This window comes from Janthinobacterium agaricidamnosum NBRC 102515 = DSM 9628, from assembly GCF_000723165.1.
Taxonomy (GTDB): domain Bacteria; phylum Pseudomonadota; class Gammaproteobacteria; order Burkholderiales; family Burkholderiaceae_D; genus Janthinobacterium; species Janthinobacterium agaricidamnosum.
Window position 1 is genome coordinate 2,582,495 of record NZ_HG322949.1, and the last position, 57,671, is coordinate 2,640,165.

Consider the following 57,671-nt stretch of genomic DNA (forward strand, 5'->3'; position numbering starts at 1 on the left):
CCTAAGCAATGATATTTATGAAATGCAGGAACGAATTAAAAAATCCTCAGAGAATGCACAGTATCGTCCACAGTATCTTTTTGAGCTAACAAAAAACTATTGTGAGTTAATGCTTTATCGCTACTCCCGTGGCGACGCCATTACCGAGCTAGTTCAATATTTCCCGCCCATGCTCGATGCCTGGGAAGAGTCCAACCGTTTGCATCTGGAATTTCGTACAGAAGCCGAGCTATGGGAGCGTCGCGACTGGCGTCACAATCTTGACCACTACATCGTCTGTTTCTGGCTGGTTGGTTTGGCCCTGACGCTGGATATTCCAGAGGTTATATGGCAGCGCCTGCTGGTTTTGATTGGCAATGATGGGCATGACATATTGCTCGATCGTGTAATAGCGACTCGCTCTCCGGAACGGACGATAGGCACGAATCTGTGTCACGCCAAGCCTTATGCGAGATTGCTCAAGGCCATCACTGCCCCGGAGGTACAACAACCTGGTTTGCTCAAGGATTTTGTTGAGCACTGGTACGTGGAGCTGGATCGCCCGAGTACCAAAAAACAGCATGCAGTCTACAATCGACCGTATTGGTATACCTATGGCAATGAGAACTTTGAAGGTGGCGCTTACTTTGGCCGCTGGTGCGTGGAAGCTGCAGTAGCCGCCAAGGTTTTTGGTATCGACGATAGCTTGTGTCTGGGAATGGAACATTACCCGGGTGATTTGTTACGTCCTGATGGCCCAAGCACGCATCGGCCTCGACCTGACAAACCTACCGGTTTTCTGGCGCGCTTGTTTGGTCGTTGATAAGCGCTGAACAGAACATGCCAGAAATTTCCGTCGCCATCAGCTTGTAGCCGGACCTATATATATAGCTCCGTGAGTCGTGAGACCTCAACCTGACGTAGTACATCAAGCGGCACTTGGAAGCCAGCGGGGCCTATACCAACACCTGGAACCTGCGTCCCGGCGTGGCGTCGACGCGGCGCAAATGGCGGCGCTGACCAGCGACATCGTCTGGCTGGTCGAGCAAGACATCACGCTGGCCGGTGCATGCCGGGGCGCAAATACCCTCTTGAATTACCTGGCCGCCCCGGCAGCCGGCTCCAGATAGCTCAGCGTCTGCAGCACCAGGCTTCGTATCCCGGCTTCCATCGCCGCTTCATTGAAGTCGAATTTGGGCTGGTGATGGCCCGAGACGTTTTTCGGCTCGCGGTCATCCCATCCGGCGCCCACCAGGGAGAAGACGCCCGGAATGACGTCGCCTTTTTCATTTCTTACTTTCTGGTATTCAGAAAAGTCTTCCGATGCGGTGACGCGTTGCCCGTTCCGGACTTGCTCTCCCGCAGACGACAGGGCTTGCTGCATGGCGGTCGTTTCGGCTTCCGGGTTGTCGGTGGTGCTGTAATTACCGTCCTTTAGCAGATTGACTTCGCTCTTCTGGCCCATGGCGGCGGCCGTTTCGACGGCATGTCGCTGAATGCCGTCCAGCGTGTTGGTGCGCACGTCTTCGCCAAAGGTACGTACCGATGCGCCGAGCCGGGCCACTGGCGGGCCTTCCTGCGGCGCCGCGCTGTCGCGCAAGTCTTTCAGCGTCACATGGACGGGAACATCCTGCTGGTTGTAGGCCTTTTCCAGGCGCCGCGCCATTTTTGCCGCCGGCAAGACCGGATTTTTGCCGGCTTCGGGCATGCCCGCGTGCGTCGGCTTGCCGTGGAATGTCGCTTGCATCATTGTTGTATCCGCCGATGCCGTCGGTGAAAAGGTCACTTCGACGGTTTGCTGTGCTTTATCGGCGACATTATTCGCCATCCGTCCGATCTCCTCTTCGATCGCGGCCTGCTGGCCGCCGCTGACGCGAATCTCGGCGCTGACAGTGGCGAACTCCGGCGAGACATTGATCGGCCGCTTGCTGTTGCCCAGCGTGGTCGGCGTCGCCACCACGTCGCGCTTGTTCGGATCGCCGATCGGGCTGTTACGCTTGTTTAATGCCTTGACGGTATGGGCCACCGACAGCAGGGACTTGTGGCTGACCTGCGTCGCATTGCCATCCTCGGTAAAACTGACATTGAGCGCATTGGCGGCGGCCAGCAGCGGACCGGACAGCATGTGGATTTCTCCCGCTCTCAAGCCCGGGTGGATATGGTGGCCGAAGATCACATCCACGCCTTTCATTACACCCGCGGCGATCATGGCCTTGGCGCCGGTGCCTTTTTCCTCGGCCGGCTGAAAGATGAATTTCACAGCGGCATTCTGGAGCAATCCTTCCGATTGCATCTGGGTCAGCACGCTGGCCGCTCCCATCAGCATCGCAGTGTGGCCGTCGTGGCCGCAGCCATGCATGACGCCGGGATTCTCGCTGCTGAACGGCAGTTGGGTGGCTTCCTGTAACGGCAGCGCATCCATATCGGCGCGCAACGCGACCACCTTGCGCGGCTTGCCGGACTGGAGCGTACCGACCACGCCATGGCCGCCGACATTTTCTTCCGTGTCGATACCCAGGCCACGCAAATGCCTGGCCGCGACGCCGGCGGTGCGGACTTCCGCGCCGGACAATTCCGGATGTTGATGGATGTCTTGCCGATAGGCCACGACAGCCGGCATGACGCCGGCCGCGAGCGTCCTGACCCGTTGCACGACCTCCTCGGACAGCCGGATCGGCGGGACGGTATCGCGGCTGCGTGCACCGCCCTGGGATTGCTGCATGCGTTGCAGGCTGGCGGCACTCGCTTCGACCGGCGTATTGTTTTTCCGGGGCGCCGATGCAAGGCTGTCAGTCTTGCTGGAGGAAGCGATAGAGCCCGGTGGTGGTTCACCCGGTGCATGCAGTACTGCTTGCTGAGTTGAACGTAAAGGCTGGGGGGAATTGAGATTCATGGTTTTCCTGGTGGATGGAGACGATCTGCTTGCATGCCTATGCGGCGTCAAACGCTGTTCAATGAATGGGGCACAGCGGCAAAAAGTTCCATCGTCCCTTCAGCCTATCTTCACGCCAGCCTCATGCCGCCTTCATGGACGTCGCCGATACTGGTCCTCTATTCCCTACACGCAAGGAGTCTCGCATGAGCAAGCAGTATCGGCACGCAGCGCATGACCAGACCCGCAGGCGCCTGATGTTGAGCATGGGCGCGCTGGCGGTCCTGGCCGGCTGTGGCGGCAACACCTTGCCGCGCACTTCCGCCGTCATCGACCGGCACATCGCCGTCGGCGCCGGCGTTACGTTGCATGTGCGCGACTGGCCGGCGGCGCAGGGCGACCATACCAGCGTCATCGTGCTGCTGTCCGGCCTGGGCGGCAATGCGCACGCCTTCGACAGCCTGGCGCCCGCGCTGGCGCGGCGCCAGCGCGTGCTGGCCATCACCCGGCGCGGCTACGGCCAGTCCGGCAAGCCGCTGCCCAGCAGCGACGCCACCTATGCGCCCGCCACGCTGGTGGCCGACTTGCTGGCCGTGCTCGATACGCTGAAAGTCCAGCGCATCGTCCTTGCCGGCCATTCCATCGCCGGCAACGAAGTCACGCTGTTCGCGGGCCGCCACCCGCAGCGGGTGCGCGGCGTGGTGTATCTCGACACCACCTTCGATTACTCGCAAGGGGCACACTGGCAAGGCGAGCAACCGCCGGAGAATCCGATCTTCGACGAGCCCGGACCGGAACTGGCGGACCTGGCATCGATGAACGCCTCGATCGCCTACGCCAAACGCATCCACAAGCAGTGGTGGCCGGCGATGGATGCGTACTGGCGCGACACGCTCGAGGTACTGGCCGATGGCCGTGTGCGGCCCAATACCCCGCCTGCGGTGGCGGCGGCAATGGCCGCTGGCGCCAGGTCGCTATCGCCCGACTACCGTGCGCTGCGCGCGCCGGCGCTGGTGGTCGTGGCGCAACCGGCGACGCTGGCCGACATGATGCCCTGGATTACGCCGCAGACCGACCCGCGCGACGTTGCCGACGCGCGCACCTGGCTGCGGCTGTATCCGCAGATACACGGGCAAGACTGCCGGCGCATCGTCGCCGCTTTGCCGGGCAGCACTCTGCTGACCATCAACAACGCGGCTCACAGCGATTTCTTTATCGAATACGAGACGCTTGTGGTGCAGGCCATCGAAGCCATGCGCTGGGAAAAATAGACGCCGCTATGGCGGATGGCCATGGCGCGTGGCGGCGCAAGCTTCGATGGCCCGGCGCCGCAATCAGTTCAGCGGGGCATCGAACACGGCCTTCCGATGGCTGAATGCCTCCAGCGAATACTTGCCGTGGTAGCTGCCCATGCCGCTTTCCCCGACCCCGCCGAACGGCAAGGTCGGTACCGTCAGGTGATAGATCGGCAGGCCGAAATTGACGGCGCCCGAAGACGTTTCGGTTATCAGCCTGGCCCGGGTCGTTTCGTTGCCGGTGAAGGCATAGACGGCGAGCGGCTTGTCGCGTTCGTTGATGAAGGCGATGGCCTCGCCGAGGTCAGCGACAGTGAGAATCGGCAGGATCGGGCCGAAGATCTCTTGCTGCATCACCGGCGCATCCGGCCGCACGTCGAGCAGCACGGTCGGCGCGATATATTTCTCGGCGCTATCGCTTTGTCCGCCGGCCACGGTACGGCCGGAGCCCAGCAGTCCGGCCAGCCGTTCAAAGTGACGCTGGTTGACGATGCGCCCGTAATTGGCGGCGCTTTGCGGGTTGGCGCCATACAGTTTCTCGATTTCCGCGGCGATGGCGGCGGCCAGTGCCGGGGCGGTTTGCGCATCGGTCAGGATATAGTCGGGCGCGATGCAGGTTTGCCCGGCGTTGGCGAACTTGGTCGAGGCGATGCGTGCGGCCACCGGGCCGAGGTCGACGTCGCGGTCGACGAAGACCGGCGACTTGCCGCCGAGTTCGAGCGTCACGGGAGTCAGGTGCTCGGCGGCGGCGCGCATCACGATCCTGCCGACCGTGCCGTTGCCGGTGTAGAAGATGTGATCGAAACGCTGGGCCAGCAATGAGGTGGTCTGTTCGACGCCGCCTTCGATGACGGCAACCGCGTCGGCATCAAGGTAGGCGGGAACCAGCCGCGCCACCAGCGCCGAGGTTTGCGGGGCCAGTTCGGAAGGCTTGATGGCGACCGCGTTGCCGGACGCCAGCGCGCCGGCGACCGGTGTCAGCAGCAGATAAATCGGATAGTTCCAGGCTGACATGATCAGCGTAACGCCGAGCGGATCGAACTCGGTCCGGGCGGTGACGCCTGCCGGCAGGAACGGCACGGCGACTTCGACCGGCTGCGGCGCCAGCCATTGCTCAAGGTGCTGCAGGTAGTCGTCGATCTCCATGACTGTCAGGCCTATCTCGGCACTATCGACCTCTTGCGGACTCTTGCGCAAGTCGGCCCACAGTGCGTCGGCAATGGCGTCACGGTTGTCGGTCAGCAGGGCGCGCAGCCGGTTGAGCTGTTCGCGGCGCCATGCGATCGGCTTGGTGCGGCCGCTGCGATGGGTTTCGCGCAGCCGCGCGACCAGCGCAGCGGCATCGGATGGGGAAAGGGGTGCATAGGTGATCATGAATGTGCTCCACAAATGGTAAGAAAGAGTCCACGCCGACGCCTGCCGGGGAGCTTGGCGGCCACGGGATGTGACGCATTATGGGGAGCGCACTGGAGGCGTGAAGGACGTATCGGCCTTGTTTCGGGACAATTGGATGCGGCTATGCCCGGTCCGCTTCATTCACTGCCATGCCTGGCCTTGGTCGCCGCCCGGTACGCCTTCGCATAGATGTGCCAGTCGCTGAGTACTTGCTGGTGGTACGCCATCGCGTATTCCAGCAAGTCACCGCGCCAGGCCTTGGCGTCCCGGCCGAAAGCGATCCATGCGTCGGCGTTGGCCGAGCCCTGGCGGCCGCTGGAGCGCAGGTGGTCCCATGCGACCAGCGATCCCATGGCATGCATCACGCCTTCCAGGCGGCCGATCTTGCCATTCCATAAGTCGAGCGACAGCCGGTCCTGGTCCGGCAGCAGCTCTTTCAGCACGAATGATTGTTCGCCGAGGGTGACGGCGGACAGAAATGCCGGCGCAATCGCCTGCACCCGTTTTTGTACGGCGACCACCCGTTCCGCCTCGCTGCTCCAGTGTGGCTGCGGTTGCTGGACATAAGGCGCCAGGGCCGAGCCGGCCGTGTATTTCAGGTCGAGCAGGAAGTTTTCATCGACGCCGCCGCGTCCGCGCACCAGGATCACATACCGTTCAAGCCCAAGGCTGCCGGTGCCGGCAATGCGGCGCGCCACATCCAGTACCTTGAAGAAACCCGGGGTCCTTTGTTGTGCGGCGTACTCGGCCATGAAGGTGCCGACCTTGTCGCGCTCGGCGTGGTTGACCGGCAACGCCTTGATGCCGTCGACGCGCAGTTTGCGCTTGCCGCCTTTGATGTCGGTGCGGCGCTCGAGGAATGCCGGCCGCGAGCGGCTGCGCAATTCGCGCAGCAGATCCCTGACCATGCCGCTGGCGGTGGCGCGTTCGATCCAGCGCGCTTTTCCTTCGGTCAATGCTGCCACGTAAGCATCGAGGAAACAATGGCATAAGCCGATCGCTTCGGAAGCGCTGACGTTCAATGTATCGGCCGCGACCAGCACGCTGACCAGGAAGCGTGACAATTCCCAGCTGACCGGCGCCAGTTGTGCTTCATCGAAGTCGTTCATGTCGAAATAGGTCAGCCGGTTGTCGCCCTTGTAGGTGCCGAAGTTTTCCAGGTGCAAGTCGCCACAGATCCAGGCCAGCGGCGCTCGGTTGAGCTTGCCGGTGGCGGGAAAGTCTTGATAGAACAGGTGGCAAGTACCGCGCAAGAACGCGAATGGGTTGGCCGCGATCAACTGGTATTTCCGCGTCAGCAATTCGGCATCGCGTCCGGCGTTGAAGGTGGTGATGATGTCGACGACATCGCGTATCACGGGCTGGGGTGTTTTCTTCACGGTGCACTTTCGCTGAATGACCTTGGTGAGTACAGACATTAGCACTTTAAGGACATCGCCGGTGCGCAAGGGCGCGCCATGGCTTGTCGGAGAACTTTACAAGTCTTAACCAGACAAGCTCGTCGGGATGCCGAATATTCTTCAAGTGACTGATTTTGAAGGAAAAGAGGCAGGAGGCACGATAAATGCGTGAATCGGCAGGGCATCCGGCGACAACACCGGATTTTTCTCCGACAAACGATTCACGCATGAAAAGGATATCGTATGTACTTCGCTATCGCGTCGTGTTGCTGGTTACGGCAACTGCTGCTGGCACTGTCGCTACTGGGCGTTTGCCAGCAAACCCTGGCTTTCTGCCCCAAGAACGGCTTGCTGTGTTTTGTCACCGCCAAATCTTCCGGCAGTCTGACGCACGAGGATATTACCCAGCGCGCGATCAGTGAACTGGACAAGTCTTATTTCAGCGTACCGAAGTTGACCAATTCGATGCAAAAAGCGCTCGATGAAATCATCGAGGCGAATGCCGAGGTTGACCAGGATCAAGTCAGCTCCGCCAAGCATTTCGATGGCGAAAATGGCGCCGGCGCGCAGTTGCGGCTGAAGACGCTGAAGCAGAATGTGCTGGACGCCTTGAACGCCAGTCCGATCAATACCGGCGGCGCGCGGCAAAACCTGGGAGGGGCCTTGCATACTATCCAGGACTTTTATTCGCATAGCAATTGGGTCGAGATGGGCAATAGCGGCGCCAATCCCGACGTCGGCCGTTCGGTGCTGCTGCCGTTTGCCGGTCCGGCCGTCACGACCTGTTCCGGCTTCGTCGATACCGGCTTGACGTGCGCCAATTCATCGACCATCATCACTTCCTTGTTGACCAGCGGATATTACGGCGGCGAAGACCGGGCCAAGCCGGGCGCCTTCAAGTGCAGCCATGGCGGACCGCTGGATAAAAGTTCGCCCTCCAGCGATCCGGTCGGCTATTTCCGGGAGGGCATCAACAAGGACACCTTGTATTGCGACCTGTCGCCGCACAGCACTTTCCATCATCCGGCCGCCAGCGCCGCGATTGCCGCCACCAAACAGTTTGTCGAAGATATCAAGGCGCTCATCAATGAAGAACAATTAAAGGCGCTGCTGGGCGCCGGGCCGACGCTGGCGTTTGCGATCGATACGACCGGCAGCATGGGCGGCATCATCGCCGGCGTGCGCGCGTCGGCGATCAATATCGTCAATTCGCGGCTGGGCACGGATGAGGAACCGCTGCAATATGTGCTGGCGCCCTTTAACGATCCGTCTACCGGCCCGACCACGTCGACCAGTGACGCGACCTTGTTCAAGTCGCGCATCGGCGCCCTGTTTGCGTCCGGCGGCGACGATTGTCCCGAATTGTCGATGACCGGCATGTATAACGGCTTGTCGCTGTCGAATCCGGGCGGCAACCTGTTCATGTACACGGATGCGTCGTCGAAAGATGCCGGTTTGTTCGGCGCGGTACTCGGCCTGGCCAAGGCGAAGTCGATTCGCTTGTACATGATTTTGTTTGGCAGTTGCTCGCCGCTGGACCCGGTGTATTTGCAATTGGCCAATGAAACCGGCGGACAAGTGTTTTTCCTGTCTGGCGGCGAAGCCGGCCAGGTGACCCAATTGGCCGACCTGGTGGGACGCAATAACGCGGTGCAAGTATTGTCGGTGGTCGATACCTTCCCGGCCGCCAAAACTTACCGCGTGCCGGTCGATGCCAGCATGCGCCGCCTGACGGTGTCGGTCAGCGGCACGGCGCAAAATGTGTTGCCGGCCGTAAGTTTGACACGGCCCGATGGCGTGCTCGTGACGCCGGCCGACGCGGCCACGTACCTGAGTTTGTCGAGCGGCGTCATCATTTCGATCGAACTCCCGGCCATCGGCGCCTGGACGCTGAAGGTGGACGGTGCGCCGGACGTGACCTATGTCAATGTCAGCGGCATCGCCGACCTGGCGTTTACGTCGTTCAAACTGGCCAGGTTCGGCGGCCAGCCGCCGCATCAGGGGCTGTTTCCCATCGATGGCGAACCCGGCCCGGGCGACGCCGTGTATGGGCTGGCGGCATTGGCGGGCGGCCCGGCCAACGCCGCATTCCAGCTGCGGCGCAAGAACGACACGCCGATCAGCGACCTGGCGCTGGCCCAGGATGCGACCGATCCGGACAAGTTCTTTGGCCCGTTGACGGTGCCTGGCGAAACCTTCCTGGCCTATGTGACGGGTAAGGATGCGTCCGGTAATGACTATCAGCGCGTCGCGAGCCTGGCGCTGGCGCCGCAGAATATCTCGGTCACGGCGCCGGCGCCGCAGGATTTGCGTCCCGGAAAAAGCACGACGCTGCTGTATCAAGTCAGGAATCAGGGCGCGGCCGGCACCTTCAGCATCCGCGCCACCGATGATTTGCATTACATCGTTGCCGTCACGCCGACGACCTTGACGCTGGGTACGGGCGAGAGCGCCAGCGTCGCCGTGACCTTGATGGCGCCGCCCGATGCGCCCATCGGCAGCGCCGATACGATTACCGTCGCGGTGCAAGGCACGCTCAATCCGCTGCTGCACAACAGCGCCTCGCTGACCAGTTTTGTGACCGGCGCGCTGGAAACGCCGGGCAAGCCGGATTTCGTCGCCGACCTGATCGGACAAGAGACGGTCAGCTCCGGCGTGGTCGGCATCGACCTGCGTTTTACCAATAGCGGCATCGGCACGGCGCGCGACATGACGCTGACCGGCCTGCGCTTGCGGACCTTGAGCGGCAGCGGCACGGTCACTGTCAATACCGCGCTGACGCCGGCCTTGCCGTTCGTCACGCCGAATGTCGATGTCGGCAGTTTCTTCACGGTACGCCTGACTTTCAACGTGCCGGCCGGCGTGCAGCGTTTCAGCGTCACGGAAAGCGGCACGGTGCAGGGCATCGATGGCGCCGGCTATGCCTTGTCGCAAGGGCAGGCGGTGATCGTCAACGTGCCTTAGCGAACTTCCCGGCAGCGCCTGCACGGGCGCTGCCTTTCCTCATCCGCACACTGGAGAATTTGTCATGAACCTGAAAACACTGGGCGCCATGGCCGGGCTGGTCCTGGCCTTGCTGCTGCCTGCCGTTGCCGCCGCCGCGCCATTCACCTTTACCTTGAGCACCTTGCCGCCCGGCGGCCACCTGGCCGTCCAGCCGGGCCAGTTGGCCGGCTGGGGGTATACGCTGGACAATACCGACAGCGTCAACTGGTTTGTGCCGACCGGTTTAAGCGCGTCGTCGTTCAGCCTCGGCACGCCGGACGCCGGTTATTTCGATTTCCCGATCCTGGCGCCGGGCGCCAGCGCTTCCGCCATTTTCGATCCGGTGACGCTGTCCGGCTTGTATGGCGTGCAAGTGTTCAACTCCGTCGTGAACGGACAAAGCGACAGCGGCTTCTTCATGCTGACCGGGCAGTGGTGGAGCGCCAATCCGCTGGCTGGCGGGGTGTTCATCCAGAATGCCACAGCGGTGCTGACGCCGTTTTCGCTGACGGTCGGCACGCTGGCCGTGCCATTGCCCGGCACGCTGCTGCTGTTCGGCCCGGGCTTGCTGTTATTGTTGCTGTTGCGCCAGCGCCGCCCTGATGAAGGCCAGCAAGTCGGCGCTGGCCTGGGCTGATGGCGGGGCGGGGCGGATATCCCAATACCAGCCCGGCCCGGTACGGCCCAGCAGGTCGAATTTCTTGCCGAGCCGTATCTTTGTTTGCGTCTGGAATAGTTGCAAGGACACGCTGGACGGTGTGTGCCGGTGCAGATGGATAATGAATTGACAAGTGAAGTCAGTATTGCCGGCTTTCCAGTAATAATCGACATCGGGCGCCAGCAACAGGTCGAACTGGCGCTGGACAGGAGGCAACTGGCGCCATGCCGCCAGGGCCGGTTCGGTAAAATCCGTGTCTGGCGGAAACAATGGCGTACCGAAAGGCACTACCAGCCGATAGCGGCGTCGGCTGTCCGGGTCGCTATTGGATGCGAATGCACGCAGCAGCGCCGCATGGACCTGCTGCGCCGGCAGCGCCAGCGTCAGGGTTTGCGCCCAAGTGCTGGCGCAATGCCATAGGCCCAGCGCCAGCACGGCGCCGCAGGCGGTTTTTCTCATGATGCTTTCCAGTGAACGCTCCCATTTGATTGAACCATCTCCGCGCCGGTTCCGTATTGCGCGTACAGGACTGTCGAATTGATGGTGTGTGTTTTACAATCATGGCATTAAGAAATTTCATTTTTTTAAGGATTGAGCCCATAGTGACTTCCAAGCCGATCAAGATCACCGTCGCCATCGCCGCCCTGGCGGCCATTGGCGGCGGTATATATCTCGCCAGCAGCAAGGCGCCCGCACCGACTCCCGCGCCAGCCCGCGTCAGCGTCGCCGCCGTGTTGCAAGGCAATGCCGAGATGACGGCCATCAGCGGACAATTGAAGGAGGTGCTGGCGAATTACCGCAAGATCATCGTGCTGCTGGCCGACGAAGAAAGCTTGTCCGACACGGCCCGCGAACAGACCCGCGCGGTCGGCCAAGGCTTGTTCCATGACAACCAGGAGCGCATCGCCAAACTGAACGACGCGCTGGAAACGCTGACCGCGCCGAGCAATGGCACGCGTTTCGAGTCGCTCGACAGCTTGCTGGCCTATATCGAATCCGATAGCAGCCTGTTCGACGCCGACCGGCTGGCGTTCCGCGAATTGCTGCAAGGCTTGCTGGCCGATGTCGCGCAGGATACGTCCTTGCCAGCCATCAAGATGCACAAGCGTATTTCGGAAGACCTGGAAGCGCTGGCCGAGATCGAGCGCAACTACGAAAAGGAAATCCGCCAGATTTTCGGCCGTTTTGAAACGCGCGCCATCGAATTGAAGCGCGAAAAGTGGGACGATTACGTCGCGCACCTGAAGCAACTGTACAGCCGCGAGCAAATCCTGAAGGACTTTGGCGTCGTCTTGCCCTACCCGGCGCCAGCGGTCGAGCCGGCTGCCGCCGAACCGAAAACCGAGCCGAAAAAGGAAGAAGCCGAGATATTCGGCACCGGCTTGCCGAAGAAAACCATCGTGCTGACTTTCGACGATGGCCCGCACAAGCGTTATACCGAGGAAATCAGCGCGATCCTGAAGCAATATGGCGTGCCGGCCGTCTTCTTCAACGTCGGCCGCAACCTGGGCCGCCTGGATGCGGACGGCCACGCCAGACTGTCGGCCGGCGCCGAAGTCAGCCGCAAGCTGATGGCCGATGGCTACGTGCTCGGCAACCACAGTTTCAGCCACGCCCAATTGTCGAAGCAGACGGGCGACAATTTAAAAGCGGAAATCCTGAATACCGATACCTTGCTGAAGGCGATCGATACCGGGCGTTCGCCGCTATTCCGTTTTCCTTACGGCGCGCGCAACAAGGAGGGCATGGACACGCTGGCCGACGCGCACCTGAAATCGGTGATGTGGAATATCGATTCGCTGGACTGGGCCGATCCGGTGCCGAGCTCCATCGTCGAGCGCGTGCTGCACGCGGTCGACAAGGCGGGGCGCGGCATCATCTTGTTCCACGACATCCATGAACGCACCGTCAAGGCCTTGCCGGCGGTGCTCGATCGGCTGGTGGCCGACGGTTACCAATTCGCCGGCTGGGATGGCAGCGGCTTCAAAGTGGCCAAGGGCAACAAACCAGCCGCCGAGAAAGTGGCGGCCGGCACCGCTTACGCCAACTCGTGGGCGGTGGTGATCGGCATCGACAGCTACGAAAAATGGCCGAAATTGCAATATGCGGTGCGCGATGCGCAAGGCGTGCGCGACACGCTGGTCGAAAAATTCGGCTTTGCCGCCGAGCGCGTGGTGACGCTGAAAAACGCCGAGGCGACCCGCAACAACATCCTGGCGGCGTTCCACGACAAGCTGGCGCATGGCGGCGTGCAAAAGAACGACCGCATTTTTGTGTTCTTCGCCGGCCATGGCGCGACCCGCAAACTCAGTTCCGGGCGCGAGCTCGGCTACATCGTGCCGTACGATTCCGACCCGAACCAGTTCGCCACCGATGCGATCCCGATGACGGAAATCCAGAACATCGCCGAAAGCCTGAGCGCCAAACACACCTTGTTCGTCATGGATGCCTGCTATAGCGGCCTGGGCTTGACGCGCGGCGCCGGCAACAGCTCTTTCCTGCGTGACAACGCCAAGCGCATCGGCCGGCAAATGCTGACCGCCGGCGGCGGCGACCAGCTGGTGGCGGACGGCGGCCCGAACGGTCACTCGGTGTTCACCTGGACCTTGCTGCAAGGCTTGAACGGCAAGGCCGACTTGAATGGCGACGGCTTGATCACCGCCACCGAACTGGCGGCGTATGTGGCGCCGGCGGTGTCCAGCGTATCGAACCAGACCCCGGCATTCGGCAGCTTGCCGGGCTCGGAAGGCGGCGATTTCGTCTTTGAATTACCGGCCGAAACCGAATTCCTCAGCCCCGGCACGACGCAACTGTCGAGCGACGCGATCGCCTTGAATTCCAGGCTGGACGCGGCACGTCCGGCACATGAAGAGAAAGCGGCCGCCAATACGCCGGCTGCGGCGGTCACCGTCAAGGATTTGCAGGGCAGGGAACAGAAGATCGTGCCGCCGCTCGCGGTGCCGACCTCGGCACGGCAACTGGCGCAGCGCGCCAACGACCGCGGCTTGCAATTTTACAAAGAAAAACAATATCCGGAAGCTGTCGCGCAATTCACCGAAGCGCTGAAATTGCGGCCGGACTTCGCGCTGGCGGCCAACAACCTGGGCTTTGTATTCTACAAGCAAGAAAAGTACAAGGAAGCGGCGCGCTGGTTTGAAAACACCGTCAAGATGGACCCCTCGCGCGCGGTCGCCTATCTGAACCTCGGCGACGCGCATGCCTTGTCCGGCGATACCGCCAAGGCCAGGCTGGCCTACCGCACCTACCTGGAACTGGCGCCGAATGGCCAGGCGGCGGCTGCAGTGCGGCAAAAGATGGAGAAATTGTAAATAAACCGGGGCAGAGCACCATTCATTGATGATGAATGGTGCTCTGCCCCCGCTGTGGATGTCAGCGGTGGATCACCACCAGCAGCGCCTTGCCTTCGGTCTTGCCGAGGTTGCGGATGGTGTGGTGCTGGTCGGCGGGATATCTTGCTGTGCCGCCATTCTTGACTTTCTTCTTGGATAATCCCACTTCCAGTTCCATCGTGCCGTGCAATACCGTCAAGTGTTCGGTGGTGCCCGGGTCGTGCGGCTGCGACGCCAGTTCGCCGCCCGGCGCCAGCGTCAATTCATACCATTCGTATTTGCCGGCCAATTCCATCGGTCCCAGTATCCGCAACACGTAGCCGGCATGGTCGCCTGGCAGGGTCGGGGTTTCATGGGCGTCGACCAGGCGGATGGTTTCGACGCTTTTTTCCACGCTCGACAGCAATTCGCCGATCTGCACGCCCAGCGCATTGGCCAGGCGCCAGGTGATGGCGATGGTCGGATTGGCTTTTTCGCGCTCGATCTGCGACAGCATCGATTTCGATACCCCGGCGATGCGCGACAAATCTTCCAGCGTCAAACCGCGCGCCAGGCGCATCCTTTGCAGCGTGGCGCCGACTTCCGGCGGGGAGTTGGTCGAAAAATTGGTCGGAACACTGGCATTCATCGGCTGAGTCGCTTGCAAAGTTCAATCGGCTTGGGTAATATCCATTATATTGAATTTTGGTTCAAAATAATGGATTTTGATGGCATTGGTGGAAAACGTGTAAACTCCGGACCACGCAATCAGATGACATTATAGAGCGGCGACGGCTTGAACGGACGTAAAACAAGTCTATCAGTTAACCAGGTAAGGGTAGGGATTATCATGAGCGTATCAGCAAAGAATGCCTTTTTCAGCGGCCTGCAACACAATCTCGATCAATTGCGCGGCCAGGGCTTGTACAAGTCCGAGCGCGTGATTGCCACGCGCCAGGGCGCCGAAGTAGTCTGCGACGATGGCCGTACCCTGATCAATATGTGCGCCAATAACTACCTTGGCCTGTCCGGCGACCTGCAAACCCAGCAAGCGTCGATCGACGCCACCGAAAAATACGGTTACGGCCTGTCGTCGGTGCGTTTCATCTGCGGCACGCAAACCGTGCACAAGGAATTGGAACAAGCCATTTCCAGCTTCCTCGGCACCGAAGACACGATCTTGTACGCGGCCGCCTTCGACGCCAACGGCGGCGTGTTCGAACCGCTGTTCGACGAACAGGATGCGATCATTTCCGATGCGCTGAACCATGCGTCGATCATCGACGGCATCCGCCTGTGCAAGGCCGGCCGCTACCGCTACGCCCACAACGACATGGCCGACCTGGAAGTGCAATTGCAAGCGGCGAGCGCCGCCGGCAAGCGCCACAAGGTGATCGTCACCGACGGCGTGTTTTCGATGGACGGCACGATCGCCCAGCTGGACAGGATCTGCGACCTGGCCGATCAATACGGCGCGCTGGTGATGATCGACGAATGCCATGCTTCCGGCTTCATGGGCGCGACCGGCCGCGGCACGCATGAACACCACCATGTGATGGGCCGCATCGACATCATCACCGGCACCCTCGGCAAGGCCCTGGGCGGCGCGATGGGCGGCTTCACATCGGCGCGCAAGGAAGTGATCGACACGCTGCGCCAGAAGTCGCGTCCTTACCTGTTCTCGAACACGCTGGCGCCATCGATCGCCGGCGCCTCGCTGTCGGTGCTGGAGCGCTTGTCGAAATCGACCGAATTGCGCGACCGCCTGCATGAAAACACCGCCTACTTCCGGGCCGAGATCGAGCGTCTCGGTTTCACCATCAAGCCGGGCAGCCATCCGGTGGTGCCGGTGATGCTGTTCGATGCGCCGGTGGCGCAAAAATTCGCCGCCCGCATGTATGAGCTGGGCGTGCTGGTCACCGGTTTCTTTTATCCGGTGGTGCCGATGGGCCAGGCGCGCGTGCGCGTGCAATTGTCCGCCGCGCATACCCGCGCCCAGCTGGACACGGTATTGGCGGCATTCGAACAAGCAGGCCGCGAACTTGGCCTGATCAAGAACACATAATCAGTCAGGAAGAACAGCATGGAACGCATTTTAGTCATCGGCGCCAACGGCCAGATCGGCAGTGAACTGGTGGGCGCCCTGGCGCAGCAGCACGGCGCGGCGAACGTCATCGCCGGCGATATCGGTGGCAACAACCTGTACCAGGCCCAGCGTTATACGCAATTGAACGTGCTCGACAAGGCCGGCCTGGCCGCCATCGTCGAGCAAGAGGGCATTACCCAGGTCTACCAGCTGGCGGCGATGCTGTCGGCCACCGGCGAAGCGGCGCCATTGAAGGCGTGGGACTTGAACATGGATGGCTTGCTGAACATCCTGGAACTGGCGCGCGAACGTAATGAAGCGGGCAAGCCGCTGCGGATTTTCTGGCCATCGTCGATCGCCGCGTTCGGCCCGAACACGCCACCGGTGAACACGCCGCAAATGACGGTGATGGACCCGACCTCGATGTACGGCATCAGCAAGCTGGCCGGCGAGCGCCTGTGCGAATATTATTTTAATAAGTATGGCGTCGACGTGCGCAGCATCCGCTACCCGGGCATCATCAGCTACAAGTCGCCCCCGGGCGGCGGCACCACCGATTACGCGATCGCGATTTTCCACGCCGCCTTGCGTGGCGAGCGCTATGAATGCTTCCTTGGCCCGGACACCACCTTGCCGATGATTTACATGCCCGATGCGATCCGCGCCACCATCGAATTGATGGATGCGCCGGCCGCACAGATCCGGATCCGTTCATCTTATAATGTGGCCGGCGTGTCGTTCAACCCGGCGCAATTGGCCAGGGCCATCACGCGCATGGTGGCGGACTTCACCATCGGCTACCAGCCGGACAGCCGCCAGGCCATCGCCGACAGCTGGCCGCAAAGCCTGGACGACAGCAAGGCCAGCGCCGACTGGGGCTGGAAAGCCCGGATCGGCGTGGAGCAGATGGTGACCGACATGCTGGCCAACATCGATATCGGCGTGGCCCAGGCTGCGTGACCGGTCCCCGCTCAAGCAAATAATTACACTGAATAATAAGAGACACACTGATGGACATGAGCGTATTTGATCTGTTTAAAATCGGCATAGGGCCGTCGAGTTCCCACACCGTGGGACCGATGGTCGCGGCGCGCCGTTTCTTGATCGAATGCGGTTCGCTGGAGCAGGCGGTCGGTGTCGAAGCGGCGCTGTATGGCTCGCTGGCGCTGACCGGCGTCGGCCATGCCACCGACAAGGCGGTGATCCTCGGCCTGATGGGCGAAACGCCGCAAGGCGTGGTGCCCGATCAAGTCGACACCATGCTGGCGGCGATCGAGGCGGCCGGTGCAATCCGGCTGCTCGGTACGCACGCCGTGCCGTTCAGCGCCGCGACCGGCCTGGTCTGGCACAAAAGCGCATCGCTGCCGGAACATCCGAACGGCATGCGTTTTACCTTGAAGCTGGCCGACGGCAGCCGCATCGAGCAGGTGTTTTATTCGGTCGGCGGCGGTTTTATCCACGCCGCCGGCGAAGCGCAGGCCAAGCATGACGCCGGGCAGGCCACGGATGCGCCGCATGCGCCGGCGCCGGGCGCGGTGTATCCGTTCGACACGATGGACCAGTTGCTGGCGCACGGCAAGGCCAGCGGCTTGTCGATTCCCGACATGTTGCGGACCAATGAGTGTGTCAAGCTGAGCAACGACGAGCTGAATGCGGGCCTGGACCGCATCTGGCACGTGATGCGCGACTGTATCGCCCATGGGCTGGACACGCCGGGCCAATTGCCGGGCGGCTTGAACGTCAAGCGCCGCGCCGCCAACCTGTGGCGCCAGGCGCAAGACGCCAAGGCGTCCGACGACCGCGCCAACGACTTGCCGCACGACGCGGTGCACCTGGTCAGCCTGTATGCGATGGCGGTCAATGAAGAAAACGCCGCCGGCGGGCGGGTCGTCACGGCGCCGACCAATGGCGCGGCCGGCATCATCCCGGCGGTGCTGCGCTATTACGCCGAGGATTGCCGGCCCAGCGATCCGGTCAGCGGGGTGCGCCGCTTCATGCTGACGGCGGCGGCGATCGGCATGCTGTGCAAGCGCAATGCGTCGATTTCCGGCGCCGAAATCGGCTGCCAGGGCGAAGTCGGCGTGGCGTGCGCGATGGCGGCGGCGGGCCTGGTCGCGGCGCTGGGCGGCAGCAACGAGCAAATCGAAAACGCCGCCGAAATCGGCATCGAACACCATCTGGGCATGACTTGCGACCCGATCGGCGGGCTGGTGCAAATCCCGTGCATCGAGCGCAACGGCATGGGCGCGGTCAAGGCCATCACCGCCGCATCGCTGGCGCTGAAGGGCGACGGCACGCATTTCGTCAGCCTCGACGAAGTGATCGAAACCATGCGCCAGACCGGCGCCGACATGCAGGACAAATACAAGGAAACCTCGCTGGGCGGCCTCGCGATACACGTGATTACCGTCAACCATGCGGCTTGCTAGCAAGAGCGCGTCACACAACGCCCATGGCGGCGTTGCATCGCCTTGTCGTGCATTCGTACTGTCTGCGGCGACGCGCCTTGCCCTGAGCGTTATGAGACGCGCTCTCAAGGTTGAAGATGGAGTCCTGACGGGGCGCGTGTAGATAAAAATACACGCGATTGGCCTTGATGCGCCGGGCGCACTATAATAAACGCTCGCCCGCATGAGTTGCCCCGTTAGCCCAACAGGATTCTTCTATTTTATGCAATATGTCTCTACCCGCGCCGAGCAGGCGCCAGCACCGACCACTCCACCACAATTCTCCGACATTTTGCTGGGTGGCCTGGCCCCCGACGGCGGTCTGTACCTGCCGGCCGACTACCCGCAAGTGAGCGGCGCCGAACTCGACGCCTGGCGTCAATTACCCTACGCCGAGCTGGCGTTCGAAATTTTGAAGAAGTTCGCCACCGACATTCCGGCAGCCGACTTGAAGGCGCTGACCGCCAAGACCTATACCAAGGCCGTCTACCGCAACGCCCGCGACGATGAAAAAGCGGCCGACATCACGCCGCTGCGCGTGCTGGAGCAAGACAATGGCACCACGCTGATCCTGCAAGCGCTGTCGAATGGCCCGACGCTGGCTTTCAAGGACATGGCGATGCAATTGCTGGGCAATCTGTTCGAATACACGCTGGCTAAAAATAACGCCGAATTGAATATTTTCGGCGCCACCTCGGGCGATACCGGCAGCGCCGCCGAATACGCGATGCGCGGCAAGCAGGGCATCCGTGTCTTCATGCTGTCGCCGCACCGGAAAATGAGCGCCTTCCAGACCGCGCAGATGTTCAGCCTGCAAGACCCGAACATTTTCAATATCGCGGTCGAAGGCGTGTTCGACGATTGCCAGGACATGGTCAAGGCCGTGTCCAACGATTTGCCGTTCAAGGCCGCGCAAAAAATCGGCACCGTCAATTCGATCAACTGGGCCCGCGTGGTGGCGCAAGTGGTGTATTACTTCCGCGGCTACTTGGCGGCGACCAGCAGCAACGATCAAAAAGTGTCGTTCACGGTACCGTCGGGTAACTTCGGCAATATCTGCGCCGGCCACATCGCGCGCATGATGGGCTTGCCGATCGATAAACTGGTGGCCGCGACCAATGAAAACGACGTGCTCGACGAATTTTTCCGCAGCGGCGTGTACCGCGTGCGCAAGCCGGCTGAAACCTATCACACCAGCAGCCCGTCGATGGATATCTCGAAGGCGTCGAACTTCGAACGCTTCATCTACGACCTGGTCGGCCGCGACAGCGAGCGCGTGCGCGCCCTGTTCCAGAAAGTGGAAACCCATGGCGGTTTCGACTTGTCCGGCAAGCCGGGCAGCGACGGCGACGAATTCAGGCTGGTCGCCAAATACGGTTTCCAGTCCGGCAAGTCGACCCATCAGGACCGCCTCGACACGATACGCGACGTGGCCGACGATTACGGCATCACCATCGATACCCATACCGCCGACGGCATCAAGGTCGCGCGCGAACACCTGGTCGCCGGGGTGCCGATGATCGTGCTGGAAACCGCGCTGGCCGCCAAGTTCAACGAAACCATCCTCGATGCGCTGGGCGTCGATGCGGAGCGTCCGGCCGGCTTTGAACACATCGAGGACTTGCCGCAGAAATTCGTCGTCATGAGCACCGATGTAGAAAAGATGAAGACCTATATCGCCACCCATACAGGACTGTAACTTGAGCGAATACAAGCCCAAACCGCTGCTGGCGGTCGCCGACGCGCTGGCCTTGATGCTGGACGCGGCGCGGCCGGTCGGCGACATCGACAGCGTGCCGACCTTGGCGGCCAACGGCCGCGTGCTGGCCGAAGCGTTGACGTCGACCCTGAACGTGCCGGCGCAAGACAATACGCAAATGGACGGCTACGCGGTGCGCGCCGCCGATTGCGCCAGCGGCGCGGCCAGCTTGCCGGTGTCGCAGCGGATTCCGGCCGGCCATATCGGCCAGCCTCTACAGCCCGGCACCGCGGCGCGCATCTTCACCGGCGCGTTTATCCCGGACGGCGCCGATGCGGTGGTGATGCAGGAACAGTGCGAACTGGTCGATGGCGTGGTGACCGTCAGGCATGCGCCGCAGCCTGGCGAATGGGTGCGCCGCGCCGGCGAAGATATCCGCCTCGGCAATGTCATCTTGCCGGCCGGCACGCGCTTGCGCAGCCAGGAACTGGGCCTGGCCGCATCGGTCGGGCTGGCGCACTTGCCGGTGCGGCGCAAGTTGCGGGTGGCGGTGTTCTTCACCGGCGACGAATTGACGATGCCGGGCGAGCCTTTGGCGCCGGGCGGGATCTACAATTCCAACCGTTTTACCTTGCGCGCCTTGCTGGAAAACCTCGGTTGCGACATCACCGACTACGGCATCGTGCCCGATGCGCTGGACACCACCCGTTCGGTGCTGCGCAGCGCCGCCCGGCAGCATGACTTGATCATCACCTCCGGCGGCGTCTCGGTCGGCGAGGAAGACCATATCAAGCCGGCGGTGGAAGCGGAAGGGCGCCTGAACATGTGGCAAATCGCCGTCAAGCCGGGCAAGCCGCTGGCTTTCGGCGAAGTCGGGCAAGCGTTTTTTGTCGGACTGCCGGGCAATCCGGTATCGAGCTTCGTCACCTTCTTGCTGTTCGTGCGGCCGTTCATCTTGCGCCTGCAAGGCGTCGAGCAAAGCACCAGGCCGATGGCCTACGGCATGCGTGCCGATTTCAGCTGGCCCAAGGCGGACCGGCGCAATGAATTCCTGCGCGCCCGCATCAATGCCGAAGGCGGCGTGGAACTGTTCCAGAATCAAAGCTCAGGCGTGCTGACCTCGACCGTGTGGGGTGACGGCTTGATCGACAATCCGCCGGGCCGGAGCATCGCGCCGGGCGACACCGTGCGCTTTATCCCGTTTAACGCATTGCTGTACTAGGTTGAAAATATGAAGATTACGCTGCGTTTTTTTGCCAGCGTGCGTGAAGCACTGGGCATGTCGCAAGAAGTGCTGGAATTGGATGCGCCGTTGGCGACGGTGGGCGAGTTGCGGGTTGTGCTGATCGCCCGCGGCGGCGCCTGGGCCGAAGCGCTGGGCGAAGGGCGGGCGCTGCGCATGGCTTGCAATCAAGTCATGTGCCATGCCGACACGCCGTTGCCTGACGCTTGCGAAGTGGCGTTCTTCCCGCCAGTGACCGGCGGTTAAGACTTGGAGTTTGGCTTGTCGGTGGTGCAGATGGTGCAGGTCAACTGCTTGCGGGCGCGCCAGTATTTGGAGCCGATGAAGATGGCCGACGCGACCAGCGACCAGGCCAGCGCGCTCAGCAGGTCGATCGTGCTGGGCGTGCCTTTGCTCAATTCCACCAGCGCCAGGATGATGAATAAAATGCCGCTTGCCAGCAGGTAGCGTGTGATCCAGTATCCCATACCTGTCATGTCGATCTCCAGAGATTTGTATTAACAGCACTTGTTCCCGCAAGTATGCACTAAATTGCACGCTTTGCCGCGTAAAATGCGGCGAATTTTCTTGTCGATCGAAATCTATCATGTCTTTCAGTCATTCAGTTACTCCCCGTGTCGTGGTGATCGGCGGCGGTCCGGCCGGTTTGATGGCGGCCCAGACGCTGTCCGCCGGCGGCGCAGCCGTCGATCTGTACGATGCAATGCCGTCGGTCGGCCGCAAATTTTTGCTGGCCGGACGCGGCGGCATGAATATCACCCACGCCGAACCGTACGCCGACTTTGTCACGCGCTACGGCCAGCGCCGCGCCGACTTGCTGCCGATGCTGGATGGGTTCGGGCCGGAGGCGGTGCGCGACTGGGTGCATGGCCTGGGCGTGGAAACCTTTGTCGGCAGTTCGAAGCGGGTGTTTCCATCCGATATGAAAGCAGCGCCGTTGCTGCGCGCGTGGCTGCACCGCTTGCGCGAAGCCGGCGTGCAATTCCATATGCGCCACCGCTGGACCGGCTGGACCGGCGCGCAACTGGCCTTCGACACGCCCGCCGGGCCGGTGCTGGCCGATGCCGACGCGGTGATCCTGGCGCTGGGCGGCGGCAGTTGGGCCCGCCTCGGTTCCGACGGCGCCTGGCTGCCGTTGCTGGCGCAACACGGCGTGCCGCTGGCGCCGTTACAGCCGGCCAATTGCGGTTTCGATATCGACTGGAGCACACATTTCAGCAGCCGCTACGCCGGCCATCCGTTGACCACGGTGGCCATCATCGCCACCGATGCCGATGGGAAAACGGTGCGCAAGCAAGGCCAGTTCGTGGTCAGTGCGGGCGGCATCGAAGGCAGCCTGGTGTATGCCTTGTCGGCCGCGTTGCGGGAGCAGATCAATGCCACCGGCAGTACGCTGATCCATCTCGACCTGGCGCCGGACTGGAGCTTGCAGCGCGTCATCGATGAAGTGACGCGGCCGCGCGGCGCGCGTTCGATGTCCAGCCATCTGCAAAGCCGGCTCGGCATCAAGGGCGTCAAAGCGGGCTTGCTGCGCGAATGCATCAGCGCGGCTGAATTCGCCGACCCGCTGCGCCTGGCGCATGCGATCAAGATGCTGCCGTTGCGCCTGCTGAGGCCGCGGCCGATCGACGAAGCCATCAGCAGCGCCGGCGGGGTTTGCTTCGATGGCTTGGATCAATTGATGCTGACCGCGTTGCCGGGCGTATTCGCGGCCGGCGAAATGCTGGACTGGGAAGCGCCGACCGGCGGTTATTTGCTGACCGCCTGCCTAGCCAGCGGTCATGCCGCGGGACGGCAAGCGTTGTCATGGCTTGCCAACGCGAACTAAACACCAGCAAGTCAGTCTAATGCGATATTGGCCGGTCATGGCGAGTTGTTGGAGTAATGAACAGCAGCCTTGTGCCTGACCGGTTTCCTGTACGCAGCAGTTTGCCCGGCCGCTTTTTTCGTCAGATTTTTTGTCAGAATTTTTTATCATTCCTGACATCGATTTAATCGACCACAATTGCTTTCCCGCAATGTAGAGGTTTGCTCAGCGATGCTACTCTGTTGGCTACAGGCAATGTTTTAACGCGCTGGCACGGCACTGTTTTGCCGTGTGCCGTATGGCACCGTTTATTCGTACGTCTAGCGCCATTCTTGTACTGATACGTATCATTACAGTGAGCATCCGATGAATGACGATCGCCAATTGAATGAAGCCTTGCGGCTGGACTCGCTATACAAGCTCAATTTGCTCGATACCGCGCCGAGCGAATCGTTTGACCGGATTACGCGGATGGCGGCGCGGATTTTCGACTTGCCGATCGCGGCGGTGTCGCTGACCGATTCCGACCGCCAATGGTTCAAGTCGCGGGTCGGCGTGGCCCACACCTGGATACCGCGGCTGCGCGCGCCTTGTGCGATGGTCGCGGAAAGTGGCGGCATGGTGGTGGTGCCGGATTTGCTGCAGCATGATTTCTTCCGGGACAGCTTGCTGGCCGATAACGGCGTGCGCTTTTACGCCGGCGCGCCGCTGATCGCGTCCGACGGCCATTGCCTGGGAGCGATGTGCGTGCTGGGGCTGGCGCCGCGCCAGGCCAGCGACGACGAGCTGGCGTCGCTGGCCGACATGGCGGCGATGGTGATGTCGCAAATCGAATTGCAGAATGCGCTGGGTCGCATCGATCCGCTCAGCGGTTTGCCGAACCGGAATCAGTTCATCGAAGATTTCAATGACTTGCAAATGCACCGCCCGGCGGGCGAGCAAAGGCTGGCGGTCTTGATCAACCTGACCACGCCCGAGCAATTGAGCAATGCCGCGCGGGTGATGAATTCCTCTTATCTGGACGAAGTGGTGTCGGAAGCGGTGCAATGGATACGCAGCGAAGTCGGCCCCAGGCTTACCGTGTATCATGTGGCGGCCGCGCAGTTCGTGCTGATCGCGCCGCCCGAGGCGACGCTGGAGCCGTATCTGGTCTTGCTGCGCGAAAAAATACACCTGGTCACCAGCACCGCCAGGACGCGCTTCGTGGCCACGCCATCGATCGGCGTCGCGCCATTCGAGCTGGGCCACGCCGATTGCCTGGACGTATTGCGCATGGGGCATAGCGCGGCCCAGGATGCGCTCGATTGCGCCAGCCTGGTGGCCGCCTATTCATGGGCCGAAGATGCGGCGTACCAGCGCCGTTTCACGCTGCTCAATGAATTCGGCGCGGCGCTGGAGCGGCAGGATCAACTGCGGCTGGTGTTCCAGCCGCGCATCGACCTGGCGTCGGGCTGCTGCATCGGCGCCGAGGCGCTGCTGCGCTGGCGCCATCCGGCGCTGGGACATGTGTCGCCCGGTGAATTCATTCCGGTCATCGAGCGTTCGGCGATGGCGCGCAGCACCACCGCCTGGGTCATGGAAGCGGCGCTGCGCCAGCAAGCCATGTGGCGCAAGGCCGGCTTGCTGCTGCAGTTGTCGGTGAATGTGTCGCCGGCCAACTTGCTGGAGCCGGACTTTGTCGAGCGCATCGCGCTGGGCCTGGTGCGCCACGGCTTGCCGGCCGATTGCCTGGAACTGGAAATCACGGAAAGCGCGATCATGGAGCATCCGAAAAAAGCCCAGGCCACGCTCGATGCGATCGCCGCCACCGGCATCCGGCTCGCCATCGACGATTTCGGCACCGGCTACAGCAGCCTGTCGTATCTGCAGAGCATGCCAGCCGACGTGGTCAAGATCGACCAGTCGTTCATCCGCGACCTGGACCATAATGAGCGCAAGCGGGCGCTGGTGCGCACCATGATCACGCTGTCGCACGACCTGGGCCACCGGGTGGTGGCGGAAGGCATAGAAACCGCGCCGGTACTGTCTTTCCTGGAGCAGGCCGGCTGCGACGAGGCGCAAGGGTATCTGTTTGCGCGGCCGCTGGAAAGAATCGCCTTCGAGGATTGGTGCCGCGATTATGCGCGCCGGCCCAGTCCCATCCTGAACTGACGAAGCTCAAGCGGCGGGTCTCAAACGACTCAATCCCAGCTGATTTCGCCCGAACCGGTGCGGTTGCTGCTGCGCCGTTCCGGATTGCCGCGCACCTTGATGTCGCCGCTGCCGCGCAAGGTCAGCTCGGCTTCCTTGCGGGCGTAGACCGAGGTTGTGCCCGATCCTTGCAGCAAGACTTCGACCTTGTCGGCCGACAAGTGTTCGGCGTCGATGTCGCCCGAGCCGGTCAGCGTCGCCTTGACTTCCTTGCTGCCGCCGCTGGCGGTGATCTGGCCGGAACCGACCATTTCCAGTTCCACGCTGTCGCTATTGCCGCCGTTCAAGTTCACATCGCCGCTGCCGTACACGCTGGCGACGATTTCCTTGAAGCGGCCATTGAAGGTCACATTGCCGGAACCGTGCACTTTCAGCACGAAGCTGTCGCCGCTGAAACCATTGACGCTGCTGTCGCCGTTGCCGTGCACTTCCAGTTGTGCCAGCCAAGGCAGGACCAGTTCGACCGACAACGGTTGGCGGTGGTGCAGCAGCATGCCTTTCGGGCCGATGTGCAGGGTATTGCCGTCTTCGCTGGTATCGATATTGCCCAGCAGCCGCTGTTCGCCGCGCACTTTCAGCGACGCCGTGGCGCCCTTGCGCAGGGTCAGGTTGATCGGGCCGTTCAAGTCGATCACGGTGATGTCGGCGCTGACCTGGCGCACTTCGCTGCGCAGCGCGCGTCCGGCGGCACTGTTCGGGCTGCTGACGCCTTGCGTGCGCAACATGCTGTACGACACGGCGATCAGCGCGAAGGCCAGCAGCAGCAGGCTGGCGCCTACCTTGATTAATGTGCGCATGGCTGGCTCCCGATGGTGTGATGGCGTGGCATGGCTGGCATCCTAGTGGCCCTTCAGCATGGAAACATTCATCGCGATGTAGCGCTTGATGCCGAGCAGCGTGTAGTGCGATACCACCAGACTGAGCAGGAACAGCAGGATGCCGGCTATCACCATGCCGAGGCCGAACAGCGCCTGGGTGCTGCGCGACCCTTGTTCCAGGTCGGTCGATACGCGCACGCCGCCGGCCAATTTCTCGGCTTGCCGTATCACCCGCGATGGCGACGCCTGCTGTTCGTCGTCGTCCTCGGCAACTGGCGCCGCTTTGTCGCGCGGCACCGGTTCCTGATAAATATTGATGCCGTTTTCACTGATTGAAATCCTGGTTTGCCTGGCCTGGTCGTCGCTATCATTGTCGTCGATCGCTATCCAGTGGCGCAACGGGCCTTCCAGCACCAATTCATTGGCGCCCGACAAACCGCTGGCGGTGATCGCGATGCCGGCCACATAAAACCCCAGCGCCGCCGCATACAGGGCCGCCAGCAACGCCGCATAGACCAGCGCCGGCACCACCATGAACAGGTTGAAGATGGCCAGGCCGATCAGCGAGGCCAGCAGGCGCAGCAAGTTGAACGGGGTTTTCTTGTGCTCGAACGCCTTCATATGGCTGTTGGTGCGCAGCGTCAAGGCGATTTTCTTCGGATCGCCCAATTCCCTGGCGATATCTTCCTCGCTGCGGCCGACTGCCTGGCCATCGACGAAACGCTGCTCGTAATAGGCCAGCGTCCTGGCGATGATGTCCGGCGGCAACCCGGCCAGGGCGCCCCTGAGTGCCGCGATGTATTCCAGTTTGCTCATATGCTAGCTCACGATCGATGGAGATGCTTGGGTCAACGATATGACTGTACGCAAATCCTTGCCCGGACGCCAATGGCTTGCGACAGGCTGCACGATTGACGGGCCAGACGACGCCAGCGGCCGATATGCGGTGCGCCGCAAGCGTTCCAGGCGCGGGATCAAGACGTTTTAAAAAGGCAATGCGCCGCCGCCAGGCCGCTGCGCACCGCCGCTTCGATGGTGGCGGGGTAGTCGCTGCTCGTATAGTCGCCGGCCAGGGCCAGGCCGGGCCAGCCGCTGGCATTGGCTGGCCGCGACAAGCCCGGCGCGCAGGCAAAGGTGGCGCGTTTTTCAGTGATCACCTGGAACCATGACGGCTGACCCAGTTCCGGGCGCTGGAAGGCGACCGCCAGTTGCACCGCCACGGCTTCGGCCAGCAAGGCCTGGCCTTGCTCGGCCGCCGCGCCGGAAGCGCTGATGACCACTGCCAGCAAACCGGCCTGCGATGCATCGAGCTGGCCGCGGTCGAACACGAACTGGCCCCACTGGTATTGCTGCGGGTCGTCGATCAATGCAAAAAACGGCCAATCCAGCCTGACGCCAGGGTCGTACTGCAGGTAGCAGGTGGTGATCGCTTCCGATGCGAACGCCGTCAATTGTGCCACCAGCGGCCTGGTCTGTTCACCGGGCAACTGATTCAGCAAGACGGCGGCCTGGCTGGCCGGCGCCGCCAGCACCACGCCGTCGAACCGCAGGCTTTCCTCCGCCGCCGCGCCGCGCACGCCGATGTGCCACTGGCCGTCATCGTGCCGGCGCAGCGTTTCGACCTTGCTGGCGCTGCGCAGCGTGCCGCCATGCTGTTCGACAAAGGCGGCGGCGGCGTCCGGCAGCAGGGCGCTCAAATCGGCCTTCGGAATCAGCATGTCGGAGGCGCGGCGTTTTTTCGCGCCCAGGCTGTCGCGCAAGACATTCAGGAACACGATCGCGGAAGCCCGTTCCGGCGGCGTATTCAATGCTGCCAAGCACAATGGGCGCCACATCAATTGAATCAGACGCGGCGTTTGATCGAAACGTTCCAGCAATTCGCTGACGCTGCAATCACGGTGCAATTGCCAGCCCATCCAGCGCGCCGCGCTGGAAAAACGGGCCAGCGCCATCTTGTCGGCACGCGCCAAACCCTTGGCGCGCAGCAATGCCGCCGCCAAATGCCATGGCGCCGGCCAGCGCGGGGCAATAAAATCCATGCCGCCCGCGCCCGGCACATAACGCATTTGCAGCGGCAGGTTGAGCAAGACTTTTTCCGGGGCCTGGCCGACCAGCGCCAGCAGGCGCAGGGTTTCGGTATAAGCGCCGAGCAAGATATGCTGGCCATTGTCGAGCCGCCTGCCGTCAGCCTCAATGCGCCGGGCCCGGCCGCCCAGCGTGCGCGCCGCCTCGAACAGCGTTACCTGGTGGCCGAGCCGGCTCAATTCGACGGCGGCGGCGCAGCCGGCCCAACCGGCACCGACGACGGCAATGTGTTTCACCGGGCCGGCGCCGGCTTGCCGTTTAGCCACGGATATAGGTCTTCCATGCCAGCCACAGCTTGCGGATCGGCGTCAGCGAAATGCGCTGCTTCAGCACATGATAACCGTCGCGTTCGACCTCGGTCAGCAGCGTGCGGTAAATCGCCGCCATGATCAGGCCGGGGCGCTGGGCGCGCCGGTCTTCCTGCGGCAACAGCGCGAACGCTTCGTCGTAGGCGGTTTGCGCGCGCGCCACCTGGAAGCGCATCAGGTTTTCGAAATTTTCGCTGTGGCGGGCATTGAGCAAATCGGCCGCCGTGACATTGAATTGCTGCAGTTCATTGATCGGCAAATAAATGCGCCCCTTGCGCGCATCTTCGCCGACGTCGCGGATGATGTTGGTCAACTGAAAAGCATGGCCCAGTTTTTCCGCGTACAGCAAGGTTTCCGGCCTGGTCGCGCCGAAGATGCTGGCCGATAAAATGCCGACCACGCTGGCCACATGCCAGCAATAACGCGTCATCGCCTGGTAATCCAGGTAGCGGGTCTGGTTCAAGTCCATTTCCATGCCGTCGATGATGGCTTGCAGGTATTTTTCTTCCAGCGTGTAGGTCTCCAGGTGCGGCTGCAGCGCGCGCATCACCGGATGCGCCGGATTGCCCTCGAACATGGCCTTGACTTCCTTGCGCCACCACACCAGCTTGGTGCGCGCCACCGCCTCGTCGGTGCATTCATCGACGGTGTCGTCGACTTCGCGGCAAAAGGCGTACAGCGCGGTGATCGCGCGGCGCCGTTCCGGCGGCAGGAACAGGAAGCTGTAGTAAAAACTGGAACCGCTCTGGGCGGCTTTTTGTTGGCAATATTCGTCGGGTGACATAAATAAAGGAGCAAGGGGTTGCGCATCGAAGACGCTATTCTATAGATGAAGCGCCAGTATGGAAGGGGAAAGGCGCTTTTTTACGTCAGGCGGCGCGGCGACATGCGCAGGGCGCGCCAGAAAATCACCAGCCAGTCGCGTTTTTGCAAGGTCGGACGGCGCCGGAAGACGTCGTAATTGACCGCCTCGATCGCTTCCAGGATGCGCAAGCCGCCTTGCACCACCAGCCGCAATTCCCAGCCGATGCGGCCGCGCAGGCGCAAGGCCAGCGGCGCGCCGCTCAGCATCAGCGCCCGGGTGCGGGCCACTTCAAAACGCATCAGCGCGCTCCACTTGCCGTGCGCTTCGCTGCGCTCGAAACTGGCCGGCGAGACCGCAAAACGGTTGATGTCATCCATCGGGATGTAAATGCGCTCTTTTTGCTGGTCGATCGCGACGTCTTGCAGGAAGTTGATCAGTTGCAAGGCGCTGCAGATGGCGTCCGAATCGCGCACATTGTCGTCATCGGCCTGGCCGTACAGGTTCAGCATCAGCAAGCCGACCGGATTCGCCGAGCGCCGGCAATAGTCGAGCAAGTCGTCATAGCTGGCGTAGCGGGTCACGGCCACGTCTTGCTTGAAGGCGGACAATAAGTCGTAGAAGGGTTTGATCGGCAAATGATGCTTGGCGATGATGCCGGCGAGCTTGTCGAACATCGGGTTGCCGCCGCCTTCCTGGCGTTCGATGCGGGCCAGCGCCGCTTCGTAGGCGTTCAGCGCCGCCAGCCGTTCCGATGGCGTGGCGTCGCCTTCGTCGGCCAGGTCGTCCGCGCTGCGGGCAAAGGCGTAAATCGCTTCGACCGCCGGCACCAACCGGCGCGGCAACAGAAAAGATGCTACTGGGAAATTCTCGTAATGGTCTACTGACATGAAAACACTTATCTGGATTAATGACGCGAAAGTCATTTCAAAACATTTTTGGCACGACTATAATTACTAAACCGAAAGTCATTTACTTTTTCATGTTGTAATAATAGTAGTAAATTGATGTTGCCACAAGTTTATGGTCTTGCATGGCGAACAACAGTGTAGAGTTGCCGTAAATAATCAAATAGTCCGCATAGTAAAGGAAAATACCTTGTTTGCCCTGAAAACCCTGCGCCTTATTCGACCGGCGCCCGCCGCGGTCATGCTGATCGGCGCTGTTATCGTGACCGCCTGTTCCAAACCCGTCCCAAAAACCGAGGATATCCGCCCGGTGCGGGTATTGGTGTTAAGCAGCAGCAATGCCGATGTGAATGCCGAATTTTCCGGCGAGGTAAGGGCCCGGGTCGAATCGCGGCTGGGTTTCCAGGTGGCTGGCAAGGTCATCGGACGCAAGGTCGATCCGGGCGCGCAAGTCAAGCGCGGCCAGGTGCTGATGCAACTCGATCCGCAGGATTTGCAATTGTCGCAAGCCCAGGCGCAAGCGTCCTTGCGCGGCGCGGAAACCAACCGCGACCTGGCGCGCGCCGAACTGAAACGCTACCAGGAGTTGCGCGCGCAAAACTTCGTCAGCCAGGCTGTGCTCGACAGCAAGGAAACCACCTTGACGGCGGCGCAGTCGAATGTCGATGCGGCGCAGGCCGCGTTGCGCGGACAAAGCAATCAGGCCCGTTACGCCAGCTTGCTGGCCGATGTCGATGGCGTGGTGACGGCGGTCGACGCCGATGTCGGGCAAGTCGTGGCGCCCGGCACGCCGGTGGTGCGGCTGGCCAAGTCGGGCGACAAGGAAGTCTTGATCGGCATTCCGGAAGACAAGGTCGAGATCATGCGCCATATTTCGGACGTGCAGGTGCGGCTGTGGGCCGATCCGCAGCATAGCGTGGCCGGCAAGATCCGCGAAGTGTCGCCGGCGGCCGATCCGGCCACGCGTACCTATGCGGTCAAGGTCAGCTTGCCGGACAGTTACACCGAAGCGCGGCTGGGCATGACGGCGGTGGTGCGTTTCTCATCGCAAACGGCGGCGCCGCAGATCAAGGTGCCGCTGACGGCCTTGTATTATGAAAAGTCGACCACCTCGGTGTGGCTGGCCGAAAACGGCGCGGTACGGCTGGTGCCGGTCACGGTCGGCGGCGTCAGCGGCAACGACATCTTGCTGGCCGGCGGCATCAAGGCGGGCCAGAGCGTGGTCACGGCCGGCGTCAACCTGCTGAAGCCGGGCCAGAAAGTCAAGATCCTCGGCGATGACTTGACCGGTCATCCGGTCGCACCCGGCTTGATTGCTGCAGGGAATACGAAATGAAGGGCGGTTTTAACCTGTCGCGCTGGGCGCTGGAGCATATTGCGCTGACGCGTTACCTGATCGCGGTGCTGCTGATCGGCGGCATGCTCAGCTACGCCAGCCTGGGGCAGGATGAAGATCCGCCGTTTACCTTCCGCGCGATGGTGGTGCAAGCCAGCTGGCCGGGCGCGACCGCCTTGCAAATGGCCGACCAGGTCACCGACAAGCTGGAAAAGAAGTTGCAGGAAACGCCGTATATCGATGAAATCAGCAGTTATTCGAAACCCGGTCAAACCTTGATCTTGCTCAAGCTGCGTGAGTCGGCGCCACCCAGGGACACCGCCGCCGCGTGGTACCAGGTGCGCAAGAAGATCGGCGATATCCGCGGCACCTTGCCGGCCGGCGTCATCGGGCCATTCTTCAACGATGAATTCGGCGACACCTACGGTTCCATCTTTGCCTTGTCCGGCGACGGTTTTACCTATGCCGAGATGAAAGATTACGCCGACTTCGTGCGCCAGCAATTACTCGGCGTCGGCTTGGTGTCCAAGGTTGAACTGTTCGGCGTGCAAGACGAAAAGATCAATATCGAGTTTTCGCAAAAGAAATTCGCGCAACTCGGCATTCCGTTCGACGCCATCGTCAGCCAGATCGGCAGCCAGAATGCGGTCGAAGGCAGCGGCGTGCTGGTGACGCCGACCGACAACCTGCAAGTGCGCGTCAGCGGCGCACTGAAAACCGTCAAGGACCTGGAAAACCTGCAATTGCGCGCCAATGGCACCACCTTCCGGCTCGGCGATTTCGCCATCGTCAAGCGTGCATTCCAGGATCCGCCGCAAGACAAGATGCGTTTTAACGGCAAGGAAGTGATCGGCCTCGGCGTCTCGATGGAAAAGGGCGGCAACATCATTAACCTGGGCAAGAACCTGGAAGCGACGTTGACGCGCCTGAAAGGCCAGTTGCCAGTCGGCATAGAACTGGAGCGCGTCTCGAATCAGCCGGAAGCCGTGACGGCGTCGGTCGGCGAATTCGTCCATACCTTGATCGAAGCGGTGCTGATCGTGCTGGCCGTCAGTTTTCTCGCGCTGGGCTTGCATACCAGGCCATTCCGCCTCGACGTGCGGCCGGGCCTGGTGGTGGCGCTGACGATCCCGCTGGTATTGGCGGTGACGTTTTTATGCATGCGCATGCTCGACATCGACTTGCACAAGATTTCGCTGGGCGCGCTGATCATTGCGCTGGGCTTGCTGGTCGACGACGCCATCATCGCCGTCGAAATGATGGTGCGCAAGATGGAAGAGGGCTTTTCGCGCCTCGATGCGGCCACTTTCGCCTACACGTCGACGGCGATGCCGATGTTGACCGGCACGCTGATCACGGTGGCGGGTTTCTTGCCGATCGGCCTGGCCAAGTCGGCCGCCGGCGAATATACATTTTCGCTGTTTTCGGTGAATGCGCTGGCGCTGGTCATTTCGTGGGTGGTGGCGGTGGTGTTTACGCCGTACATCGGGTATGTGCTGTTGAAGGTCAAGCCGCACGCCAATGGCGACCATGAATTGTTCGATACGCCGGGTTTCCGGCGTTTCCGCGCGGCCGTCACCTGGTGCGTCGAGTGGCGCAAGACCACCATCGCGGCAACCCTGGCGATCTTTGCGCTGGGTATCTACGGTTTTAATTTTATCGAGAAGCAATTCTTCCCCGATTCCAGCCGGCCCGAATTGATGGTCGAAATGTGGACGCCGGAGGGCACGACGTTCGCCGCCAACGAAGCGCAGGCGAAGAAATTCGAAAGCTTCGTGCGCAAGCTCGACGGCGTGCGCAGCGTGACAGCCTACGTCGGCACCGGCAGCCCGCGGTTTTATTTGCCGCTGGATCAGATTTTCCCGCAAACCAACGTCACCCAATTTGTCGTCTTGCCGAGCAGCCTGGAAGCGCGCGGCATCTTGCGCGACAAGATCGTCGCCATTTTCAAGAACGACTTTCCGGAAGTGCGCGGCCGCGTCAAATTCTTGCCGAATGGGCCACCGGTGCCGTATCCGGTGCAATTCCGCGTCAGCGGCACCGAAGTGGCCAAGGTCAGGGCGATCGCCGACGACGTCAAGGACATCATGCGGAGCAACCCGAATACTGTCGGCGTCAACGATAACTGGAATGAATCGATCAAGGTATTGCGGCTGGACCTGGATCAGGACAAGTTGCGCGCCGTCGGCGTCACCTCGCAAGCGGTGATGCGCACAGTCAATACGATCTTGACCGGCACTACCGTCGGCCAGTTCCGTGAGGACAATAAGCTGATCGATATCCAGGTGCGCCAGCCGCTCGATGAACGGTCGACGATGTCAGTCTTGAACGACACCAATATTGCAACCTCCTCCGGCAAGCCGGTGACGATTTCGCAATTGGCGCGGGTGCATTTTGTGTGGGAGCCTGGCGTGGTGTGGCGCGAAGGGCGCGACTGGGCCATTACCGTGCAGGCCGACGTGGCCGACGGCATCCAGGGGCCGACCGTGTCGGGCCAGATCGATCCGAAACTGAACGCCTTGCGCGCCCAGTTGCCGCCCGGTTACCGGATTGCCGTCAAGGGCGCGGCGGCCGACAGCGGCGCGGCGGAAGCGTCGATCGCCGCCAACTTGCCGCTGGCGATCTTCATCATCTTTACTTTATTGATGTTGCAGCTGCATAGTTTTTCGCGCGCGCTGCTGGTGTTCCTGACCGGGCCGCTGGGCGTGGCCGGCGCGGCGGCGGCGCTGCTGCTGTTGCACCGTCCGCTGGGTTTTGTCGCCAACCTGGGCGTCATCGCGCTGTTCGGCATGATCATCCGCAACTCGGTGATCCTGATCGACCAGATCGAGCAAGATATCCAGGCCGGCGCCGCGCCGTGGGATGCGATCATCGAATCGGCGGTGCGCCGCTGCCGGCCGATCGTGCTGACCGCCGCCGCCGCCGCGCTGGCGATGATACCGCTGTCGCGCTCCGTGTTCTGGGGGCCGATGGCGGTCGCCATCATGGGCGGCCTGATCCTGGCGACCGCGCTGACGCTGTTGTTCTTGCCGGCCTTGTATGCGGCCTGGTTCCGGGTCCGCAAGCCGCAAGCGACGGCGCCGGAATAACGCCGTTTTTGCCATATAGTAAAAAACGCGGCATTCTGCTGAAAAATCCAGTAGAATGCCGCCTTCTTGTTTCGGCGCATGCCAACCGGCTTGGGATGGAGCTAGCCAGAAACCCCGCGGCTTGTTAAAATCAACAAGTCGCAGAATACGGCAGCAAAATAAGATCGCCTGACAAACGGTTCAGGGCAAGCCGCATGGGCGCAGGCAGTACGAATGTACGGCAAGTCAATGCAACGCGGCCATGGATGTTCTGTGAGGCGTTCAAAGCGGATGTGGTGGAATTGGTAGACACGCTGGTCTTAGAAGCCAGTGCTTCGGCTTGGGAGTTCGAGTCTCCCCATCCGCACCAGTCATAGGTGCAATCATGCAATCATGGTTTGCGATCAAACCAGCACGCCCATGGCGCTGAGCTGCATGCTCGATTGCTGCACCATCTTCTTGATCATTTCTCCCGTCGCATTTTCAGTGGCGCGCAAATCTTGCGTGGCGCTCACTTCCAACAAGGTTTTGCTGATCAGCTTGCGCACCGCCGGATAGCTGGTCGCGACATCGTTGCTCAGCAACTGGTCGAGTACCTGCCGGAACCGTTTTCTTTCCTGCGTGGCGGCGGCCGTGCTGAGCGCCATTTCGGCGCCGGTGACTTCTTGCTGCATGCGTTCCTGCAACTGACTGGCCAGCGCCCTGTCGCCGCCGGCGATGAATTTTTCGACTTGCCTGGTTTGCCGCTGGTACAGGTCCAGCAGCAGGTGGGCGTAAGCGCCGTCCGGCCGTGGTGCGGTATCGAGTTCATCGAGCACCGCCATCAGCCAGTTCACCATGCGCCGTCCCGCTTCGCCGTATTCGTTCCAGCCGACGGTCTGGATTTGCCGGCCCAGATAGCGCGACCGGTCGATCGCGCGGCGACTGCCGCTCATCATATTGTCGATCGGGCCGTAAGCCGGCGCCAGTTCGGCTTCGCGCTGCTCCGCGACGCTGCACAGCAGCGCCAGGTGCACGTAGACGTGGAAGGCGGCGATGGCGCGGTGCGCATCCCAGTGATTCGATTGGCTGGCGTCCGGCGCGTTCCACAGCGAACAGATGCGCGCCGCATCGTCGCGCTGGTAGCCGGGCGTCAGCAGCGTATGGCCATGGCGGAAGTCGTACAGTTTCTGGTGCAGCGATTCATGCAGCAAATGTTCCGCCACCCACCACGGATTGCCGATCAGGTCGCGGCTGAGGAACAGGGTGCCGTTCAGGCGGTATTGCGAACTGGATGCTTTTTCAACCCACGCGCCGATCTTCGGAAACAGCGCGATCAATTGCACGTGGCGCAGTGCGCTGCGGCTGGCCAGCGGCAGCAATTGCTGCAAGAGTTGCCAGCCGCGCTGCAGCATCGCGATTTCCTGCGGCGTCGGCGTGCACAGCGGCGAGCCATAATTGTCTTGCATCAGGTAACGGAAAGCGCGGCCGGCGACGTCGTCGGCGTGCTCTTCATGCCACAGGTGGCTGTCGTGCAGCCGCAGGCGGGGCTGCAATCCCGTCAGCAGCACGCCTTCGTCACGGCCCGCCTCGACATTGTGCACGGCTTGCTGCAATACTGCGGCGCAATGTTCCAACGGCAAGCCATACGCTTCGCCCGTCGTGGTCTGGCGTTGCGCATGCTGGATGGCGCAACGCAGCACGGTATCCCCTATATTGCCGAGTTGTACCTGCTGTGTCGCGCCATTCAGGGCGTTCAGCAATTGTCCCGCCACCGGCATGGCCGGCGACAGCGTGTGCAGGCGGCGTCGATAACAGGTCGCTTGGCGTTGTCGGATGTAGTCGCTGTTGCCGAACGCAGCATGGCTGCTCAGCGCCAGCTCCAGCGTGTCCAGCAGTTCCGGGGCGGGAAATTGCATCATTGCCTGCCGCCAGCACCTAGGCGCGCGTCGGATGGTCGTGGTCGTGATGACCTTCGGCCAGCGCGCTCAACTCCATTTCATCGACCTGGGTCTGGATAGTGTTCAGGTCATCGTCGCTGACGTTATCGAGCAGCTTGCTAAGCACCATTTGCAGCTTGGCTTTGCTGTGGTTTCCCTGGGCTTGTGCATGTTGAATGTCGCTCATGTCATCCTCCTGTAAATTTGATTGGAGGGCAGCCATGCCGGGTTGGTTTGCCGGAAGGGGCTCGGGTTTGATGAAAATCAAAGGAATTGCCATCAAAAATGCCATGCACAGCCATTTCTTGTTTGGGCTGGAGCGCCAGGATGGCTTATACTAAGAATCGGTTCAAGCCTTGCCGCTTGTTCCTGGTTGAATCGAGGACTGTCGAATGGGGGAGAGTGCGGCGGGGCGCCACTGTGGCCGTCCCGTAAACGTTCGCCACATCCGTAAGTCCTTTGTTATAATGCCACGCTTTACCGAATTATGCTCAGCCCTGCGACTTTTCCTCGTAGCCGGGTTGAACGGTCGGAGCCCTGTTGCGGTGTTGTGGGCGGAGGATGGTTGGGAAGCTGATTTAGGAAACCCTGGCGACGGGGGAGTCAGAACCATAAACCTCGGTTTGTCAGCGCGTTACAGATGAATATGCGAGCGCGGGTGGAGTACGGATGGCCTGATGCCGGAAGGCAGGGACGCCCGGATTTTCCTTGCTCGCACCAACAGTATCTTATTTTTTTGGACGATTTTTTACATGGCAACTGCAGTCGAAACCCTGGGCAAACTCGAACGTCGTATCACCATCTCCTTCCCGCTGACCGACGTCCGCACGGAAGTCGAGAAGCGCCTGAAAGTGCAAGCCCGTACGGCTAAGGCGCCGGGCTTCCGTCCGGGCAAGGTTCCTTTAAAAATGGTCGCAGCACAATACGGTTATCAAATCGAAACCGAAGTGTTGAATGACAAAGTCGGTCGTGCATTCAATGACGCCGCCAACGAAAACAATCTGCGCGTTGCCGGTTTCCCGAACATCGTGCCGAAAGAAGAAGCCGCCGAAGGCGTGCTGGCGTTCGACGCCACGTTCGAAGTTTATCCGGAAGTCGTGATCGGCGACCTGACCACCGTTGACATCGAAACCGTCAAGGCGGAAGTGTCGGAAGCTGAAATCGACAAGACCATCGACATCCTGCGCAAACAGCGCGTGCATTTCCACACCAAGGGCGAAGCTGGCGAACACGGCGACGGCGGCGCGGCGATTGCCGCCAACGGCGACCGCGTGACCGTCGATTTCGTCGGCGCTATCGACGGCGTTGAATTCCCGGGCGGCAAAGCTGACGGTTACGCATTCGTATTGGGCGAAGGCCGCATGCTGCCTGAGTTCGAAGCAGCCACCGTCGGCCTGAAAGTCGGCGAAGCGAAAACCTTCCCGCTGGCATTCCCGGAGGACTACCATGGCAAAGACGTGGCCGGCAAGACCGCCTCGTTCACCATCACGCTGCAAAAGCTGGAATGGGCGCACCTGCCGGAAGTCGATGCGGAATTCGCCAAATCGCTGGGCGTTGCCGATGGCGACCTGGCCAAAATGCGCGAAGACATCAAAGTCAACCTGGAACGTGAAGTTGCCGGCCGCGTCAAAGCCCGCAACAAGGAAAGCGTGATGGACGCGCTGGTCAAGGTTGCTGAACTGGACGTGCCAAAAGCCCTGGTCGCACAAGACTCCGAGCGCCTGGCTGAAATGACCCGCCAGGACATGGCGCAGCGCGGCATGAACGTCAAGGACGTGCCTTTCCCAGCTGAACTGTTCGCTGAAAAAGCCGAGCGCCGCGTGCGCCTGGGCCTGATCCTGTCGCAACTGGTGGGCGACAACAACCTGCAAGCCACGCCTGAGCAAGTCAAGGCGCAGGTGGAAGACTTCGCGCAAAGCTACGAAGACCCGCGCGAAGTGCTGAAGTACTACTACAGCGACCGTCGTCGCCTGGGTGAAGTCGAAGCCCTTGTATTAGAAGAAAACGTCGTCACTTACGTGCTGGGCCTGTCGAAAGTAACGTCGAAAGCGGTCGCCTTCGACGAATTGATGGGAAGCAACGCACAACAAGCGTAAACCAGTTCGCACTCCAGGATGATGGTGCCGGCCAACCGCGCGGCAGGCTGGTATCATCATCCGCAGACTGCTTCACAAGGAAATAACATGACAGGTATGAACCGTAATCCGGCACTCGACGCAGAAATGCTAGGCCTGGTGCCGATGGTGGTAGAGCAGAGCGGCCGCGGCGAGCGCTCCTACGATATTTATTCGCGCCTGCTGAAAGAGCGCCTGATTTTCATGGTCGGTCCGGTCAACGACCAGATGGCCAACCTGGTGGTGGCGCAATTGCTGTTCCTGGAAAGCGAAAATCCGGACAAGGATATCTCGCTGTACATCAACTCGCCGGGTGGTTCGGTATCGGCCGGCATGGCGATCTACGACACCATGCAATTCATCAAGCCGGATGTGTCGACGCTGTGCACCGGCATGGCCGCCTCGATGGGCGCGTTCCTGCTGGCGGCTGGCGCGAAAGGCAAGCGTTTTTCGCTGCCGAACTCGCGCATCATGATTCATCAGCCGTCGGGCGGCTCGCAAGGCATGGCGTCCGATATCGAAATCCAGGCGCGCGAAATTCTGTACCTTCGCACCCGCTTGAACGGCATCATGGCGGAACGCACCGGCCAGACGATCGAACAGATCGCCAAGGATACCGACCGCGACCGCTTCATGTCCGCCGACGAGGCCGCAGAGTATGGCTTGATCGACAAAGTGTTGACCAGCCGCGCTTGATGCACCCCTACCGGTATTGCTAAAAAAACGCCCGGGCGCTTTAACACGTTCGGGCGTTTCGCTTTTATTTCAGGTAGCATGGTGCACACGCATGCTATTTTGCTTTGTGCCATGATTTGATATGCTGTATGTTTGCAATGTATCAGACCGGCTCAGTGTGAGCGATTTTGCAATATTGTTAATGCAGTTCCAACCAAAATGCCTTATGTCAGACAAAAAATCCTCTAGCGGCGAAAAATTACTGTATTGCTCGTTCTGCGGCAAAAGCCAGCACGAGGTGAAAAAACTCATCGCCGGCCCGTCCGTCTTCATTTGCGACGAGTGCATCGACTTGTGCAACGACATCATCCGCGATGAAACGTCGAGCATCGAATCGGTGGCCGGCAGCGCCAAGTCCGATTTGCCGACGCCGCAAGAAATTGCCGAGTTGCTGGACCAGTACGTCATCGGCCAGCAAACCGCCAAGCGCATCCTGTCGGTGGCGGTGTACAACCACTACAAGCGCTTGAAGCACCTGGGCAAGAAAGACGACATCGAACTGGCGAAAAGCAATATCTTGCTGGTCGGTCCTACCGGTTCCGGTAAAACCTTGCTGGCGCAAACCCTGGCGCGCATGCTCAACGTGCCATTCGTGATCGCCGATGCGACCACGCTGACCGAAGCCGGTTATGTCGGTGAAGACGTCGAGAACATCATCCAGAAGCTGCTGCAGAGTTGCAACTACGATGTTGAAAAGGCCCAGCGCGGCATCGTCTACATCGATGAAATCGACAAGATTTCGCGCAAGTCCGACAATCCGTCGATCACCCGCGACGTCTCGGGCGAGGGCGTGCAGCAAGCCTTGCTGAAATTGATCGAAGGCACGATGGCGTCGGTACCGCCACAAGGCGGACGCAAGCATCCTAACCAGGACTTCGTGCAGATCGACACCACCAACATCATGTTCATTTGCGGCGGCGCGTTCGACGGCCTGGCCAAGGTGATTGCTAACCGTTCCGAAAAGAGCGGCATCGGTTTCTCGGCCAGCGTCAAGAGCAAGTCCGAGCGTTCGGCCAGCGAAGTATTGCTGGAAGCCGAGCCGGAGGATTTGATCAAGTTCGGCCTGATTCCGGAACTGGTCGGCCGTCTGCCGGTGGTTGCGACCTTGGCCGAACTGACCGAGGAAGCGCTGATCCAGATCTTGATCGAACCGAAAAACGCGCTGATCAAGCAATATTCGAAATTGCTGGAAATGGAAGGCGCCGAGCTGGAAATCCGTCCGGCCGCCTTGCACGCGATTGCCAAGAAAGCGCTGGCGCGCAAGACCGGCGCGCGCGGCCTGCGCTCGATCCTGGAACACGCCTTGCTGGATGTAATGTATGAATTGCCGAACGAAACCAATGTCACCAAGGTTGTCGTCGATGAAAATACCATTACCAGCGGCGCCAAACCTTTGTTGATTTACCAAGAAACTGCAAAAGCATCTGGCGAAAATTAAATACTGTCTGCAACAAAACCGTAAAAAGGGTTTTGCAAGCTTAATGCCAGGCAGTACAATTTAAGTCAATAATAGATTGCAGGCTTCACTCGAAAAGCCACTCGCGGCAAGCTGTCGCGCGTGGCTTTTTTATTTAAGATCTTGCTGATTTATTAGAGTCAGGCGGGTGTGTTTTGTGCAAATAACAAAATAGTGTTATTTCTCAGAATTATTTATTCTCGCGGGTCTTGTGTTTTGGCAGCGAGCGCCAACATCGTAAACACGCTTTCTATAAGGTACGCCATGACAACCTCCAAATTAACTGAGCAAACTCAACTGCCGTTATTGCCGTTGCGGGACGTTGTAGTTTTCCCGCATATGGTGATACCGCTGTTCGTTGGCCGCCCTAAATCGATCAAGGCGCTTGAAGCTGCGATGGAACAAGGCAAGAGCATCATGCTGGCCGCGCAAAAAGCCGCCGCCAAGGATGAGCCTTCCGCCTCCGATATCTATGAAATCGGCTGCGTCGCCAATATTTTGCAAATGCTGAAGCTGCCGGACGGCACCGTCAAGGTGCTGGTCGAAGGCGCGCAGCGGGCCCGTATCAACCACATCAGCGATGCCCCTACGCATTTCATCGCCGACCTGACGCCGCTCGAATCCGAGCCGGGCGACGAGTCGGAAGTGGAAGCGATGCGCCGCGCGATCGTGCAGCAGTTCGACCAATACGTCAAACTGAATAAAAAGATTCCACCGGAAATCCTGGCTTCCTTGTCCGGCATCGACGACGCCGGCCGCCTGGCCGATACCGTGGCCGCGCACCTGCCGCTCAAACTTGAACAAAAACAAGTCATCCTGGAAATCTTCAGCGTCTCGAAACGCCTGGAGCATTTGCTGGGCCAGCTGGAAGGCGAACTCGACATTCTGCAAGTCGAAAAACGCATCCGCGGCCGGGTCAAGCGCCAGATGGAAAAATCGCAGCGCGAGTATTACCTGAACGAACAAGTCAAGGCGATCCAGAAAGAATTGGGCGAGGGCGAAGATGGCGCCGACCTCGACGAGCTGGAGAAAAAAGTCGTGTCGGCCAAGATGCCGAAGGAAGCGCTCGACAAGGCCACCAACGAGTTGAAAAAACTCAAGCTGATGTCGCCGATGTCGGCCGAAGCGACCGTGGTGCGCAACTATATCGATACGCTGGTCAATTTGCCCTGGAAGAAAAAATCCAAGGTCAATAACGATTTGTCGAATGCCGAAAAAGTGCTGGAAGGCGATCACTACGGTCTCGACAAGGTCAAGGAACGCATCCTGGAATATCTCGCGGTGCAACAGCGCGTCGACAAGCTGAAAGCGCCTATCCTGTGCTTCGTCGGTCCTCCGGGCGTCGGTAAAACGTCGCTGGGGCAATCGATCGCCCGCGCCACCAACCGCAAGTTCGTGCGCATGGCGCTCGGCGGCGTGCGCGACGAAGCCGAGATCCGTGGCCATCGCCGCACCTACATCGGTTCGATGCCGGGCAAGATCCTGCAATCGCTGGCCAAGGTCGGCGTGCGCAATCCCTTGTTCCTGCTCGATGAAGTCGACAAGATGGGCGCGGATTTCCGCGGCGATCCATCGTCGGCACTGCTGGAAGTGCTGGATCCGGAACAGAACCACACCTTCTCCGACCATTACATCGAAGTCGATTTCGACTTGTCGGATGTGATGTTCGTGGCGACCTCGAATTCCTACAACATCCCGCCGGCATTGCTGGACCGGATGGAAGTGATACGCCTGTCGGGTTACACGGAAGACGAAAAGACCAGCATTGCGCAGCGTTATCTGCTGCCTAAGCAAATCAAGAACAATGGCTTGAAGGAAGATGAAATCACGGTGGCCGAATCGGCGCTGCGCGACATCATCCGTTATTACACCCGCGAAGCCGGCGTGCGTTCGCTTGAGCGCGAAGTGTCGAAGATCTGCCGCAAGGTGGTCAAGATGCTGCTGCTCAAGAAGACCGAGAAAAAAGTCACGGTCAACTCGAAGAACCTGGACAAATTCCTCGGCGTGCGGCGCTACGATTTTGGCGTCGCCGAAAAGGAAAACCAGGTGGGCCAGGTGGTTGGGCTGGCGTGGACCGAAGTGGGCGGCGATTTGCTGACCATCGAGGCGGTGACGATGCCGGGCAAGGGTGGCGTGATCCGTACCGGCACCTTGGGCGACGTGATGAAGGAATCGATCGAAGCGGCGCGCACCGTCGTGCGCAGCCGCGCGACACGGCTCGGCATCAAGCCGGACGTGTTTGAAAAGAGCGATATCCACATCCACGTGCCGGAAGGCGCGACGCCGAAAGACGGACCTTCGGCCGGCGCGGCGATGACGGTGGCGCTGGTGTCGGTATTCACCGGGATTCCAGTGCGCGCCGACGTGGCGATGACGGGCGAGATCACCTTGCGCGGCGAAGTGTTGCCGATTGGCGGCTTGAAGGAAAAACTGCTGGCGGCCCATCGCGGCGGCATCAAGACAGTCTTGATTCCAGAGCAAAACGTCAAGGACCTGGCCGACATTCCGGACAACGTCAAGAACAAGCTCGAGATCGTGCCGGTGCGCTGGATCGATAAAGTGCTGGAAATCGCCCTCGAACGCTTGCCTGAGCCGCTGACGGAAGTCGCCGCGGTCGAGGCGGTAACGGCGGCCGCGGCCAAACCTGATGCAGCGGGCGAAGTGGTAAAACATTAAGCTTTTCAGGCTGGCGATACCCCAACAAGCGCTTTTATAGCGCTTGTTGCACATTCAAACGTGAAATGCCGCCCCAAAGCGCTTGACACAATAGAGTGTGGCTTGTTTAATACGCCCTGCACATTTTTTCCGCCGTATGATTGCAGTGTGACTGTACGGTAAACGATTTACACCTTTGTAACGAGGACGCTAGTGAACAAAACTGAATTGATCGACCACATTGCTGAAAAAGCTGACATTTCCAAAGCGGCTGCCGCACGCGCACTCGATGCTGTTATCGGTGGCGTAACGGAAACCCTGAAAAAGAACGACAGCGTGACACTGGTCGGTTTTGGTACCTTCTCGGTAAGCGAGCGTGCAGAGCGCACCGGCCGCAATCCGCGTACCAAAGAGCCGATTACTATCGATGCCGCAAAAGTTCCTAAATTTAAAGCTGGTAAAGCTTTGAAGGATGCTGTAAACTAACGGACTTCGGTGAGGTGACAATCACCGAAAAACATTGAGCGGCATTTAACGGTGCCGCGATTTGACAGAAGTTAATATCGCTGTTTATAATATTAATCTCTGGCATGCAAATGTCGTAGTACTGTGTATTTTTAGGAGCGGTAGTTCAGTTGGTTAGAATGCCGGCCTGTCACGTCGGAGGTCGCGGGTTCGAGTCCCGTCCGCTCCGCCAAAAATACGCTCTTCAGGAGTGGTAGTTCAGTTGGTTAGAATACCGGCCTGTCACGTCGGGGGTCGCGGGTTCGAGTCCCGTCCACTCCGCCAAGAATAAAGATACCCCTGCAAGTTAATCGCTTGCAGGGGTTTTTCTTTTTCTGCGCCATGTTATCGCGCCCCAATCAATATTCATCGGCAAACGCTGTCTGATAATATTTCGCTGTTTTTAATTTATTGGCGGCGTTGTTAATCGCATGCTTGCCGGTATTTATCGAACATTCCTGCTTATTTCTGTTTCAGCCTGCTCGACATTCTCGGTTCCGGCCAGTCTTAATATCGTCCAGTTATTTTTCCGCTATTTTTCGTGCGCCGCTCCGGTTGCCGGCCAGTCGCGTCCTCAGCCGCGCCACACCGTCGTCCGTTACGCCTTGAATTGCACTTGCTATAGCGTGAAGTGCACTGTAGAATCGTGCGATAGTGATTTTTGGCGCGGATTTTCGTTCAGTTCAGCAGCCAAGTCATTGAATTAAAAGGGGAAATGGACTGCGATTCAAGTCCCGTCCACTCCGCCGTGACTAAAAGGCGAACGAAAGTTCGCCTTTTTTTATATGTGCAAGTTAATCCACTCAATCCGAATTGGCTGACCATGTTTGAATTTATTCGTACCCATCGACGCTTGATGCAGTTTTTCCTGATGTTGCTCATCGTTCCGTCATTTGCACTGGTCGGTATCAGCGGCTACAAGAGTTTCGGCGACGACGCCACGACTGTCGCCAAGGTCGCCGACCAGCCGATCACGCAGCAGCAATGGGAAGAGGCGCAGCGCCAGCAGACCGAACGCTACCGTCAAATGCTGGGCGCGCAATTCGATCAAAAAATGTTTGAAACAGCGGAAGCCAAGCAAGCGATCCTGGATAACCTGATCGCCGAGCGCTCGCTGAACGCCGAAGTGGTGCGTGGCCATCTGAGCATCAGCGATGCAGCCTTGCAAAAGAACATTATGGACAACTTGCCGGACCTGGTGCTGCCAGGCGGCAAATTCGATACCGAGAGCTACACCCGTTTGCTGGCTGCGCAAGGCATGCGTCCGACCGACTACCAGGAACGCTTGCGCGCGGGCCTGTTGATGGACCAGTTGACCGGCGCCATCCAACAAAGCGCATTCGCGCCGAAGACCGTTACCACGCACTTGTCGGACATCAACGAGCAGGAACGCGAAGTGCAGGAATTGCTGCTGCCGGCGGCGCAATTCTTGCCGCAAGTTAAAGTCACCGATGAGATGATCAAGGCTTATTACGACAAAAACGGCAAGTTCTTTGAAATTCCAGAACAAGTCAAAGCCGAATACGTCGTGCTCGACGGTGCCAAACTGGCCGATCAAGCGGTCGTCAGCGACGCCGACGTGGCCAGCTACTACGACAAGAACCAAAAACGTTTTACCAGCGCCGAAGCGCGTAAAGTCAGCCATATCTTGATCACGGTCAAGAAAGACGGCAGCGCCGCCGAAAAAGCCGCCGCCAAGGCCAAGGCTGAAGCCGTATTGGCTGAAGTCCGCAAGGCGCCGGCCGAATTTGCCGCGATCGCCAAGAAAGAATCGCAAGATCCTGCCTCCGCCGAACTGGGTGGCGACCTGGGCCTGGTGGAAGGCGATGCGCTGCCAAAAGCATTGGAAGCGACCGCGCTGAAATTGAAGCAAGGCGAGATCAGCGACCTGGTGACGTCCGATTTCGGCTACCACATCCTGACCGTCACGTCGCTGAAAGCGGCTAGCGTGCGTCCACTGGATGAAGTCAAGGGCGAAATCGTTGCCGACCTGAAGAAACAGCAAGCTGCGAAGAAATATTCGGATGCCGCCGGTGTCTTCACCGACACGGTGTACGATCAATCGGACAGCCTGAAACCGGTCGCCGACAAGTTGAAACTGGAGATCCAGACCGTCGACAGCCTGCCGCGCATTCCATCGGCGGCGACCGCCAGCAGCGTGGTCGGCAATGCCAAGTTCTTGAAAGCGATTTTCTCGAACGATGCATTGAAAAACAAGCGTAATACCGAAGCGGTGGAAGTGGCGCCTAACGTGCTGGTGGCTGGCCGCGTGGTCGAATTCAAGCCTGCGTCGAAACGTCCGCTGGCCGAAGTCGAGCCGCTGATCCGTCAGCAAGTGACCCAGGAAGAAACGTTCAAGCTGGCCAGGAAAGAAGGCGAAGCGAAGATCGCCGCATTGAAGGCATCGGGCGACGCGACCGGTTTCAGCGCCGCTCAACTGGTATCGCGCAGCAAGGCCGGCAGCATCAACCGCGCCGCGCTGATGCAAGTGATGAAAGCCGATGTCGCCAAGTTGCCAGCCTATGTCGGCGTGGATGTGCCGGGCAGCGGTTATGGCGTATATCGCATCGGCAAAGTGCAGCAGCCGGCACAAGCGGATGCGGCGCGCCGTCAATCGGAAAAAGAACAGATCACCAACGTCCTGGCACAGCAGGAAATGTTTGACTACGTTGAAGTGCTGAAGGTGAAGGCCAAGGCGAAAGTCTTGAAGCCTGCCGTGGCCGTCAATACGGAAACCCATCCTGACGACGTGAAGTAAATTCTTTCAAAGCCGCTTTCGAGCGGCTTTTTTATTGCATGAAATTGTACAAGCTCCCCCGCCCGTTGCATCTCTTGCCGTCTATCGGCAAGTGGCTGTTGCTGTCCTGCGCGATCGCCTTGCTGGCCGGCGCCGCGTCGGCGTTTTTCCTGTTTGCGCTGGCCTGGGCCACCGACACGCGCGCGGCGCATCGCTGGCTGGTCTGGCTGCTGCCGGTGGCGGGTTTTGCCGTGGGCTGGTGTTATCTGCGTTTCGGTCGCGAGGTCGAGGCCGGTAATAATCTGTTGATCGATGAAATCCACGATCCGCGGAAAACCATTCCCTTGCGCATGGTTCCGCTGGTATTGAGCGGCACGGTCATCTCGCATCTGTTCGGCGCGTCGGTCGGCCGTGAAGGCACCGCGGTGCAAATGGGCGGCGCGCTGGCCGACCAGCTGACCCGGCTATTAAAATTGGATAATCAGGACCGGCGAATTATCTTGATGGCCGGCATCAGCGCCGGGTTCGCATCGGTATTCGGCACGCCGCTGGCCGGCGCCGTGTTCGGCCTGGAGGTGCTGGCCATCGGCCGCTTGCGCCACGACGCCTTGTTGCCATGCCTGGTCGCGGCGATTGTCGCCGACCAGGTCGGCTTGTGGCTGGGCGTGCGGCATGTGCATTATGCGATCCCGCTGGTGCCTGGACTGTCCTGGTCGACCTTTAGCGCCACGCTGATCGCCGGCGCGCTGTTCGGCCTGACCGGTTTGCTGTTCGCGGCAAGCACCCATGGCCTGGGCGGCTGGATCAAACGGCGGATTAGCTATGCGCCGCTGCGCCCCTTGCTGGGCGGTGTCGTGATTGCCGTGGCGGCCAGCCTGTTCGGCGCCGAACGCTACCTGGGGCTGGGCTTGCCGACCATCGTCGCGGCGTTCCAGCAGCCTTTGCCTTGGTATGATTTCCTCGGCAAGCTGGTATTGACCGTGCTGTCGCTGGGCAGCGGTTTCAAGGGCGGCGAGGTGACGCCGCTGTTTTATATCGGCGCCACGCTGGGCAATGCATTGGCGCCGCTGCTGCACATGCCGATACCGTTGCTGGCCGGCCTGGGGTTTGTCGCGGTATTCGCCGGCGCCGCCAACACGCCGATCGCGTCGACGTTGATGGCGATCGAATTATTCGGCGCGCAAGTGGCGCCGTATGCGGCGCTGGCCTGTGCGGTCAGCTATCTGTTTTCCGGGCAGGCCGGTATTTATCGGGCCCAGCGCAGCGGCGACGCCAAATTCAAATAAACGTCAAGCAAGCATCAGGCGCAGTTCAGGCGCAATGCGGCCGCGCTGAATGCCGCTGCGGAAATATCGTCCAGCAGCAGTGATTCGGCATGGCTGTATTGCAGGAAGTTACGGTCGATCGACTTGGCGTACGCCGGGTCGTAATGCTGGACCAGCAATTCCTCGACCAGTGGCGCCATCTGTCCGGCTTGCGCCATCGCTTGCCAGCGGCCGATCTTGTCGCGGCCATACAGGCTGAGCAGGCAATCCAGCTGCGCATTCAGCACTGCCGGATGCTGCGTGAAGTGGGCGTAATCTTCCATCAGCAAGCGCACCCGCTGTTCGCGCGGCAACTCCAGCGCGATGCAGCTTGACGCGCGCATGTGTTCCATCAGCGCATCGGGTATCCGCAGCGCGCCGATCTTCCTGCTTTCCGCTTCGACAAACACCGGCCGTGCCGTATCGAAACCGCGCAGCCGCTGCCAGATCGCGCTTTCAAATGCTTTTTGCGACGGTTGCGGCTGGCTCGGCAAGTTGCCCAGCACCGAGCCGCGATGGGCCGCCAATTGTTCCAGGTCCAGCACTTGCGCACCGCTGGCCGCCAGCGTTTCCAATAAACGGCTCTTGCCGCTGCCGGTGCTGCCGCAAATCACCTTGAAGTGCGCTTGCGGCGGCAGCGCCAGCGCCTGGTTGACGTGGTTGCGGTAAGCCTTGTAACCGCCTTCCAGCTGGACCACCGGCCAGCCTATCCTGGCCAGGATATGCACCATTGCGCCGCTGCGGTTGCCGCCGCGCCAGCAATACACCAGCGGCCGCCATTCGCGCGGCTGGCCGCGCCACAAGGTGTCGATGTAATGGCCGATATTCTTGGCGATCATCGCCGCGCCGACTTTCTTGGCATCGAAGGCGCTGACCTGTTTGTACAAGGTGCCGACTTCGATGCGTTGGACGTCGTCCAGCACCGGGCAATTGATCGCGCCGGGCACATGGTCGAGCGCAAATTCGGACGGGCTGCGGGCGTCGATGATGGTATCGAAACTGCCCAGCTGGGGCAGCACCTGGTCGAAACCCAGTATTTCAGGATATTTCATGTGGTCTTATTTTGCGCGTAACAACGGTAGTATTTTCGGCCAGATATTGCCGAGGATGATAGGGTGGGCTTCGGCCAGCGGATGCAGGCGGTCGGCCTGGAACAGTTGCGGCTGGTCGGCCACGCCTTCGAACATGAACGGCACCAGCGACGCCTTGAATTCCGTGGCGATGCCGGGGTAGAGCGCGAAAAACTTGTCGCCGTAAGCGCGCCCGTAATTCGGCGGCATGCGCATGCCGATCAGCAGCAGCCTGGCGCCGGCCGCGGTGGCTTGCTGGCTCATATTGCGCAGATTGGCTTCGGCGGCGGCCACCGGCAAGCCGCGCAAGCCGTCGTTGGCGCCCAGTTCGATGACCACGATGGCCGGCTGGTATTTGGCCAGCAAGGCCGGCAGGCGCGAGCGGCCGCCGCTGGTGGTTTCGCCGCTGATGCTGGCGTTGACGACGGTGGCGGCGATCTTCTGCGCCTTCAGGCGCTGTTCCATCAAGGCGACCCAGCCGCTACCGCGCACCAGGCCATATTCGGCGGACAAGCTATCGCCAAGCACCAGTACGGTTTTTGGTGCAGAATAGGCGCTCGTCGCGGTGGACATCAACAGCAGCCCGGCCATTGCTAATAACGACAGCACGCGCCGACGCCGTACAGGCTGGCCGGGCCCGCGCATTTGCTCACGAATTTCTTTAAGATGGATCAGCATGCCAGAATTCCCAAAAGCGACTTCCACAAATTTTCTCCCCAATGAAGCAGCGGCCAGCCGCGACGGACCGCCAGCGGTCCGGCATGGACAGCCGGCGATCGCGGTGATCGGCCTGGCCAAGCGCGTACCCGACGCGGGCGGCGAGCTGACGATCTTGCACCAGGTGGATTTTACCGTGCAACGGGCTGAGACGCTTGCCATCGTCGGCGCGTCCGGCTCCGGCAAGTCAACCTTGCTGGGCTTGCTGGCCGGCCTGGATACGCCATCGGACGGCAAGGTGATCCTCGACGGCAGCGACATTTTCGCGCTCGATGAAGATGGCCGGGCCGGCTTGCGCAAGGAAAAACTGGGGTTTGTGTTCCAGTCGTTCCAGTTGCTGGCGCATTTGACGGCGCTGGAAAACGTCATGCTGCCGCTGGAATTGCGCGGCGATGGCCAGGCCCGCGACAAGGCGGAAGCAATGCTGAAGCGGGTCAGCCTGGGCAGCCGCCTTGGCCATTATCCGAAATACCTGTCCGGCGGCGAGCAGCAGCGGGTGGCGCTGGCGCGCGCCTTCGTCACCGAACCGCCGCTGCTGTTCGCCGACGAACCGACCGGCAGCCTCGATGCGGCCACCGGCGAAGCGGTGATCCAGCTGATGTTCGAATTGAACCGCGAGCGCGGTTCGACGCTGGTACTGGTGACGCACGATACGTCGATCGCGGCCCGCTGCGGCCGCACCATCACGATTGCCGCCGGCCGGCTGGTTTAACTCGCCAGGCGATTGAATGCCGTCCTGATGGCCGGCACCAGTTCGCCGGCCGTCAAGCCGATCGGTCCGGCGCCGCCGGCCACCAGGTCGTCGGCCGCCTTGCCATGCAGCCACACGGCGCCCAGCGCCGCTTCCCAGGCCGGCCAGCCCTGCGCCAATAAACTGCCGCACAAGCCGGCCAGCACGTCGCCGGTGCCGGCGGTGGCCAGCGCCGGATTGCCGGTCGTGTTGATGACTGCATGCCCATCGGGCCGGGCGATCACCGTGCCCGATCCTTTCAGTACCACGATCACATCGAGTTGTTCGGCCAGTTGGCGCGCCGCCTTCAAGCGGTCGGCCTGCACTTCGGCGATACCGATGCCGAGCAGGCGCGCCGCCTCCAGCGGATGCGGCGTCAGCAGCGTGCTTTTGCCGCGCAAGGCCAGCGCGGTCTGCAATTCCGGTTCGCCGGCGACCAGGTTCAGCGCGTCGGCGTCGAGCAGCAGCGGGCTGCCGCTGCCGATCGCGGCCAGTATCAATTCATGCGCGCGGTGGCTGGTGCCGAGGCCCGGCCCGGCCACCAGCGCCGCCGAATTGAAGTCGAAGCCGTCGGCCAAGCGGCACATCAATTCCGGATGCGCGCTGTCGTAGGCCGGGGCCTGGTCGGGGAAGGCGATGTAGACCCGCCCGGCGCCGGTCAGCAGCGCGCTGCGCGCAGACAGGATGGGCGCGCCGGTCATGCCGTGCGCGCCGCCGATCACCGCCACATTGCCGTAGCTGCCCTTGTGCGAATTCTGGCGCCGCGTTTTGACATGGCGCGCGAAGTGGCGCGGATCGTTCAGGTGCATGCTGGCGGCTTCAAAATGCCGGGCCTCGATGTCGAGCCGGGCCACCCGCACGATGCCGGCGTAGTCGCGGCCATCGTTGGTGTGCAGGCCGGGCTTGTCGCCGATGAAGGTGATGGTGTGGCTGGCGCGCACGGCGATGCCGTCCGCGCCGTTGATCGGGCCGTTGATCGAGCCGGTGTCGGCATCCAGCCCGGTCGGCACGTCCAGCGCCAGTATCGGACAATCGAGCCGGTTGACTTGTTCGACCGCGTGGCGCAATTCGCCGCTCAAGGCGCGTGTCGCGCCGATGCCGAGCAAGCCGTCGATGACCAGCGTCCAGCCGCCGATCGCGTAGGCCGCGTCGAAGGTGGCGACGAATTGGGCGGCGCTGTCTTGCGCGCGTTCCAGCGCATGTTTGCGTTCATCGGACGTGACGCCGTTCGACAAGGCCAGCCACACCACGACTTGCACCCCGGCGTGCGCCAGGTGGGCGGCGATTTCCAGCGCATCGCCGCCATTGTTGCCGGGGCCGGCCAGCACCAGTACCCGGGCATGCGCCAGCGGCGCATGCAGCAGGGCCAGCGCGGCGTCGAAGCCTTCCTTGCCGGCGCGCCGCATCAAGGCGCCCGGCGGCAGCTGTTCGGCGGCGATGTGTTCGACGGCGCGGAGGTCGGCGATGGAGTAGAGCGCATGCATGAGAGAGCCTTGCTGTGGAGGAGGGACTGTTACAACATAAGGCCGATCGCCGCGCGACGCAAGGGGAGCGCGTCCGCTTGATGTAAAGCTGATGTAAAAGCGCATGCAAAAGCCTTCGGGCCGGTCAGCGGGTCGACTACAATGGGCGTCTGTTACAGATGGAGGCGGCGTGCTATGGATTGGCAATTCTGGATCGACCGGGGCGGAACCTTTACCGACATCGTGGCGCGCCGTCCTGATGGCCGGCTGGCCACGCACAAGCTGCTGTCTGAAAATCCCGGCCAGTACCGCGATGCGGCCGTGGCCGGCATCCGCCATTTGATGGGCGCCGCCGCCGGCGAAGCGATCGAAGCCGTCAAGATGGGCACCACCGTCGCCACCAATGCGCTGCTGGAGCGCAAGGGCGAGCCGACGGTGCTGGCCATTACGCGCGGTTTCCGCGACGCCTTGCGGATCGCCTACCAGAACCGACCGCGCCTGTTCGAGCGCCATATCGTGCTGCCGGAGTTGCTGTACCGCCGCGTCATCGAAATCGACGAACGCATCGGCGCCCATGGCGACGTGGTGCAGCCGCTGGACCAGGACGCGGCCCGCAGCGCGCTGCAAGCGGCCTATGACGATGGCTTGCGCTCGCTGGCGGTCGTTTTCATGCACGGCTACCGCTATCACGGGCATGAGGCCTTGGTGGCGGACATTGCGCGCGCCATCGGCTACACCCAGATTTCGGTGTCGCACCAGGTCAGCCCGATGATGAAACTGGTGGCGCGCGGCGACACCACCGTGGTCGACGCCTATCTGTCGCCGATCCTGCGTCGTTATGTCGACCAGCTGGCGCCGGAGCTGCCGGGCGTGCGCCTGCAATTCATGCAATCGAACGGCGGCCTGACCGATGCGCGTGCGTTCCAGGGCAAGGACAGCATCCTGTCGGGACCGGCCGGCGGCATCGTCGGCATGGTCCGGGCCAGCCAGCTGGCCGGTTTCGACAAGGTGATCGGCTTCGACATGGGCGGCACCTCGACCGACGTGTCGCACTTTTCGGGCGAATTCGAGCGCGTGTTCGAGACGCAAATCGCCGGCGTGCGCATGCGCGCGCCGATGATGAGCATCCACACCGTGGCGGCCGGCGGCGGTTCGCTGCTGCATTTCGACGGCGCGCGCTACCGGGTCGGCCCGGACAGCGCCGGCGCCAATCCGGGACCGGCCAGCTACCGGCGCGGCGGCCCGCTGGCGGTCACCGACTGCAATCTCATGCTGGGCAAGATCCAGCCCGCCCACTTCCCGAAACTGTTCGGCCCCGACGCCAGCCAGGCGCTCGACCTCGATACGGTGCGCGCGCAGTTCACCGCGCTGGCGGCGCGGATAGGCGGCGTCGCTGCCATCGCGCCGGAACAGGTGGCCGAGGGATTTATTGACATCGCGGTCGGCAATATGGCGAACGCGATCAAGCAGATTTCGGTGCAGCGCGGCCATGACGTGACCGACTACACGCTGACCAGCTTTGGCGGCGCCGGCGGCCAGCATGCCTGCCTGGTGGCCGATGCGCTGGGCATGAAGACAGTCTTCATCCACACGCTGGCCGGCGTGATGTCGGCTTACGGCATGGGGCTGGCCGACCAGAGCGCCATGCGCGAAGCGGCGGTCGAGGAAAAATTAGGCGGCGCTCAGGGATTGGCGGCGCGGCTGGATCAACTGGGCCAGTTGGCCACGGCCGATTTGCTGGCCCAGGGCGTGCCGCAGCCGCGCATCAGCCTGATCCGCAGGGTGCACCTGCGCTACGAAGGCACCGACAGCGCGCTGATCGTGCTGTTCGATAGCGACGCCGGCATGCGCACCCAGTTTGAAGCGGCCTATAAAAAACGCTTTTCCTTCCTGATGCCGGCCCGCGCGCTGATTGTCGAAGCGCTGTCGGTCGAGGCCTTGGGCAAGTCCGACGCGCCGCAGGAAACCGCGCCGGACTTGCCGCCGCGCGAGGGCGGCCTGGCCGCACTCAGCACGGTGCCGGTATATTTCGCCGGCCGCTGGCGCAACAGCGGCTTGTACCAGCGCGAATCGCTGCGGCCAGGCGACCGTATCAACGGGCCGGCCATCATCGCCGAAGCAAATGCCACCACCGTGATCGAGCCGGGCTGGCAAGCACAGGTCACGCCGCATCATCATCTGGTCTTGACGCGGGTCGAAGCGCTGCCGCAACGGCGGGCGATCGGCACCGACGCCGATCCGGTGATGCTGGAAATCTTCAACAACCTGTTCATGTCGATCGCCGAACAAATGGGCCTGCGGCTGCAAAACACGGCGCACTCGGTGAATATCAAGGAGCGCCTGGATTTCAGCTGCGCCATTTTCGACGCCAGCGGCAATTTGATCGCCAACGCGCCGCATATGCCGGTGCATCTCGGTTCGATGGGCGTCAGCATCCAGACCGTGATGACGAAAAATGCCGGCCGGATGCGGCCGGGCGACGTCTACATGCTGAACGACCCGTACCACGGCGGCACCCATTTGCCGGACGTGACGGTGATTTCGCCGGTGTTCGACGAGGCCGGCAGCACGATTTTATTCTACGTCGGCTCGCGCGGCCACCACGCCGACATCGGCGGCACCACGCCCGGTTCGATGCCGCCCGATTCGACCAGCATCGTCGAAGAGGGGGTGTTGATCAATAACTTCAAGCTGGTCGACGGCGCGGCCGGCGGCCATTTGCGCGATGCCGAAACCCGGGCCTTGCTGGCCGGCGCCGCCTGGCCGGCGCGCAATCCCGACCAGAACATGGCCGACTTGCGCGCGCAAGTCGCCGCCAACCAGAAAGGTGCCGATGAATTGCGCAAGATGGTGGCGCACTTCGGCCTGGACGTGGTGCAAGCCTATATGGGCCATGTGCAAGACCATGCCGAAGAAGCGGTGCGCCGCGTGATCGGCGCGCTGAAGGACGGCGCCTACACGGTGCTGCTCGATAACGGCGCGCAGATCCAGGTGGCGATCCGGGTCGATACGGCAAACCGCAGCGCGGAAATCGATTTTACGGGTACCTCCGATCAATTGCCGAACAACTTCAATGCGCCATCGGCGGTCTGCATGGCGGCGGTGCTGTACGTGTTCCGCACGCTGGTCGACGACGACATTCCGCTCAACGCCGGCTGTCTGAAACCGCTGAAAGTGATCATCCCGCCCGGATCGATGTTGAATCCGGTGTATCCGGCGTCTGTCGTATCGGGCAATGTCGAAACCTCGACCTGCATCACCAATGCCTTGTACGGTGCGCTGGGTCTGATGGCGGCCGGGCAGGGCACGATGAATAATTTCACCTTCGGCAACGAGCGTTACCAGTATTATGAAACGATTTCCGGCGGTTCCGGCGCCGGGCCGGGTTTCGACGGCACCGACGTGGTGCAAACCAATATGACCAATTCGCGGCTGACCGATCCCGAGATACTGGAGTTTCGCTTCCCGGTACGGCTGGACAGTTACGACATCCGCGCCGGCTCGGGTGGCGCGGGGCGCTGGCCGGGCGGCAATGGCGGTGTGCGCAAGGTGCGTTTCCTGGAGGCGATGACGGCGGCGATCCTGTCGAACAACCGCATCCATGCGCCGTTCGGCATGGCCGGCGGTCAGCCGGGCGCGCTGGGCCGCAATAGCGTGCAGCGCGCCGACGGCGGCATCGAGCAGCTGGCGCATATCGGCAAGACCGACATGCGGCCGGGCGATGTCTTCATCATCGAAACGCCGGGCGGCGGCGGTTATGGCGCGGCCGGCCCGGACGATCCGGCAAGCTTGGCAAAGCCCATGCTGAATTTGCACGATTAACAATAAAAATATCTCTTGAAGTGATGTCTATGACGATGAATCGATTTGCTCAATACTTTCCGGCTTTGATAGACGGACTGCGTTCCACCGCTCCCGCGCCGATGCGTTCGGCACAAGCTGTGGCCTGGGTCAGGGCCAGGCGTGGCCGTGATATACCGGAGAGGGATTTGACGGACCAGGTCGCGAACGGTCAGCTGTCCGTCTTTGAAAATGATATCCATTGGGCTCTTTTCTACCTGGCAAAGACGGGTCTGGTCGCCAGGCCGAAGCGAGGGCTGTGGCAATTGACGGCGACAGGCCAGGACAAGAAACTGACAGCGGATACGGTTTATTCTTTGTATGAACGGGCCCGCAAGAATGGCCGGCAAGGCTCGCTGGTCGATGAAGGCGCATTGCCGGCCCCCGATGACGATGACGATGGGGACGACAAATCGTACTGGTTTGTCGGCGCCGTCTGGGATGGCAAGGATCAATTGTCGCGTTTTCTGCAATACGGGATCTGGGAAAACGGCTACGACGAGAAGTTTTCCGATCTGGTCAGGCGCATCAAAGCGGGCGACCGCATCGCGATCAAATCAGGTTTTGTTCAAAAACATCAGTTGCCGTTTGATGTAGGCGGACAATCCGCCGCCGCGATGCGCATCAAGGCGACCGGGATTGTGATTGAAAATAACAATGACGGAAAATCGGTGAAGGTCGCATGGGACCCGGTCGCGCAGCCGCGCGACTGGTACTTTTATACGTACAGGACCACGATAGTCGAGACCGACGTTAACGATGCGCATGGCTCGCGCCTGATTGACTTCGCCTTCCGCCGCATGCCCCAGGACTATCAGTGGTTTCTCGCGCGGCCTTACTGGGTCAAGAAATATGGCGCCCAGCCATTGGCGCCAGTTGACGATCCGGGCGCCGATGTTGCCGGTACCTTGATGGATGTACTGGATGGCGACGAGGAAATCTTTGAAGATTCGCCTTATACCGTGGACGACATCATCGCCGAAGGCTGTTTCCTGGCCAGTGAAAAACTGAACGAAATGCTTGATGGGTGGCGGCGCAAGAAAAACATCATCCTGCAAGGTCCGCCCGGCACCGGTAAAACCTGGCTGGCAAAACGCCTGGGCTTTGCGCTGGCCGGATCCAAGGACAGGGAAACCGAGCGTTCCAGGTTGCGCGTGGTGCATTTTCATCCATCGCTGGCCTATGAGGATTTCGTGCGCGGCTGGCGTCCGGCCGGCGATGGCCGGCTGGCGCTGGTCGACGGCGTGCTGATGCAGGCGATCGAGGCCGCCAGCAGTGAGCCGGACCGGCCGTTTGTGCTGGTGATTGAAGAAATCAACCGCGGCAACCCTGCGCAAATCTTCGGTGAGATGCTGACGCTGCTGGAAAGCAGCAAGCGCCGTCCGGCCGAAGCCATCGAGCTGACTTACCGCGATCCGGAAAATCCCGGCGAACGGGTTCATGTTCCTGACAATCTTTTCATCATCGGCACCATGAACGTGGCCGACCGCTCGCTGGCGATTGTGGACCTGGCATTGCGGCGCCGTTTTGCGTTTTTTACTCTGCAACCGATGCTGGGCGAGGCCTGGAGCGTCTGGTGCGCCGCGCGTGGCCTGGACCAGACGATCAGTGTCCAGATCCAGTCGCGGATGCATACCCTGAATGCGGAGATCTCGGCGGCGCTGGCGCTGGGCCCGCAATTTCAAATCGGCCACTCGTATGTGACGCCTGACATGGA

At 61.1% G+C, this 57,671-nt stretch carries 41 protein-coding genes and 3 tRNA genes (1 of these 44 cut by a window edge); 28 read left to right on the top strand and 16 right to left on the bottom strand.

The genetic code is table 11. From position 1 onward, the window contains the following. The first annotated feature begins 22 nt into the window (after positions 1 to 22). Positions 23 to 802: a PoNe immunity protein domain-containing protein gene (locus GJA_RS26655; protein WP_144241486.1), complete on the top strand. Its 780-nt coding sequence runs from the start codon at positions 23 to 25 to the stop codon at positions 800 to 802. A gap of 273 nt (positions 803 to 1,075) precedes the next feature. On the opposite strand, the gene GJA_RS26155 is transcribed toward GJA_RS26655, so the two are convergent. After that, complete coding sequence (locus GJA_RS26155) at positions 1,076 to 2,872, bottom strand: M20 metallopeptidase family protein (protein ID WP_081905343.1); 1,797 nt, start codon at positions 2,870 to 2,872, stop codon at positions 1,076 to 1,078. A 185-nt stretch (positions 2,873 to 3,057) separates the two neighbouring features. Here GJA_RS26155 and GJA_RS26160 point away from each other — a divergent pair, with 185 nt between their 5' ends. Beyond that, a complete protein-coding gene (locus GJA_RS26160; protein WP_051780661.1) occupies positions 3,058 to 4,122 on the top strand; it encodes an alpha/beta fold hydrolase in 1,065 nt (354 codons plus the stop codon). Positions 4,123 to 4,185: 63 nt separating this feature from the next. Here the strand turns inward: GJA_RS26160 and GJA_RS10975 are convergent, their stop codons facing one another. Then, complete coding sequence (locus GJA_RS10975; protein ID WP_051780664.1) at positions 4,186 to 5,520, bottom strand: aldehyde dehydrogenase family protein; 1,335 nt, start codon at positions 5,518 to 5,520, stop codon at positions 4,186 to 4,188. A gap of 158 nt (positions 5,521 to 5,678) precedes the next feature. After that, positions 5,679 to 6,920, bottom strand: a complete 1,242-nt coding sequence (locus tag GJA_RS10980) for a DUF2252 domain-containing protein (protein WP_242404513.1) — start codon at positions 6,918 to 6,920, stop codon at positions 5,679 to 5,681. Positions 6,921 to 7,184: 264 nt separating this feature from the next. Between GJA_RS10980 and GJA_RS10985 the strand changes: the two genes are divergently transcribed. Beyond that, positions 7,185 to 9,905, top strand: coding sequence for a VCBS domain-containing protein (locus GJA_RS10985; RefSeq protein ID WP_051780666.1), 2,721 nt, complete (start codon positions 7,185 to 7,187; stop codon positions 9,903 to 9,905). 64 nt (positions 9,906 to 9,969) lie between these two features. Further along, entirely contained in the window at positions 9,970 to 10,563 is a 594-nt protein-coding gene (locus tag GJA_RS10990) for a hypothetical protein (protein WP_038492030.1), read from the top strand. On the opposite strand, the gene GJA_RS10995 is transcribed toward GJA_RS10990, so the two are convergent. After that, complete coding sequence (locus GJA_RS10995; RefSeq protein ID WP_038492033.1) at positions 10,498 to 11,043, bottom strand: hypothetical protein; 546 nt, start codon at positions 11,041 to 11,043, stop codon at positions 10,498 to 10,500. The two genes, GJA_RS10990 and GJA_RS10995, sit on opposite strands and share 66 nt — an antisense overlap. A gap of 143 nt (positions 11,044 to 11,186) precedes the next feature. Here GJA_RS10995 and GJA_RS11000 point away from each other — a divergent pair, with 143 nt between their 5' ends. Beyond that, positions 11,187 to 13,913 (top strand): polysaccharide deacetylase family protein, encoded by a 2,727-nt coding sequence (locus GJA_RS11000; protein ID WP_038492035.1) that lies wholly within the window; start codon positions 11,187 to 11,189, stop codon positions 13,911 to 13,913. A 61-nt stretch (positions 13,914 to 13,974) separates the two neighbouring features. On the opposite strand, the gene GJA_RS11005 is transcribed toward GJA_RS11000, so the two are convergent. After that, the gene (locus GJA_RS11005; protein WP_038492038.1) at positions 13,975 to 14,562 is read right to left on the bottom strand and encodes a helix-turn-helix domain-containing protein; all 588 of its coding nucleotides are present in this window, start codon (positions 14,560 to 14,562) and stop codon (positions 13,975 to 13,977) included. Positions 14,563 to 14,763: 201 nt separating this feature from the next. Between GJA_RS11005 and kbl the strand changes: the two genes are divergently transcribed. The 6 genes from kbl (at position 14,764) to moaD (ending at position 21,634) form a co-directional block, all read left to right on the top strand. Further along, the gene (gene kbl / locus GJA_RS11010) at positions 14,764 to 15,978 is read left to right on the top strand and encodes a glycine C-acetyltransferase (protein ID WP_038492041.1); all 1,215 of its coding nucleotides are present in this window, start codon (positions 14,764 to 14,766) and stop codon (positions 15,976 to 15,978) included. A gap of 18 nt (positions 15,979 to 15,996) precedes the next feature. Next, on the top strand, positions 15,997 to 16,959 hold the full coding sequence (locus GJA_RS11015; RefSeq protein ID WP_038492044.1) for an NAD-dependent epimerase/dehydratase family protein: 963 nt from the start codon (positions 15,997 to 15,999) through the stop codon (positions 16,957 to 16,959). A gap of 50 nt (positions 16,960 to 17,009) precedes the next feature. Continuing rightward, on the top strand, positions 17,010 to 18,428 hold the full coding sequence (locus GJA_RS11020) for an L-serine ammonia-lyase (RefSeq protein ID WP_038492046.1): 1,419 nt from the start codon (positions 17,010 to 17,012) through the stop codon (positions 18,426 to 18,428). Between the two features lie 241 nt (positions 18,429 to 18,669). Beyond that, positions 18,670 to 20,145, top strand: a complete 1,476-nt coding sequence (thrC, locus tag GJA_RS11025) for a threonine synthase (protein ID WP_038492049.1) — start codon at positions 18,670 to 18,672, stop codon at positions 20,143 to 20,145. Position 20,146: 1 nt separating this feature from the next. Then, positions 20,147 to 21,367, top strand: a complete 1,221-nt coding sequence (locus GJA_RS11030; RefSeq protein WP_081905346.1) for a molybdopterin molybdotransferase MoeA — start codon at positions 20,147 to 20,149, stop codon at positions 21,365 to 21,367. Between the two features lie 9 nt (positions 21,368 to 21,376). Then, entirely contained in the window at positions 21,377 to 21,634 is a 258-nt protein-coding gene (gene moaD / locus GJA_RS11035) for a molybdopterin converting factor subunit 1 (RefSeq protein ID WP_038492052.1), read from the top strand. On the opposite strand, the gene GJA_RS11040 is transcribed toward moaD, so the two are convergent. Next, the gene (locus GJA_RS11040; protein ID WP_051780668.1) at positions 21,631 to 21,864 is read right to left on the bottom strand and encodes a hypothetical protein; all 234 of its coding nucleotides are present in this window, start codon (positions 21,862 to 21,864) and stop codon (positions 21,631 to 21,633) included. The two genes, moaD and GJA_RS11040, sit on opposite strands and share 4 nt — an antisense overlap. Positions 21,865 to 21,974: 110 nt before the next feature. On the opposite strand from GJA_RS11040, the gene GJA_RS11045 reads away from it, so the two are divergent. Together GJA_RS11045 and GJA_RS11050 are read left to right on the top strand one after the other, a co-directional pair. Continuing rightward, the gene (locus GJA_RS11045) at positions 21,975 to 23,216 is read left to right on the top strand and encodes a TIGR03862 family flavoprotein (protein ID WP_038492059.1); all 1,242 of its coding nucleotides are present in this window, start codon (positions 21,975 to 21,977) and stop codon (positions 23,214 to 23,216) included. Between the two features lie 345 nt (positions 23,217 to 23,561). Next, positions 23,562 to 25,346 carry a putative bifunctional diguanylate cyclase/phosphodiesterase gene (locus GJA_RS11050; protein WP_038492063.1) on the top strand — a complete coding sequence of 595 codons (1,785 nt, stop codon included), beginning with the start codon at positions 23,562 to 23,564 and terminating at the stop codon, positions 25,344 to 25,346. Positions 25,347 to 25,375: 29 nt separating this feature from the next. On the opposite strand, the gene GJA_RS11055 is transcribed toward GJA_RS11050, so the two are convergent. From GJA_RS11055 to hpnC, 5 genes are all read right to left on the bottom strand, one after another. Next, positions 25,376 to 26,182, bottom strand: coding sequence for a GIN domain-containing protein (locus GJA_RS11055; protein ID WP_038492065.1), 807 nt, complete (start codon positions 26,180 to 26,182; stop codon positions 25,376 to 25,378). A gap of 42 nt (positions 26,183 to 26,224) precedes the next feature. After that, positions 26,225 to 27,019, bottom strand: coding sequence for a DUF1700 domain-containing protein (locus GJA_RS11060; RefSeq protein WP_038492069.1), 795 nt, complete (start codon positions 27,017 to 27,019; stop codon positions 26,225 to 26,227). A 158-nt stretch (positions 27,020 to 27,177) separates the two neighbouring features. After that, a complete protein-coding gene (gene hpnE, locus GJA_RS11065; RefSeq protein WP_051780670.1) occupies positions 27,178 to 28,554 on the bottom strand; it encodes a hydroxysqualene dehydroxylase HpnE in 1,377 nt (458 codons plus the stop codon). Beyond that, complete coding sequence (gene hpnD / locus GJA_RS11070) at positions 28,547 to 29,380, bottom strand: presqualene diphosphate synthase HpnD (RefSeq protein ID WP_038492072.1); 834 nt, start codon at positions 29,378 to 29,380, stop codon at positions 28,547 to 28,549. Before hpnD ends, hpnE begins: the two co-directional genes overlap by 8 nt. An 80-nt stretch (positions 29,381 to 29,460) precedes the next feature. Next, positions 29,461 to 30,288 (bottom strand): squalene synthase HpnC, encoded by an 828-nt coding sequence (hpnC, locus tag GJA_RS11075; protein WP_038492075.1) that lies wholly within the window; start codon positions 30,286 to 30,288, stop codon positions 29,461 to 29,463. Positions 30,289 to 30,496: 208 nt separating this feature from the next. Between hpnC and GJA_RS11080 the strand changes: the two genes are divergently transcribed. From GJA_RS11080 to GJA_RS11090, 3 genes are all read left to right on the top strand, one after another. Next, positions 30,497 to 31,642: an efflux RND transporter periplasmic adaptor subunit gene (locus GJA_RS11080; RefSeq protein WP_242404514.1), complete on the top strand. Its 1,146-nt coding sequence runs from the start codon at positions 30,497 to 30,499 to the stop codon at positions 31,640 to 31,642. Next, a complete protein-coding gene (locus tag GJA_RS11085; RefSeq protein WP_038492078.1) occupies positions 31,639 to 34,731 on the top strand; it encodes an efflux RND transporter permease subunit in 3,093 nt (1,030 codons plus the stop codon). Before GJA_RS11080 ends, GJA_RS11085 begins: the two co-directional genes overlap by 4 nt. Positions 34,732 to 34,997: 266 nt before the next feature. Continuing rightward, positions 34,998 to 35,080: transfer RNA gene (locus GJA_RS11090), tRNA-Leu, on the top strand. 34 nt (positions 35,081 to 35,114) lie between these two features. Here the strand turns inward: GJA_RS11090 and GJA_RS11095 are convergent. After that, entirely contained in the window at positions 35,115 to 36,611 is a 1,497-nt protein-coding gene (locus tag GJA_RS11095; RefSeq protein ID WP_038492081.1) for a hypothetical protein, read from the bottom strand. A gap of 16 nt (positions 36,612 to 36,627) precedes the next feature. Further along, positions 36,628 to 36,816, bottom strand: coding sequence for a hypothetical protein (locus GJA_RS11100; RefSeq protein ID WP_038492084.1), 189 nt, complete (start codon positions 36,814 to 36,816; stop codon positions 36,628 to 36,630). A 565-nt stretch (positions 36,817 to 37,381) separates the two neighbouring features. Here GJA_RS11100 and tig point away from each other — a divergent pair. The 9 genes from tig to GJA_RS11145 all read left to right on the top strand — a co-directional run bounded on the left by tig (position 37,382) and on the right by GJA_RS11145 (position 48,116). Continuing rightward, positions 37,382 to 38,725 carry a trigger factor gene (tig, locus tag GJA_RS11105; RefSeq protein ID WP_038499510.1) on the top strand — a complete coding sequence of 448 codons (1,344 nt, stop codon included), beginning with the start codon at positions 37,382 to 37,384 and terminating at the stop codon, positions 38,723 to 38,725. Between the two features lie 96 nt (positions 38,726 to 38,821). Continuing rightward, entirely contained in the window at positions 38,822 to 39,439 is a 618-nt protein-coding gene (clpP, locus tag GJA_RS11110) for an ATP-dependent Clp endopeptidase proteolytic subunit ClpP (RefSeq protein ID WP_422567931.1), read from the top strand. A gap of 205 nt (positions 39,440 to 39,644) precedes the next feature. Then, on the top strand, positions 39,645 to 40,916 hold the full coding sequence (clpX, locus tag GJA_RS11115) for an ATP-dependent Clp protease ATP-binding subunit ClpX (RefSeq protein WP_038492091.1): 1,272 nt from the start codon (positions 39,645 to 39,647) through the stop codon (positions 40,914 to 40,916). A 282-nt stretch (positions 40,917 to 41,198) separates the two neighbouring features. Next, complete coding sequence (gene lon, locus GJA_RS11120) at positions 41,199 to 43,610, top strand: endopeptidase La (protein ID WP_038492095.1); 2,412 nt, start codon at positions 41,199 to 41,201, stop codon at positions 43,608 to 43,610. A 165-nt stretch (positions 43,611 to 43,775) separates the two neighbouring features. Next, on the top strand, positions 43,776 to 44,075 hold the full coding sequence (locus tag GJA_RS11125; protein WP_277914417.1) for an HU family DNA-binding protein: 300 nt from the start codon (positions 43,776 to 43,778) through the stop codon (positions 44,073 to 44,075). 134 nt (positions 44,076 to 44,209) lie between these two features. Continuing rightward, positions 44,210 to 44,286 (top strand) — tRNA-Asp (locus GJA_RS11130). A gap of 15 nt (positions 44,287 to 44,301) precedes the next feature. Further along, positions 44,302 to 44,378, top strand: a tRNA-Asp gene (locus GJA_RS11135). A 538-nt stretch (positions 44,379 to 44,916) separates the two neighbouring features. Further along, a complete protein-coding gene (locus GJA_RS11140) occupies positions 44,917 to 46,851 on the top strand; it encodes a SurA N-terminal domain-containing protein (RefSeq protein ID WP_061301594.1) in 1,935 nt (644 codons plus the stop codon). Between the two features lie 38 nt (positions 46,852 to 46,889). Next, the gene (locus tag GJA_RS11145; RefSeq protein ID WP_038492103.1) at positions 46,890 to 48,116 is read left to right on the top strand and encodes a voltage-gated chloride channel family protein; all 1,227 of its coding nucleotides are present in this window, start codon (positions 46,890 to 46,892) and stop codon (positions 48,114 to 48,116) included. 14 nt (positions 48,117 to 48,130) lie between these two features. Here GJA_RS11145 and mnmH read toward each other — a convergent pair whose 3' ends face one another. Beyond that, positions 48,131 to 49,186 (bottom strand): tRNA 2-selenouridine(34) synthase MnmH, encoded by a 1,056-nt coding sequence (gene mnmH / locus GJA_RS11150; protein WP_038492106.1) that lies wholly within the window; start codon positions 49,184 to 49,186, stop codon positions 48,131 to 48,133. Positions 49,187 to 49,192: 6 nt separating this feature from the next. Further along, positions 49,193 to 49,777, bottom strand: a complete 585-nt coding sequence (locus GJA_RS11155; protein ID WP_242404515.1) for an arylesterase — start codon at positions 49,775 to 49,777, stop codon at positions 49,193 to 49,195. A gap of 103 nt (positions 49,778 to 49,880) precedes the next feature. On the opposite strand from GJA_RS11155, the gene GJA_RS11160 reads away from it, so the two are divergent. Further along, positions 49,881 to 50,633: an ABC transporter ATP-binding protein gene (locus GJA_RS11160; RefSeq protein WP_081905348.1), complete on the top strand. Its 753-nt coding sequence runs from the start codon at positions 49,881 to 49,883 to the stop codon at positions 50,631 to 50,633. Here the strand turns inward: GJA_RS11160 and GJA_RS11165 are convergent. Beyond that, the gene (locus GJA_RS11165) at positions 50,630 to 52,135 is read right to left on the bottom strand and encodes an NAD(P)H-hydrate dehydratase (RefSeq protein ID WP_038492113.1); all 1,506 of its coding nucleotides are present in this window, start codon (positions 52,133 to 52,135) and stop codon (positions 50,630 to 50,632) included. The genes GJA_RS11160 and GJA_RS11165 overlap by 4 nt on opposite strands. 174 nt (positions 52,136 to 52,309) lie before the next feature. On the opposite strand from GJA_RS11165, the gene GJA_RS11170 reads away from it, so the two are divergent. Both GJA_RS11170 and GJA_RS11175 read left to right on the top strand, forming a co-directional pair. Beyond that, positions 52,310 to 55,936, top strand: a complete 3,627-nt coding sequence (locus GJA_RS11170) for a hydantoinase B/oxoprolinase family protein (protein ID WP_051780672.1) — start codon at positions 52,310 to 52,312, stop codon at positions 55,934 to 55,936. A 101-nt stretch (positions 55,937 to 56,037) separates the two neighbouring features. After that, positions 56,038 to 57,671 carry the 5' portion of an AAA family ATPase gene (locus GJA_RS11175; protein ID WP_038492116.1) on the top strand. The gene runs 139 nt beyond the window's last position, so the window shows 1,634 of its 1,773 coding nt (coding positions 1-1,634); the start codon lies at positions 56,038 to 56,040; its stop codon lies off the right edge, out of view.

Coding starts and splice junctions, on each gene's coding strand:
- GJA_RS26655 (WP_144241486.1), top strand. CDS start 23: ATGCAGGAACGAATTAAAAAATCCTCAGAGAATGCACAGTATCGTCCA.
- GJA_RS26155 (WP_081905343.1), bottom strand. CDS start 2,872: ATGAATCTCAATTCCCCCCAGCCTTTACGTTCAACTCAGCAAGCAGTA.
- GJA_RS26160 (WP_051780661.1), top strand. CDS start 3,058: ATGAGCAAGCAGTATCGGCACGCAGCGCATGACCAGACCCGCAGGCGC.
- GJA_RS10975 (WP_051780664.1), bottom strand. CDS start 5,520: ATGATCACCTATGCACCCCTTTCCCCATCCGATGCCGCTGCGCTGGTC.
- GJA_RS10985 (WP_051780666.1), top strand. CDS start 7,185: ATGTACTTCGCTATCGCGTCGTGTTGCTGGTTACGGCAACTGCTGCTG.
- GJA_RS10990 (WP_038492030.1), top strand. CDS start 9,970: ATGAACCTGAAAACACTGGGCGCCATGGCCGGGCTGGTCCTGGCCTTG.
- GJA_RS10995 (WP_038492033.1), bottom strand. CDS start 11,043: ATGAGAAAAACCGCCTGCGGCGCCGTGCTGGCGCTGGGCCTATGGCAT.
- GJA_RS11005 (WP_038492038.1), bottom strand. CDS start 14,562: ATGAATGCCAGTGTTCCGACCAATTTTTCGACCAACTCCCCGCCGGAA.
- kbl (WP_038492041.1), top strand. CDS start 14,764: ATGAGCGTATCAGCAAAGAATGCCTTTTTCAGCGGCCTGCAACACAAT.
- GJA_RS11015 (WP_038492044.1), top strand. CDS start 15,997: ATGGAACGCATTTTAGTCATCGGCGCCAACGGCCAGATCGGCAGTGAA.
- GJA_RS11020 (WP_038492046.1), top strand. CDS start 17,010: ATGGACATGAGCGTATTTGATCTGTTTAAAATCGGCATAGGGCCGTCG.
- thrC (WP_038492049.1), top strand. CDS start 18,670: ATGCAATATGTCTCTACCCGCGCCGAGCAGGCGCCAGCACCGACCACT.
- moaD (WP_038492052.1), top strand. CDS start 21,377: ATGAAGATTACGCTGCGTTTTTTTGCCAGCGTGCGTGAAGCACTGGGC.
- GJA_RS11040 (WP_051780668.1), bottom strand. CDS start 21,864: ATGACAGGTATGGGATACTGGATCACACGCTACCTGCTGGCAAGCGGC.
- GJA_RS11045 (WP_038492059.1), top strand. CDS start 21,975: ATGTCTTTCAGTCATTCAGTTACTCCCCGTGTCGTGGTGATCGGCGGC.
- GJA_RS11050 (WP_038492063.1), top strand. CDS start 23,562: ATGAATGACGATCGCCAATTGAATGAAGCCTTGCGGCTGGACTCGCTA.
- GJA_RS11055 (WP_038492065.1), bottom strand. CDS start 26,182: ATGCGCACATTAATCAAGGTAGGCGCCAGCCTGCTGCTGCTGGCCTTC.
- GJA_RS11060 (WP_038492069.1), bottom strand. CDS start 27,019: ATGAGCAAACTGGAATACATCGCGGCACTCAGGGGCGCCCTGGCCGGG.
- hpnD (WP_038492072.1), bottom strand. CDS start 29,380: ATGTCACCCGACGAATATTGCCAACAAAAAGCCGCCCAGAGCGGTTCC.
- hpnC (WP_038492075.1), bottom strand. CDS start 30,288: ATGTCAGTAGACCATTACGAGAATTTCCCAGTAGCATCTTTTCTGTTG.
- GJA_RS11085 (WP_038492078.1), top strand. CDS start 31,639: ATGAAGGGCGGTTTTAACCTGTCGCGCTGGGCGCTGGAGCATATTGCG.
- GJA_RS11095 (WP_038492081.1), bottom strand. CDS start 36,611: ATGATGCAATTTCCCGCCCCGGAACTGCTGGACACGCTGGAGCTGGCG.
- GJA_RS11100 (WP_038492084.1), bottom strand. CDS start 36,816: ATGAGCGACATTCAACATGCACAAGCCCAGGGAAACCACAGCAAAGCC.
- tig (WP_038499510.1), top strand. CDS start 37,382: ATGGCAACTGCAGTCGAAACCCTGGGCAAACTCGAACGTCGTATCACC.
- clpP (WP_422567931.1), top strand. CDS start 38,822: ATGAACCGTAATCCGGCACTCGACGCAGAAATGCTAGGCCTGGTGCCG.
- clpX (WP_038492091.1), top strand. CDS start 39,645: ATGTCAGACAAAAAATCCTCTAGCGGCGAAAAATTACTGTATTGCTCG.
- lon (WP_038492095.1), top strand. CDS start 41,199: ATGACAACCTCCAAATTAACTGAGCAAACTCAACTGCCGTTATTGCCG.
- GJA_RS11140 (WP_061301594.1), top strand. CDS start 44,917: ATGTTTGAATTTATTCGTACCCATCGACGCTTGATGCAGTTTTTCCTG.
- GJA_RS11145 (WP_038492103.1), top strand. CDS start 46,890: ATGAAATTGTACAAGCTCCCCCGCCCGTTGCATCTCTTGCCGTCTATC.
- mnmH (WP_038492106.1), bottom strand. CDS start 49,186: ATGAAATATCCTGAAATACTGGGTTTCGACCAGGTGCTGCCCCAGCTG.
- GJA_RS11155 (WP_242404515.1), bottom strand. CDS start 49,777: ATGTCCACCGCGACGAGCGCCTATTCTGCACCAAAAACCGTACTGGTG.
- GJA_RS11160 (WP_081905348.1), top strand. CDS start 49,881: ATGCCAGAATTCCCAAAAGCGACTTCCACAAATTTTCTCCCCAATGAA.
- GJA_RS11165 (WP_038492113.1), bottom strand. CDS start 52,135: ATGCATGCGCTCTACTCCATCGCCGACCTCCGCGCCGTCGAACACATC.
- GJA_RS11170 (WP_051780672.1), top strand. CDS start 52,310: ATGGATTGGCAATTCTGGATCGACCGGGGCGGAACCTTTACCGACATC.